Origin of the sequence: Streptomyces sp. NPDC014623, from assembly GCF_043088245.1 — a bacterium.
Lineage (GTDB): Bacteria > Actinomycetota > Actinomycetes > Streptomycetales > Streptomycetaceae > Streptomyces.
On record NZ_JBIBZU010000001.1, the window covers coordinates 1 to 54,751 of the forward strand.

The following is a 54,751-nucleotide window of genomic DNA, read 5'->3' on the forward strand; positions in this document are numbered from 1 at the left end:
CTGCATATGTTATCGCGCGTGGGCACCCCCGCGGGGCCCCGGCGACGCGCCGGGGCCCGCCGTCTGGCGTATCCCCGGGGGGGGCCCCGGCGGGGGCCCCCCCCCACCACCGGAAGGGGTGAACCGGCGTAACTTTCCCGCCCCCGTCGCGTTCTGTTGCGCCGGAAGGGCATGTGGTGACATCCGGTCAGGCCACGGCCGGCCCCGTGCGGGTCGCGCGGCGCTCCGGGCCGGTCGCGGGCTCACCGCCCGGTGCCGGCGCCCGGCGGGACACCCGTCCCGGCGTACGGACTCCGGATACCGGCGGGCGGCTCAGCTCCCCGGGTAGACCCAGGGATTGGGGCGGCACTCGACGCCGTCCAGATTCAGGGTCTTGGTCTGCTGCTGCATCACGGGCGCCAGGGAGCCCGGGGTCCGGCAGCTCGCGTGATCGTGTCCCAGCCGGTGGCCGACCTCGTGGTTGATCAGCATCTGACGGTAGGCCAGGAGCTTGTCCGCTCCGAAGGTCGAGGCGCCCTGCGCCCACCGGTAGGCGTTGATCATCACGCGGTCGGTGGCGGCCGAATCGCAGGAGACGTTGTCCTCCGTGGTGTCCAGGCCGGATTTCGCGCACCAGACGCCCGTGGTCCCCGGGCTCGCCAGGGTGATCACGAAGTCGGGTTCACCGGAGGAGATCCGCTCGAAGGTCATGGCGCCGTTGTGCGCCCAACTGCGGTCGTCGTTCAGCGTCTTCTGCACGGCCTCGGCGAACAGCCCGGAATCAAGGCCCAGCCCCTGCTCGACGTCGATCCGGTACCGGTACTTGTGCCCCTTGCCCGGCGCCTTCGCCAGCCCCGGCACCGCCTCGAACTTCCCGGACGCCTTCAGGTCCGGCGCCAGGGGAAAGGCGGTGGCCATCTTCTGCGCGTAGGACAGGGGCCCGGCCTCCTGCCGCGGCGCCCGCGGGGTCTGCCGCTCCACCGAACGGGAGGCGTCCTCGGAGCCCTGCCGGTCGACGCCCCCGGTGCGCGGACCGTCCACCGTCTTCCCGGAATCCCGCGCCACCTGCCCGGCCACCACGACCGCGAGCACCGTGGTCACCGCCGCGGCCGCGATCCCGGTGAGGGTGCGGCCCCTGCCGCCCTTCGCGCCACGCCCCTTCGCGTCGTCCGGGACACCGTCGGGTTCGCCGGGCCCCGGGGAGGCCCGGAAAGCTCCCTCGGGCGGGACCGGCGGAGCGGGACGCGAAGGCGTGGTCTCGAACGCCTCGAGGAACTCCCTGCGGGGGCCGGGTATCAGCGGGGAACCGCCGGTCCGCGGCCCGGTCGTGCGCCGCCCGGCCTCCCGCTGCGCCTCCTGCTGCCGCGCCATGGCGGCCTGCCCGGCACGGAAGAGCTCCTGGTCGCCCGGCCCCTCCGGATCCCGCCGGCTGTCGCGCCGCGGCCGCTGCGCTGCTCCCCAGCCGCCGCCGGGCTCGTGCTGTTCCGGATGCCCGCCACGCACCTGCGGGGCGTCGCGGAACGGACTGTGGCCGTCCTGGGAAGGCGGCGTGGCGGAATTCCGCCCACGCCGGCCGGTGCCGCGCTCCGCAGCGGCGCCGGCTGCGGACCCGGTTTCGTGCCGGGTGGCCTCAGGGCCCCTTCGGCTGTGTCGTCCCACGCCCCGGATCAGCTCCCGCCGCGTTCGTCGAGCAGTTCCCGGAACGCCTGGGCGACCGCTTCCGGGTACTCCATCATCGCCACGTGCCCGGCGTCGGGCAGTGTCAGCAGGCGCGAGTCGCGGAAGGCCGCGGACGCCCTGCGTGCCATCCGGTACGAGACGAGCTGGTCCCGTCCGCCGTACACCAGCAGGGTAGGTGCGAGCACCCGCTCGGCCTGGCGCCACAGCCCGTGCTGTCCTCCCAGCGTGTAGGCATCGACGATGCCTCGTGCCGAGCGTGTCATGGCGTCCCAGAAATACGGCAGTCCCAGCCGGCGCTCCATCTCGGCCACCGCGTGACGGAAGGCTTCGTCGGAGATACGTGCCGGATCGCCGTAACAGAGTGCCATGGCGCCACGGGTGCGCTGCTCCGCGGTCCAGTCCCGGGTGAGCCGGACGAACAGGGAGGCGACGCCCGGGAGTGCGAGCAGGGCGGTCGGCACTGCGGGCCGCTGGACCCGGATCTCGGGCAGGGCCGGGGAGATCAGCGTCAGGGTCCGCACCAGATCGGGCCGGGCGGCCGCGATCCGGGTGGCGACAGCGCCGCCCAAAGAGTTACCGAAAAGGTGAACGGGTCCGCGTCCGCCGGCGTCCAGCAGCCGGATGACAGCCCGGGCGTGGCCGGTGACGGAGTAGTTGCCGTCGTCCGGCGGCGGGGAGTCCCCGAAGCCGGGCAGATCGACCGCCTCGCTGTCGAGCGTGTCCGCCAGCAGCGGCATCAGGGCCGACCAGTTCTGGGAGGAGCCGCCCAGACCGTGCACGAAGAGAGCGGGAACGGGTGCCTCCGTCTCCGCCGGGCGGGAGCGGACGGCCAGGGTGAGGCCGGGCAGCGTGACGGAGCGCAGCTTCTCCCCCTCCGCGACCCGGACGGCACTGACCGTGGGTGCCACCGCGGCAGCGGCGGCGTGGATACCGGGCAGCTCGGTCGAAGACATGGGGCAATGTTACGAGACGATCACGCAATGGTTCATGTGTTCGCGGTCACAGGCCGCATAGCGCCCCCGGAGGGTTGCTCCTAGGCTGCAGGAGAAGGAAGGGAGCCATCATGACGGTCGACCCGAGCGACCCGGAGACCTTCGAGGACACGCAACCGGACGAACCGGGTCCCGAAGCGCCCGAAGCCGACACCGCAGAGCAGCAGGCCGCCGTCCGGCCGGAGCGCGACGAACCGCCCACCGGCATCGGTCACGGCATCGCGAACGAGGCGGATGCGGCGGAGCAGGCCCGAACCGTCCCGCAGGATGAGGACGATTACCGGTAGAACGCACCGCTTTGCGGCAGGGACCTGCGTATCTGTGGCTACCGCAGCCGTCCGGTCCGTGAAATTCTGCGTCCGCGCCGCGCACACCCGGGTTACTCAAAAGTACGATGGCCCCACGGCGCAGCGTTCACGGTACGGCTGTGTTCGATCACGAATTTGGGAGGCGGCGTGACAGCCATCGAGCAGACAGAGGCGGCGCGCCCGCGAGGCACCCGGCTGCCCCGCCGTGCCCGACGCAATCAGCTGCTGGGCGCCGCCCAGGAGGTCTTCGTCGCCCAGGGCTACCACGCCGCGGCGATGGACGACATCGCCGAGAGGGCCGGCGTCAGCAAGCCGGTGCTCTACCAGCACTTCCCCGGGAAGCTGGAGCTCTACCTCGCCCTGCTCGACCAGCACTGCGAGTCCCTTCTCCAGGCGGTCCGTACGGCGCTCGCCTCGACCACGGACAACAAGCTGCGCGTCGAGGCGACGATGGACGCCTACTTCGCGTACGTCGAGGACGAGGGCGGCGCCTTCCGTCTGGTCTTCGAGTCCGACCTGACCAACGAGCCGGCGGTCCGCGAGCGGGTCGACCGGGTCTCGCTGCAGTGCGCGGAGGCCATCTCGGACGTCATCGCCGGTGACACGGGCCTGTCCAAGGACGAATCGATGCTGCTCGCGGTCGGCCTCGGCGGCGTCTCCCAGGTCGTGGCGCGTTACTGGCTCTCCAGCCGCTCCGGCATTCCGCGTGACACCGCCGTGCAGCTGCTCACGTCGCTCGCCTGGCGGGGCATCGCGGGGTTCCCGCTGCACGGCACCGATCAGCACTGAGCCCTGCGGCGGGAAGCCGGTGTTCGCTGCGGGCGTTGCCGGTCGACCCGTGGTCCGTCCCTTCACCGGGCTAATGTGTGCTGCGTACGGCGCGGTTCACCGCGCAGAGACGGACCGTCGGAGGGACATAGCCGTGGAGGTCAAGATCGGGGTGCAGCACACGCCCCGCGAGATCGTTCTGGAGAGCGGGCTTTCCGCCGAAGAGGTCGAGAGCGCGGTCGGCGAGGCGCTCAACGGCAAGGCGCAGCTGCTCAGCCTCACGGACGACAAGGGCCGCAAGGTCCTGGTGCCGGCCGACCGGATCGCCTACGTGGAGATCGGCGAGCCCAGCACCCGGCGGGTGGGATTCGGCGCGCTGTAGCCCGCGCGACGCGGCAGCGGAGAGGGGGGCCCGGCGGACGATTCCGCCGGGCCCCCCTCTCCGCTGCCCCGGGTCCGCTTCCGGTCGTTGCCTCGGCGGGGTGCAAGGGAGCCGAGGAGGGTTGTGTTCCGCTGGTCACGGGTAGGACGGCCTAGGACCGACGACCTCTACGCCACAAGCGAGGTGACCCTCTGTGCTCTGGGAATCCATCAGCTCCGTCGTGCTCGGACTGGCCCTGTCCTGGGTCGCGCTCCACTACCTGCCCGGCCGGCTCCCGTCCGCCCGTGTGGTGTCCGTCACGGGCGGGCTGGGCGCCCTGTTCGGCGCGTACCTGACCCACTCGGCGCTGGACTCCGGCCATGTCCTGGCTACGCTCGCCGGCGCCGTCCTGGTCGGGACGGTGACCCTCTCCCTGCTCATCCGCACCCGCGGCAGCAGGCCGGTGCGATCGGTTACGGCCCAGTAAGGGACGGTCAGGCGGCGAGGCCGAGCGCGGCCATCCGCTTGGTGTGCGCCTCGGTGATCCGGGAGAACATCCTGCCGACCTCCGCCAGGTCGAAGCCGTCCGCCACACCGCCCACGAGCATCGTGGACAGTGCGTCGCGGTCCGCGACCACCCGCTGCGCCTGCGAGAGCGCCTCGCCCATCAGCCTGCGCGCCCACAGCGCGAGCCTGCCGCCGACCCGGGGCTCCGCCTCGATGGCGGCCCGCACCTTCTCGACCGCGAAGTTCCCGTGTCCCGTGTCGTCGAGCACGGAGAGGACGAGCGAGCGGGTGTCCGTGTCGAGGCGGGCGGCGATCTCCCGGTAGAAATCACTGGCGATGGAGTCGCCGACGTATGCCTTGACCAGGCCCTCCAGCCAGTCGGACGGGGCGGTCTGGCGGTGGAAGTCGTCCAGCGCCCTGGCGAACGGCTCCATGGCCGCGGCAGGGGTCTCCTCGATGGCCGTGAGCCGGTCCGTCAGCTGCTCGAAATGATGGAATTCGGCGGACGCCATCTTCGCCAGAGCCGCCTTGTCACCGAGTGTCGGCGCGAGTTTGGCATCCTCGGCGAGCCGCTCGAAGGCCGCGAGTTCCCCGTAGGCGAGCGCGCCGAGCAGATCCACGACCGCGGCGCGGTACTGGGGGTCGGCGGACGCGGTGACCCAGTCCTGGGCGGCGATTCCGGTCGGTGCGGGTACTTCGTCGGATGCTTCAGTGGCGTTGTCAGACGTCTCCATGGAGCGCAGAATAGCCCGCTCCGGCAGGGACGGAAGGGCCTGGCCGACGGGATACATCACACCGTTCCGATGAATTCGCCCAACACACATGCGCGAATCCGGGGTACAGTGGTATTGCGCCTACTGAGCATTTTCCTGTGCCAGGAGCGCGATCTGAATGAGGATGCCCGGTCGGTGGCCCGATCGGCTCCGACCCGACAGCCCTCCACGCGGGGCGTACACCTCGTACGACCGCAGAGGAGGGGCCCCCTCAGCGGCACGAGCGCTCGAGCGACGGCAGTGGTCCCGCGCCACCCGGCCCATCCACGGCCGGATGACCAACCCCGGCACGGTACGACCCCCAGCGTTCGCCTCGGGCCGCGTCTCACAGAAGAGGCAGCACCCTGACTACGTTCCGCGATCTCGGAATCCTGACAGAGACGGCCGAAGCCCTCGAGGCGGTCGGCATCATGTCCCCCTTCCCCATCCAGGAGATGACGCTCCCCGTGGCGCTCTCCGGCTCCGACGTCATCGGCCAGGCCAAGACCGGCACCGGCAAGACGCTCGGCTTCGGTCTTCCGCTCCTGGAGCGCGTGACCGTCCCCGCCGACGTCGAGGCCGGCCGTGCGGCTCCCGAGAAGCTGACGGACGCGCCGCAGGCCCTGATCGTCGTCCCCACCCGTGAGCTCTGCCAGCAGGTGACCAACGACCTGCTCACCGCGGGCAAGGTCCGTAACGTCCGTGTTCTCGCGATCTACGGCGGCCGGGCGTACGAGCCCCAGGTCGAGGCCCTGAAGAAGGGCGTCGACGTGGTCGTCGGCACCCCGGGCCGGCTGCTCGACCTGGCCGGCCAGCGCAAGCTCGACCTCTCGCACATCCGCGTCCTCGTCCTGGACGAGGCCGACGAGATGCTCGACCTGGGCTTCCTGCCCGACGTCGAGCGCATCATCACCATGCTGCCGCCGAAGCGCCAGACGATGCTGTTCTCGGCCACCATGCCCGGTGCCGTCATCAGCCTCGCGCGCCGCTACATGTCGCAGCCGACGCACATCAACGCCACCTCGCCCGACGACGAGGGCACGACCGTCAAGAACACGGCGCAGTTCGTCTACCGCGCCCACTCGATGGACAAGCCCGAGATGGTCTCCCGCATCCTGCAGGCCGAGGGCCGCGGACTCGCGATGATCTTCTGCCGTACGAAGCGGACGGCCGCCGACATCGCGGAGCAGCTGGAGAAGCGCGGCTTCGCGTCCGGCGCGGTCCACGGAGACCTCGGCCAGGGCGCGCGCGAGCAGGCGCTGCGCGCCTTCCGCAACGGCAAGGTGGACGTCCTCGTCTGCACCGATGTCGCCGCGCGCGGCATCGACGTCGAGGGTGTGACCCATGTCATCAACTACCAGTCGCCGGAGGACGAGAAGACCTATCTCCACCGCATCGGCCGTACCGGCCGCGCGGGCGCCAAGGGCATCGCGATCACACTGGTCGACTGGGACGACATCCCGCGCTGGCAGCTGATCAACAAGGCGCTGGACCTGAAGTTCCCGGACCCGCCCGAGACGTACTCCACCTCCCCGCACCTGTACGAGGAACTGCGCATCCCGGCCGGCACCAAGGGTGTCCTGCCGCGCGCCGAGCGGACCCGTGCAGGTCTGCGCGCGGAGGAGGTCGAGGATCTCGGCGAGACCGGCGGCCGTGGCCGCAAGTCCGTCGTCTCCGCCCCGGCTCCCCGTGAGGAGCGCCCGCCGCGCACGCCGCGTCAGCGTCGTCGCACGCGGGGTGGCAGCACTCCCGAAGAGGGCGCCGTGACCGTGCCCACGCCCGCCGCGGAGGCGGTCGCCGACGAGGCGGAGCCGCGCACCCCGCGCCGCCGTCGCCGTACCCGTGCCGCGGTCCCCGAGGCCGTGACGGAGACGGCGGTGGCCGTGGCCGAGACACCGGTCGCCGAGCCCGCACCCGTGGCCGGGACCGAGCCGGCCGCGGAGGCCAAGCCCCGCCGTCGCCGTACCCGTGCCGCGGCCACCGAGCCGGCCGCTGCGGCGGCCGTCGCGCCGGCCCCCGTCGCCGAGCCGGTCGTCGACTTCCAGACCGTGGCAGCCGCCGCACCGGCGGCGGAGCCCGTGGCCACCAGGCCGCGCCGCCGTACCCGGGTCGTGAAGCCGGCCGACGAGGTCGACTTCCAGATCGCTCCGGCCTCCGAACCCGTGACCGAGACCAGGCCGCGCCGCCGTACCCGGGCCGCCGCCAAGCCGAAGGCCGAGGTGGAGGCCGCCACCGCCGCCACCGAGGAAGCCGCGGAGACCAAGCCGCGACGTCGCCGGCCGCGCGCCACGGCCGCGGAGAAGGCGGAGACCGCCGCGGTGACCGAGGCCGCACCGGACGGCGAGGCGGCGCCCGCCAAGCCGCGCAGGCGCCGTTCCCGCGCTGCGGCGGCCTCCGAGACCGCCGAGGGCTGATCTCCGGCCGCAGACGCCCTTCGTACGGCCCCGGTCCCCGCGCTGCGGGGACCGGGGCCGTACGTCTGCCCGGGCGCGGCCGGGGCCCCGGCGATACCCTCGGCTCCATGAGCCGGCCGCCCACTTTCACCCCGCCCTCCTGTGCCCGTGCCCGCGTACTGCGCACCACGCGGGGGGACTTCGCCGTGCTGGACGCCACGCCGCCCGCCCGCGCCCACTCCACCGCGCTCCTGCTGCCCGGGTACACCGGCAGCAAGGAGGACTTCATCGCACTGCTCGAGCCCCTCGCCGCGGCCGGATTCCGCGTGCTGTCCGTCGACGGCCGAGGGCAGTACGAGACCGAGGGGACGGGCGGGCCCGGGTCCTACGCCCAGGGCGAGCTGGCCCGTGACGTGCTGGCCCAGGCCGCTGCCGTCGACGGCGCCGGGCCGGCCGGTGGCATCCATCTGCTCGGACACTCCCTGGGCGGCCAGATCGCCCGCGCGGCGGTGCTGCTGGACGCCGCGCCCTTCCGTTCCCTGACCCTGATGTCGTCCGGTCCCGCGGAGATCGACCCTGCCCAGCAGAAGAAGGCACGGCTGCTCGGTGACGCGCTGAGCCGCTGGAGCATGGCCGAGGTCTGGCAGATGATGCGGGTGATGGACCCGCCCGAGGACGCGGACACGGGCGACGGCGAGGACCTGCGCCGCCGCTGGATGCGTCACGACCCGGCGCAGCTGATCGCCACCGGTGCGCAGTTGTCGGCCGAGCCGGACCGGGTCGAGGAGCTCGCCGCGCTGTCCCTCCCCGTGCACGTGATCTCGGGCGAGCGCGACGACGTCTGGCCGGTGCCGCTGCTGGACGGCATGGCGCAGCGGCTGGGCGCCCGCCGCACTGTGATCGAGGGCGCCGAACACTCCCCCAACACGGCCCGGCCGCTGGAGACGGCCGCGGCGCTCGTGTCGTTCTGGGCCGGTCTCTGAACCGGAGGCCACCGGGGAGTCCGGTCCCGGGGCGGGTGCTCCGCCCCGGGACCGGCCTTCGGTCAGCTCACCTCGCTGAAGGACTTCCAGCCGGTGCCGATCCTGACCCCTGACCGGACACCGCCCGCGCCGTTCCCGTCGTAGCGGTACAGGTCACCGGTGGCGGTGCGGGCGACGAGGTCGTCCGTACCGTCGCCGGTGAGGTCTCCGATGCCGACGATGTCCGCCATGCCGCTCCAGCCGGTGCCGATCCTGACGCCGGACCGGACACCGCCGGTGCCGTTCCCGTCGTAGCGGTACAGGTCACCGGTGGCGGTACGGGCGAGGAGGTCGCCGGCCCCGTCCTTGTTGAGGTCACCGGCCCCCACGACCGTCAGGGACTTCCATCCCGTGCCGATCCTTCCCACCCGGGTGAGCTTCCCCGCCTCCGTTCCCGCGTACATGTACAGGTCCCCGGTCGCGACCTGGCGCGCGATCAGGTCGGGGCGCCCGTCGCCGTTGAGGTCTCCGGAGCAGGAATAGCTGTCGAAGCCGTTCCAGCCGGTGCCCAGCGGGACGGACGGCGTCGCGGGGGTGACGACGTCCCCGCAGTCAGGTGTGTGACGGTGCATCACTCCCGCGCTGTCGCGTACGAGGGTGTCGTTGCATCCGTCGGCGTCGAGGTCCCCGAACGGGGTGAGGGTGGACGTGGTGGGCCAGATACCGCCGTCGGCCTTGGCCGAGACCACGTGGGACGCGTTCCCCTTGTAGACGAGCAGTCCACCGGTGGCGGACCGCGCGTACAGGTCGGGGAAACCGTCGGCGCCGACATGGTCCCGGCGCGCGGCGGGAGGCACGGCGGGCCTCAGCCCGGTGCCCGCCGTCCACAGCTGCTCGCCCTGTGCCCAGACGGCTGTCGCGTTGCCGTCGGGGCCGACGGCGACCGCTCCTTCCGCGTAGTCGGAGGGGGCCTTGCTGAGCTTCGTGGCCGGCGTCCAGGCGCCGTCGGTGCGGGCGGCGGTGAAGAAGGACCTGCCGCTCTCCTCGTCCTGTACCCAGCCCACCTGGACGGTGCCGTCGGCGCCGATGCCCGCGTCGAACTGCTCGGGCACGTACGCGCCGGACAGCGTCCTGATCCCGGACCAGTCACCGGTCGCCGCCGAGCGGGTGGACGTACGGACGCCGTAGACGTCCTGGTAATCGACCCATACGAGGGTGACGTCACCGTCCGGCCCGACCAGGGGTTCCCTGAGCTGCGCCGAGTCCCCCACCGCGGACGTGTGGAGCGGGCCCCACCCTCCGCCGGCCGCGGGCCTGACCGCCGAGACGACGTCCGACCCCCCGTCGTCCTCCCTGTAGCGGACCCAGGCCACGGCCGTGGTGCCGTCCGGCCCCGTGGAGAGGCGGGGACCGCCCCCTTCGGCGGGTGCGGACAGTTGCGCGGGGGTGCTCCATCCGGTGGCGCCGGCGGCCTTTTCCACGACCTTGGTCGTCGTGCCTTCGGCGACGTTGTGCGCCCAGGCCACCGTGGCCGTGCCGTCCGGGGCGACCACGGCCTGCGCCGCGCCCGCATCGGAGCCGACCAGTACGGCCGGCGCCGACCACACGCCGCCGGGCCCGGAGCGCTCGGAGACCTGCAGCAGGCTGTTACGGCCTTCGCTCTTGCGCCAGACGGCCACACTCCTGCCGGAAGGGGTGCCGGCGAAGGCGACCTCGCCGATGAAGGTGTCCGTCGCGATGTCCGTCGCGGCGGGCCACGAGGCGGCACCCTTGCCGAGGGTCGCCGTGCGCAGTACGGAACTGCTCCCCTGGTTGTCGACCCACGTGACGGTGGCCGAGCCGTCCGGGGCCGTCACGAGCGTGACGCTTTCCCGCCCCGCCGGCAGGACGTCCAGCACCGTGGTGGCGCCCCACTCGGCACTCGCCGCCGGGCGGACGGCGACACTCAGTTCCAGCTGGCGGGTGACAGGGACGGTGCGGTACCAGAGGCCGACGACGCTGCCGTCCGACAGGGTCCGCACATCGATGACCTCATTGATGTCCTGTGCGCCGGTCAGCGCCGCCGGCTCGCTCCACGGGCCGGACTGTGCGGCGACCGCCGCGGGTGCGGTCGCCAGCACCGTGGCGGTCGTGGCGCCCAGGCCGACCGCTCCCAGGGCCAGCGTGGGCACCAGTGCCGCGGTGATGATTCTGTGCTTCTTCTTCAATTCGGGTCCTCCCCCTCGCACATGTGTGCGTGAGGCTAGCCGACCCGTCCTGGTACGCACTCAGCATATTCAGCGTCGGGCATGTCAGTACTGCGCCTGCAGGTGCTGCCAGAAGCCGTCGCGCAGCGCCCGGCGCAGGTGGGCGTGGCCGCGCAGCGAGTGCTGGAGGAGCCGTTCGGCCTCGACGAGCAGGTCCTGGTCGACGGAGCCCGGCAGGTAGGGGTGGCCGGGCAGCAGGTCGGCGAGAGCCTCACGGCCGCGCGAGGAGAGCCAGCCGGCGGCGATCTGTGCTCCGACGAAGCGGACGTCCTCGCGTGCGGGCGCCGGGCTGTCGTCCTCGTACATCGTGACGGAACGGCGGGTCACGTACGGACGGCAGAAGTCGAGGTCGAAGGTGCGCTGGCTGTCCACCTCCCAGAGCAGCGGCTCCGCCTGGTTACGGCCTTCGCCCGCCTCGATGCCCCAGAGATGGACGCGGGCGCCGTAGCCCTGGGCGGCTTCGACGGCCGAGACCAGGTCCTCGTCGCCGCCCACGAGTGCCGCGTCACTGATGGCGCGGTGCCGGGCGAGCGACTCCAGGTCGGTGCGGATGAGTGAGTCGACGCCCTTCTGCTGGTTGTTGCCGTTGAGGTTGCCGAGCCTGACCTTGACGTCGGGGAGTTCGGCGATGGACTGCTGCTCGGCGGTGTGGATCCGGCGCCTGGCCCCGTCGTACCAGTACACGCGCAGCAGCCTGCTGTCCGCGAAGATCGTGCGGGCCTTGTCGATGAAGGCGTCGATCAGCCCTTCCGCGTCCAGGTCGAAGGACCGGCGGTCCTCGGTGCCGGTGACGAGCAGCCCGGCGGCCGCGTAGACGTAACCCGCGTCCACGAAGATCGCGTGGGTGGAGGGGGTCTTCGACACCTCGGCGAGTACGCGCTGGAGCAGCTCGTTGGTGCGGTCCAGTTGTTCGAGGACGCCGGGCTCCTCGTCCGTCCGCGCGTCCGCGTGACTCATATGGTCCTCATCGTCTGCGCATGGCCGATTACCGGCGGGTACTTAGACATCCAAAAATTTTCCTTAGCGTAGGGAATGTTTGCGACAGGCAAGTCGTTGAACCCCTTGTGGAGCGTGAGACGCAGGCATCTCGCGCTCCCCATCCTTGCGGACGGTGAGCCCGTCCTCCCAGTAGTTCTCCAGCAGGAGGATCAGACGAAGGGAAGCCATATGCGCTTCGAGATCATGCGACTCGACGATGTCGACGGTACCGCCGTGGACAGCACCGTCGTGGACGCCGCCTCCGTCAACCGGATCGTGCAGCAGGCCGCGGCGATGGGCCAGCGCATCTACATCCGGCCGGCCGACACGTCGGCTTCGTGACACCTTGCTCTGCTTCGAGTCGCTGATGTCGAGCGGATGACGGACTGAAGACGACGCGCCCCCGCACGGACGATCCGTGCGGGGGCGCCGTGGTGTCCGGGCCGCCGGAGTCAGGAGCCCTGGATGACCTGGGTGACACCGTTGATGATCTGCTGCACGGCGATGGCCGACAGCATCATTCCGGCGAGCCGGGTCACCAGGACCACGCCGCCGTCCTTGATCACGCGGATGATCAGCAGCGAATACCGCATGGCCAGCCAGAGCACGAGATGCATCGCGACGATCGCCGCCCAGACCGAGATCTGCCCGGTGGCCCCGTCGGCGTCCTGCACCGCGAGGATCACCGAGACGATCGCGCCGGGTCCGGCGAGCAGCGGCATGCCGAGCGGCACGAGGGCCACATTGACGTCCTTGGTCTGCGTCGGCTCGTCCGTCTTTCCGGTGAGCAGGTCCAGCGCGATGAGCAGCAGGAGGAGTCCGCCCGCGATCATGAGGGCGGGGACGGAGACGTGCAGGTAGTCGAGGATCTGCTGGCCGAGCAGACCGAAGACGGCGATCACGCCGAAGGCGACCGCGACGGCCTGCAGAGCCATCCTGCGCTGCACCTTGGCGGGGCGGCCTGCGGTGAGGGCCAGGAAGATCGGGGTGATTCCGGGCGGATCCATAATCACAAAAAGGGTGAGAAAAAGGGATCCGAAGACAGCGATGTCGAACACGGTGAGCCTTGCGAGAGAAGAGCGGGCCGAACAGGAGGGTTCGTGCGTCCGCGCGTCACGAGGACGCCCGGACACACGGGGGCGGAGAAGAGGGAGGAAGGTGCCCCGGTTACGCGGGGAGCGGTCCACCGGCGCCCGGCACGGGGAAGGCCCCCGTGGCGCGCCGGGTGATCTCACCGTAGATCTCGGGGTCGGTGGTGTACTCCCCGAGCCGGACGGTCTTGCGCGAGCCGTGGTAGTCGCTGGACCCGGTGGGGAGCAGTCCGAGGTCCGCGGCGAGCCCTCGCAGCCGGTCCCTGGTGGGGGCGTCGTGGTCCATGTGGTCCACCTCGATGCCGTCGAGACCGGCGGCGGCCAGCCTCACGATCACGGCTTCGGGGACGACCTCGCCGCGCTTGACGGCGAGCGGATGGGCGAAGACGGTCACGCCGCCCGCAGCCTTGACCAGCCGGATCGCGTCGAACGGGTCGAGCTCGTGCTTGTCGGCGTACGCACGTCCGCCGTTCCCGAGCCAGGCCGAGGTGAAGGCGTCGGAGACCGAGTCGACGACACCGAGTTCCACGAGCGCGGTGGCGACGTGCGGTCGACCGACCGAGCCGTTACCGGCGATCCGCGCGACCTGCTCCCAGGTGACCGGGACGCCGAGCTCCTGGAGCCTTCGCACCATGGCCTGTGCCCGTGGTACCCGGTCGTCCCGCACGAGCTCACGCTCACGGGCCAGTTCGGGCTCGGCCGGGTCGAAGAGGTAGGCCAGCATGTGAAGGCCGATGCCGTCGACGCGGCAGGAGAGTTCGGCACCCGTGACGAGCGTGAGGCCCTCGGGGAGGGCGGCTGCCGCTTCCGCATGGCCGCCGACCGTGTCGTGGTCGGTCAGGGCGACGACGTCGAGACCCGCGGCAGCGGCGTTGGCCACCAGTTCGGCGGGGGTGTCCGTGCCGTCCGAAGCGGTGGAGTGGGTGTGCAGATCGATGCGCACGACGCGTACTCCAGGGCTGGCGGGCGGACAGGGACGGTCAAGGATAACCGCCGGGCGTCACCCGTACGGCCCCCGGCCGCAGCACCGCCACGGGATCACGGCGGTGTGAGCAGCCGGGGGCTGAGCGCTCCGCACGGCAGCAGATCCACTTCCCCGCCGGCGTCGCGCAGGTCGGTCAGTACCAGCTCGTCGTACATGAGGAGTCCGGACTGTTCGGGCCAGATGACCGCCCACAGCCACAGGCCCCGTGCCTCACCCGCGAAGACCGCCCGGTCGGCGGGGGCGTCCGGGACGTGCCAGAGCGCGGTGGGGCGTCCCGCCGCGAGCACCTTGGCGTCCGGGGCCGCGTCGAGGCGCAGGCAGGAGCCGGGGTCCAGGCCGTCGATGCCGGCGTAGCGGGCGCCGAGCCCGACGCCGAGCTCCTCGGCGACGAGCAGCATCTCACCCATCCCCCCGAGCGGCCCGGGGCCCGAGCACGCGACAGCGGTGGCCCGGCCGCCGCTGCGGTCGTCGCCCGCGTACGCCGCGCCCGTGAACAGCCAGCCCACCGGAAGCGGCCAGGGCATCCACACCGGCACCTGCGCCCGGTGCACCACCACGCCCAGCGCCTCGACGCCGGGTGGGACCACCGGCTGCATCGGGTGCACCTGCCCGTGCGCGGAGCACTGCCAGGCGTCGGAGAAAAGCCCGGGCGCCCTGACCCGGCCACCGCATTTCGGGCAACTGGGTTCGCCCCTCATAACGCCCAACGGTCCTCTCCGTCCGTCGTCACGTCAAGGACGATCACCCGTCCGCAGCGGGGCTCCCGCCGGCAAAGATAGATGTAATTTGCATTCATTAGAATGTCTAACTTATTCTGTGCATAACACAACGACCTAGTGGAGAGCGAGAGAACCATGCGGGGAGAGGATCCGTTCGACGAAGGGGCGACCAGCATCCTGCGTCAGCCGAGGGCCGTCTGGGCCACGGCCGGCGCCTCGGTCGTGGCCTTCATGGGGATCGGCCTGGTGGACCCGATCCTGCCGTCCATCGCCAAGGGACTCGAGGCCACGCCCAGCCAGGTGTCCCTGCTGTTCACCTCGTACTTCCTGATCACCGCGGTGGCGATGCTAGTGACCGGCTTCATCTCCAGCCGCATCGGGGGACGCAGGACCCTGCTGGCCGGCCTGGCGCTGGTCGTGGTCTTCGCCGCACTCTCCGGCACCTCCTCGTCCGTCGCCGGGCTGGTCGGATTCCGGGCGGGCTGGGGCCTGGGCAACGCCCTGTTCGTGTCCACCGCCCTCGCCGTGATCGTCGGCGCCGCGGCCGGCGGCAGCGCGGCGGCGATCCTGCTGTACGAGTCGGCGCTCGGCCTCGGCATGGCGTGCGGGCCGCTGGTCGGCGCCCTGCTGGGCGACGCCAGCTGGCGCTACCCCTTCTTCGGCACCGCCGCCCTCATGGCCGTCGGCTTCCTCTGCATCGCGGCCTTCCTCGAGGAGCAGCCCAGGCCGGCCCGGAAGACCTCACTGCTCGACCCCCTCAAGGCGCTCGGCCACGGCGGGCTGGCCTCGGTCGCCACGTCGGCGTTCTTCTACAACTACGCGTTCTTCACGGTCCTGGCCTTCACACCGTTCGTGCTGAACATGTCGCCCTACAGGTCGGGAGCGGTCTTCTTCGCCTGGGGCCTGCTGCTCGCCGTGTTCTCGGTGCTCGTCGCACCGCGCCTGCAGCGGCGGTTCGGTTCGCTGAAGGTGGTCGGCGGCTCCCTGGTGCTGTTCGCCGCGGACCTGGTGGTCCTCGGATACGGCAACCACACGACGGCCATCGTCTGCACCGTCGTCTCGGGCGCCTTCATCGGCATGAACAACACCGTCTACACCGAGCTGGCCCTCGGCGTCTCCGACGCGCCCCGCCCGGTGGCGAGCGCCGGTTACAACTTCGTCCGCTGGTTCGCCGCGGCAGCGGCGCCCTACCTCGCTCCGAAGATCGAGGAGTGGAGCGACGTCCACGTCCCGTTCGTGGCCGCCGCCGTCGCGGCCCTCGTCGGCGCGGTGGTCATCGGGGCCAGGCGCGCCGCGCTGACCCACGAGGCGGAAGAGCTGAAGCCGCGTCACGCCACGGAGGACGGCGCCGCCGTCCTCACCGGCTGACCCGCCGGCCTCCCGCGCCGGCCCCGCCCACGGCTCCCCCTCCCGGCCGCGCGGCGAGGCTCCCCGGGTCCGGGGTCTCAGTCAAGAGGTACGGACGCGCGCAGCGGGTCCCGCAGATCCGTCCCCTGCGAGAGCCAGCGCTCCTGGAGCTCCTGCGCGCCCCTGACCCGCTTCCAGGCCGCTTCGTTGTGCGTCATCGGCAACAGCGGCAGGAAGCGCACCGGGTCCATCGGGGCGTCCAGTTCCAGGTCCTCGACGAGGCCGCCCGGCTCGGCGACCAGGACGGAGCTGAAGGGGGCCCCGGTCCACAACGGCTGCCCGAGGTCCAGCGACGCCCCGGGGGCCACGATCAGCCCCTCGACCTGCGGGGAGGCCGCGAGTACCGCGAGGGGCCGCAGCACCTGGTCGGTGTCGGCGAGACCCACCCGTACGGACAGGACCAGTTCGGCGCGCGGGCCCTTCACGGGGTCGGCGAGCGGTGAGGTCGGATCGGCCATCGGCTGGGCGGACATGCCGAGGGTGGCGTAGCGCACCACGTCACCGTCGACGAAACGGAGCACCTCGATGCGGTCCGTGCCGAGGAACGTCACCTCGGCGCGTGCGTCCGGGTCCCCCAGCGCCGTGCGGAGCCGGGATTCGACCAGATCAAGAATTTCTCCCATGCCGCGAGCATAGAACGCGTAAGGGATGGGAAGAGAAAGGGATTGGCTCCTCACTCGGCTGATAGCCTGAGGCGTCGGTCGGGACAGCACGCGGAGCGCGCTCTCAGTCCCGGCAACACGTGATCCCCCACGGGGGACCGGCCGGAGGAGGTGGGGCTGCGGTGGATCCAAGTCGACCGTGCAGTACCGACCGCTCTTCCGCACGACGCCTTTCTTCTGTGCTCTGACGCCCTTCCGGGCCGTCATCACGGCAGTTCGCGCAGCGGAAGAGCCCCGCGTTTTTGCCTGTCTGTAGCGAACGCCGCCGTCATCGTGCCCGCGCGGTGCCGCCCGCTTTGCGGACGTGAGCGCACGTCCTCGTTCCGGGCTGTTCCACGTGCCCGCCGACGGCCCTCCGTGAAGAGGAGCCAGCCTTGTCGATGATCCGTGACCTGCGCGCCGCCGTGCGCCCGTCCCTGCGCAAGAGCAACACCCCGTACAACAGCTACGACGCCACCCGTGACCCGTCCGCCTCCAGCGCCGTCGTCGACTGCGCGGTCTACCGGGACGGGCGCCGGCTCACCGAGGCCTCCTGCCTGACCCCGCGCGAGGCGATGCTGCGCGTACGGGAGGAGGGCGGCTTCGCCTGGATCGGTCTGCACGAGCCGACCGAGGAGGAATTCTCCGGCATCGCCCGGGAGTTCGGGCTCCACCCGCTCGCCGTCGAGGACGCGGTCCACGCCCATCAGCGCCCCAAGCTCGAGCGGTACGACGACACGCTCTTCACCGTCTTCAAGACGATCCACTACGTCGAGCACGCCGAACTGACCGCGACCAGCGAGGTCGTGGAGACCGGTGAGGTGATGTGCTTCACCGGCCGGGACTTCGTGATCACGGTCCGGCACGGCGGGCAGGGCTCGCTGCGCGCCCTGCGCCACCGTCTCCAGGAGGATCCGGAACTGCTCGCCAAGGGCCCGTCCGCGGTGCTGCACTCCATCGCCGACCATGTCGTCGACGGGTACATCGCGGTCGCCGCCTCGGTGCAGGACGACATCGACGAGGTGGAGATCGATGTCTTCTCCACCCCCGCCAAGGGAAGTCCACGAGGCTCGGACGCGGGCCGGATCTACCAGCTGAAGCGTGAGGTGCTGGAGTTCAAGCGCGCCGTGTCACCGCTGCTGCGGCCCATGCAGCTGCTGAGCGAGCGCCCGATGCGGCTGATCGACCCGGACATCCAGAAGTACTTCCGGGATGTCGCCGACCACCTGTCCCGGGTGCACGAAGAGGTCATCGGCTTCGACGAGCTGCTCAATTCGATCCTCCAGGCCAATCTGGCGCAGGCCACCGTGACGCAGAACGAGGACATGCGCAAGATCACGTCCTGGGCGGCCATCATCGCCGTGCCGACGATGATCTGCGGCGTCTACGGCATGAACTTCGACCACATGCCCGAACTGGAGTGGACGTACGGCTATCCGATGGTGCTGGCGCTCATCGGTGTCGTCTGTTTCTCCATCCACCGCATGCTCAAGCGCAACGGCTGGCTCTAGGACCTCCCGTTCGGATCACGCCGGGCTCGCGGAACCCGGCACGCACATCTGCGGCGTCGCCTCGGTCCTCCGTCTTGCGTCTGCACGCACCGGACCCCGCTCCCTGATCCGGCCTGCTCCGGACGAAAGACCCAATAGAGTTCGGGCATGACTGCTGCTGACGTGTTGCTTGCCCGGGCTCTCGTCGAGGAGGCCACCAAGAAGTCCGGCCTGATCTGGGTGCGGGGGACCGGGCCGTCCCGGGCGCTGTGGCACGTGTGGCACGAGGGCGCGGCCGTGCTCGTCGGGGACGGCCCCGGGGAGCAGCCGCTGCCGGCGGGACTGGACACCGGTGCGGTCGCCGAGGTGACCGTACGCAGCAAGGACAAGGGCGGCAGGATCGTGGCCTGGACCGCCGCGGTCACGGTGCTGGAACCGCGTTCGGAGGAATGGGAGGCGGCGGTCGGGGAGCTCAAGGGCAAGCGGCTCAACGCCCCGGACGCCGAACGGATGACGGAGCGCTGGGCACGCGAATGCCGGGTCGTGCGCCTGACACCCGGCGACTCCCGCACCGACCTGCCGGACTCCTCGCAGGCCGCTCGGCCGCTGCCCACCGGGGCGACCACGCGGCGCGCGGCGCCCGCGGCGCTCCCCCGGCTGCTGTTGAAGCGCCGCGGTAAGCGCTGACCGGCTTCGCCGGCGGAGGGCCCGGACAGCCGGCCGGCCCCGTCAGCCGGAGGACCTGGGGAGCTCGCCGCCGTAGTCGACGGTCTCGTCCTCGGCCGGCGCCTCCAGCGGGAAGGCCTCGCCCCAGTCGGCGAGGGTGACGGTGCCGCCGCCGCCGCCGCGGGCCATGCGCAGGGGATACGGAGTGCCCTTGAGGGAGACGTCCAGTGCGCCCCCCTCACCCTTTCCGCCCATGATCTGCACGGTGCGTACCCCGCCGATCGTGGCCCGGTCACCCTTGTTGATCTTCCCGTGCAGTGCGAGCACCCCGTCGAGGAGCGTCTTCTTCTCCGTGAAGACGCGCATCTGCTGGTAGGTGGGGTCGTCCTCGGGGACCTTCACGTACTTGCCGCCCAGCTTGTCCGCCGCCTGGTCGCTCTCGTCGCCGCCCCTCTCGTCCTTCCAGAAGGCCGCGTCCGCTTTGAGGAAGAGCTCGTCACCGATGCGCAGCAGCGCGAAGGTGTTCTGCTTCGAGGTGACCGACCCCGTGCCGCCGTTGCCGCTGAGCTGCATGTTCAGGGTGTACGTACCGCCCTTGCCGACCAGTTTGCCCGTGAGCCGCACCGCGTCGGCGGCATCGGCGGCGGCCCGTGCCTTCCTGTCGATCTGCGCGGCCGTCAGCTTGCCGACGCCGTTGGTCCCCTTGTCCGGGTCCTCTCCGGCACAGGCCGTGAGCGCGACGGTCAGACCCGCGCAGAGCACCACGGCGGAAGCGGTCCGGCGACGGGCCCGGACGGCCGGGGCGGAAGAGGTCACAGGCGCACTGCCTCTCGTCTGTGTGTCGGGGGTTCGCAGACGGCAGCGTACCTGTGCCGCGCACCCCGTTCGACAGAGCGCCGTGCGGACGGTCCGCCCGGGCGTCGCCCACCGGCACGGGCTAGCCTGATCACGGCGAACGAGGACGCGAGGAGCAGAGGGAGGCGCACAGGATGGCGGCAGTCACTCCCAGGGTCTTCGTCTCGCACCTCTCCGGCGTACCGGTCTTCGACCCGAACGGCGATCAGGTCGGCCGGGTCCGCGATTTCGTGGCGATGCTCCGGGTCGGCGGCAAACCGCCACGACTGCTCGGCATGGTCGTCGAGGTCGTGAGCCGCAGGCGCATCTTCCTGCCGATGACCCGGGTCACGGGGGTGGAGTCGGGGCAGGTCATCACCACGGGCGTGGTCAACATGCGGCGCTTCGAGCAGCGTCCGACCGAGCGACTCGTCCTCGGTGAGTTCCTTGACCGCCGGGTGCGTCTGGTGGAGACGGACGAGGAGGTGACGGTCCTCGACGTCGCCATCCAGCAGCTCCCGGCCCGCCGCGACTGGGAGATCGACAAGTTCTTCGTGCGCAAGGGGCGCGGCGGAGCCCTGCGCCGCAAGGGCGAGACGCTGACCGTGGAGTGGTCGGCGATCAGCGGCTTCTCGCTGGAGGAGCACGGGCAGGGTGCCGAGAGTCTGGTGGCGACCTTCGAGCGGCTGCGCCCGACCGATGTGGCCAACGCGCTGCACCACCTGACGCCCAAGCGCCGGGCGGAGGTCGCCGCGGCCCTGGACGACGACCGGCTCGCGGACGTCCTGGAGGAGCTTCCCGGTGACGACCAGGTGGAGATCCTCGGCAAGCTGAAGGAGGACCGCGCCGCCGACGTCCTGGAGGCGATGGACCCGGACGACGCGGCCGACCTGCTCTCGGAGCTGCCGGAGGCGGACAAGGAACGGCTGCTGGCCCTGATGCGGCCGGACGACGCGGCCGACGTGCGCCGCCTGCTGTCGTACGAGGAGCGGACCGCCGGTGGTCTCATGACGACCGAGCCGATCATCCTGCGGCCCGACGCCACGGTCGCGGACGCGCTGGCCAGGGTCCGCCAGCAGGATCTGTCGCCCGCGCTGGCCGCTCAGGTGTACGTCTGCCGGTCACCGGACGAGACCCCCACCGGCAGATACCTGGGCACCGTGCACTTCCAGCGGCTGCTGCGGGACCCGCCGTTCACCCTGGTCAGCTCGATCGTCGACAGCGATCTCGTCCCGCTGACGCCGGACACGCCTCTGCCCGCCGTGACCAGCTATCTGGCCGCGTACAACATGGTCTCGGTGCCCGTGGTGGACGAGAGCGGGTCGCTGCTGGGCGCGGTGACCGTCGACGACGTGCTGGACCACCTCCTGCCCGAGGACTGGCGCGAGACGGACTTCCAGGGCGAGGAGGAGGTCTCCGGTGACCGCTGAGGACCGTACGAGGGCTGGGTCGGCCGGCGCCTCGGGCCTCGTGCGCCCGCCGCGGCCACGGCTCGACCAGCCCAGGGCACCGCGGCGCCGGCTGCTGCCCGAGTACGACCCCGAGGCGTTCGGCCGGTTCTCCGAGCGCATCGCCCGTTTCCTGGGCACCGGGCGGTTCATCGTCTGGATGACGCTGATCATCATCCTGTGGGTGGTGTGGAACATCTTCGCGCCGCAGAACCTGCGTTTCGACGAGTACCCGTTCATCTTCCTGACCCTGATGCTTTCGCTCCAGGCCTCCTACGCGGCCCCCCTGATCCTGCTCGCGCAGAACCGGCAGGACGACCGCGACCGGGTCACCCACGAGCAGGACCGCAAGCAGAACGAGCGCTCGATCGCGGACACCGAGTACCTCAGCCGGGAGATCGCCGCGCTCCGGATGGGTCTCGGCGAGGTCGCCACCCGGGACTGGATCCGCTCGGAGCTGGAGGCCATGGTGAAGGACATGGAGGAGCGCCGGCTCCTCCCTCACGCCGAGAGTGACGAAGGCGACCGCTGAGGCGCCACCCGCGCGTAGCCCCCGGCGCCGTACCATCGTCCTTATGGCTACGGAAGACGCGGTGCGCGAAGCACTGGCGACAGTGAACGACCCGGAGATCCACCGACCGATCACCGAGCTGGGCATGGTGAAGTCGGTCGAGATCGATCCTGACGGTGTAGTCGCTGTCACCGTCTATCTCACGGTTTCCGGCTGCCCGATGCGCGAGACCATCACCAAGAACGTGACCGACGCGGTGGCCCGTGTCGAGGGCGTGTCGAGGGTCGAGGTCACGCTCGACGTGATGAGTGACGAACAGCGCAAGGAGCTCGCCTCGTCGCTGCGCGGCGGCACGGCGGAGCGTGAGGTGCCGTTCGCCAAGCCCGGCTCGCTGACCCGCGTCTACGCGGTCGCGTCGGGCAAGGGCGGCGTCGGGAAGTCCTCGGTGACCGTGAACCTCGCGGCGGCGATGGCGGCCGACGGGCTCAAGGTCGGTGTGGTCGACGCGGACATCTACGGGCACAGCGTGCCCCGGATGCTCGGTGCGGACGGCAAGCCCACCCAGGTCGAGAACATGATCATGCCGCCGTCCTCGCACGGCGTGAAGGTGATCTCCATCGGCATGTTCACCCCGGGCAACGCCCCGGTGGTGTGGCGCGGTCCCATGCTGCACCGGGCGCTCCAGCAGTTCCTCGCCGATGTGTACTGGGGCGACCTGGACGTCCTGCTGCTCGACCTGCCGCCGGGCACCGGTGACATCGCGATCTCCGTGGCGCAGCTCGTCCCCAACGCCGAGATCCTGGTCGTCACGACACCGCAGCAGGCCGCTGCCGAGGTGGCCGAGCGGGCCGGCTCCATCGCCGTGCAGACCCATCAGAAGATCGTCGGCGTCGTCGAGAACATGTCGGGCATGCCGTGCCCGCACTGCGACGAGACGGTCGACGTGTTCGGTTCGGGCGGCGGGCAGCGGGTCGCCGACGGGCTGACGAAGACGGTCGGCGCCGAGGTGCCGGTGCTCGGGTCCATCCCGATCGACGTGCGGCTGCGTGAGGGCGGTGACGAGGGCAAGCCCGTCGTCCTGTCCGACCCGGACTCCCCCGCGGGCTCCGCGCTGCGCTCCATCGCGGAGAAGCTGAGCGGCCGTCAGCGCGGACTGTCCGGCATGTCACTGGGGCTCACCCCGCGCAACAAGTTCTGAGCGCCGTACGGGTGGGGGCGGCCTCCTGGAGGAGGCCGCCCCCACCCGTACGCGTGTCGCCCGGTCCTCGTACGACGTGACGCTCAGCTCTCGTACGAGGCGATGTCGCCGATCACCGCGAATCCCAGACCGTAGGCGCTCATCCCGCGCCCGTACGCCCCGATGTGCACTCCCTCGGGGGCCGATCCCGCGAGCACCCAGCCGAACTCGGACTCCCGGTAGTGGAAGTCCACCGGTACGCCGTCCACCGGGAGGGACAGCGTCGACCAGGGCTCCGCACCCAGATCGTGCGCCAGTTCGAAAGCGGTGTCGGTCTGCTGCTTCAGCCATTCGCCACGCAGGGTGTGGTCCATCTGTGAGGGCCAGGTGCAGTCCAGCAGGCCGGAACCCGCCAGCCAGGCCGCCGACGAGACCGTGATGGCGTCCAGCATCCCCGTACCGTCGTCGCTGTGGCGTACGGGGCTGCTGCCCACGGTCACGACCACCGCGAAACGTGCCTTCTCCGCCCCCGTCTCGGTCCGTACGACAGGTTCCTCGCCGTGCCCGGTGGAACCGTGCTGCACCGTGTCGTCCGCCGCGGCGGTGACGTGCATCAGCCAGCGCGGCCCTGTGAAGGCCTCGTCCAGCCCGTACCAGGGGAACGACGCCTTGAGATAGCCGTCGACAGTACGCCGGGTCGCCGGCACCCCCTCTGCGGTGACTGCGCTGGGCGCACCGTCCGCCCCTGCCCGACTCGTCGTCTCCATCTGCCCGGCCGCCTCCTCGATCTTCCACTGATCCGGAGCGGCCCTCCCCCCATGGGCATGGGCACACTCGCACCGGACAGATGGAGAATAGCCATACCGTCCGGACGAGCCGGGATTGACGGTCTCAGGTGGCGTCTGCGTCGAAGGGCGGGCGCTCGTCCTTGGCCGGCTGCGCGGGCTTCTTGAGGAGGTCGGGCGCGGCCGCCGTGGCGGCGCCGGCCCCTGCCGCGCCGGCGGACGTGGCGCTCTCGCGGCCGTTCACCGCGTCGGTGACCTCGGCCATCTCCTTGCGCAGGTCGAAACTCTCGCGGATCTCCTTGATCCCCAGATCGTCGTTCCCGTCCATGAGCTGTTTGCGGACGAACGTCTTGGGGTTGAGGTCCTCGAACTCGAAGTCCTTGAACTGCGGTCCGAGCTCCGAGCGGATGTCTTCCTTGGCACTGTCCGAGAACTCACGGATCTTGCGGATCGTGCGCGTGACGTCCTGGATGACCTTCGGCAGCTTCTCGGGGCCGAATACGAGCACGGCGAGAACCACGAGCGTCAGCAGCTCGAGTGCGCCTATGTCATTGAACACCTTGCTGCTCCTCGTGTTCTCTGCGTGGTCCCCGCGTGTTCTCCGCCGCCAGGTCTTCAAGGGCCCGGACCGCTCCACGGTACCCGGCGAAGCTGTCCGCGCGGTACCTGCCGGTGGCGGTCAGGTGCCGCTCGCCGAACCCAGCGTCAACGTCAGGGGCAGGTCTTTCCCGCCACGGGTCAGGACGAGCCCGAGCCGGTCGCCGGGCCGGTGGGCGCGGATCTTGACGATCAGTTCCTCACCGCTGTGCACCCGTTGGCCCTCCACCTCGGTGATGACGTCGCCGGACCGGATGCCCGCCTTGTCGGCCGGGCCGCCCTCGGTCACCGCCGCTGTGCCGTCGGCCGCCTTGCCTCCGACCTTGGCTCCGTCGCCGGTGAACTCCATGTCCAGCGTGACGCCGATCACCGGATGTGTGGCCTTCCCGGTGTTGATCAGCTCCTCGGCGACCCGCTTGCCCTGGTTGATCGGTATCGCGAAGCCGAGGCCGATGGAGCCGGACTGGCCACCGTCGAGGCCGGAACCGCTGTCGGCGGCACGGATGGCGCTGTTGATGCCGATGACCCTGGCCTCGGTGTCGACCAGCGGGCCGCCCGAGTTGCCCGGGTTGATCGGCGCGTCGGTCTGCAGGGCGTCGACGTAGCTGACGTCGGTGCCGTCCCCCTTCTCGCCGCCCGCGGTGATGGGCCGCTGCTTGGCGCTGATGATGCCGGAGGTGACCGTGTTGGACAGGTCGAAGGGTGCGCCGATGGCCACCACCGGATCGCCGACCTGCACGTTGTCGGAGTTCCCGAGCGGCAGCGGCTTGAGTCCCGAGACGCCGGTCACCTTGACGACGGCCAGGTCGTAGCCGCTGTCCTTGCCGACGATCTCGGCCGGTGCGCTCTCCCCGCTGCTGAACGTGACGGTGATGTCGCCCGTGGAACCCGCGGGGGCGACCACATGGTTGTTGGTGAGGATGTGGCCCTTGCCGTCGAGGACGAATCCGGTGCCCGTGCCCGACTCCGCGGAGCCGTCGACATGCAGGGTGACCACGCTGGGCAGCGCGCTGGAAGCGATACCGGCGATGCTGTCGGGCGCCCGGCCGCCGTCGTCACGGCCGGACTGCGGAAGCTCGACCGTGGTCAGACCGCCGTTGCGTTCGACGTAGGCACCGATTCCGCCGCCGATCCCACCGGCGACGAGGGCGAGCAGCGCGGCTCCGACGAGGACCGGCCCCCGGCGGCCCCCGCGCGGCCGGCTGTCCGGGCCGCCCTGGCCGGGGCCGGGGCGGCTGAGCGGCTGCTGGGGCGAGCCCCACGGGTCGTACCGCAGCCACTGCGAGGTCTGCTGCTCGGTCCGGGGAGTCTGCTGGGCCTGTACGGGGGGCTGGGGGGCCGCGTGCTGCTGCGGCACGGTGTGCGGCGGGGGCGGCGGGGCCCAGGCCTCGGCGTGCCCCTGGCCGCCCGGTACCGGAGCGGGAGCGGCTGTGGGGCCGGGCGCTGCCGTGCCGTGGCTGTTCGTGCCCGCGTACGGCGGTGGTACGGGGGTCCCGTGGGCCGGAGTCGGTACCGGGCGCTGCACCGGCGGCGCGGGCGCCCACGGCCCCGGACCGCCGTAGGGTGGGGTGCTGTACTCGTCGGGCGCGTGCAGCGGCTGTGCGCGGTACGCGGGTGGACCGGTGACCGGCGGCGCGGACGCTTCCGGCGCGGTGACCGGCGGCGCGGGGATGAAATCACCGTCGGGTGTCGTGGGCCTGCTCACCCCGGCCGCGGGCTCGGCGGCTTCGCCGGCGTCCGTGGGTGCCTTCGCGCCCGCGTCGGCGACGGCCGCGGATTCCTCCGGCCCGGCCGTACCGTTCCGTTCCGCCGGGGGACGGCTCCACCACTTCGTTTTCGGCTCGCTGGGCTTCCCGTCGTCCATACTCTCCCCGCAACTGGCCCTTGCACGCCCCACAGAGGCGTCCCTCCCGGAATTCAACCAGGTTTGCGAATCCGTGCGCAGGGTCCCGGTCAGCGCAGAGGGGAAAGCGGGATCGCGTGGTCGTGCAGCGGCGGGGCCGAGCCCGTCGCGGACGGTGCGGAAAGCTTCGGGTCCGTTTCCCCGCCGAGCGCGGCCGAGTACAGCGGACCCGTGCCGGTCGGGCGTATCAGCGGCGGCACGGTCACGTTCAGCACCGGGAAGGTGAACGTACCCCCGGTGATCGCCGAGGTGCTCAGCAGCGAGGGTGCGGAGGCCGGCACGGTCCGGCCGGACGTGTACGGCGCGGCGCTCGGCCGGACCGCCGGATTCTCTCCGAAGGCGAGAGGACCGCCGCCGCTGCGGCCGGCCGCGGGGGTGGCACCGCCGGTCCGGTCCTCCGCGTCGAGCGGAGACGTGCTGGTGCCCGCGCCTTCGGCGCTGAGGGGCGCCTCGGAGCCGTAGTCGAGCGGGAGGGAACCTCCCAGGGCGATGGCCGCGAGCGATACCGCGCTGGCCGCGACGAAGGCGAAGCGCCGGGCACGCCAGGACGACCGGTCGGCTTCACGGCCCACGTCGTGGATACGGAAGCCGGAACCGGGCGAGCCGCCCGGCAGCACGGCGGTCGAGCCGTGGGCCGTGGGGAGGTATCCGAAGCCGTCCAGCGGTGAGCGTCCCGGTTCGGCGGGTCCGCCGGGCTGCATCACGGGGAAGACTCCCTCCCCGAAGCGCCGGCCGCCGTTCGAGCCTGTACCCGGGCCGTCCGCGCCGTCGCCGGAACCCCCGGGAAGGCCTTGCAGGCGGGCGAGGAACCCCTCGGAAGGGGAAGGGGCGGCGGAGGTGGCGAAGGCGCTCTTCAGCCGCCGCTGGGAGTCGGCCTCGGCCTTGCACTTGGCGCAGGTCGCCAGGTGGGCCAGGACCCGCTCCCGGGCATCGTGTTTGAGCTCACCGTCGACGAGCGCGGCGAGCCGGTCCCCCAGGTGCTGCTCCGCGGGGGTCGGACCTGTGCCGTTCACGCCGTACCGCCCTCCCCCGCCAGGACCACGTCCGCGAGGGAACGCTGCTCGGCGCGGGCCTCGGGCGAACGGTGCCGGAGCGCCTTGCGCAGGTGCGAGCGGCCGCGGTGGATGCGGCTGCGCACCGTCCCCAGCTTGACGCCGAGCGTGGCGGCGATCTCCTCGTAGGACAGGCCCTCGATGTCGCAGAGCACGACCGCCGCACGGAATTCGGGCGCGAGGGTGTCCAGTGCCTGCTGTACGTCCGCGTCGAAGTGCGTGTCGTTGAAGACCTGCTGCGGGGACGGCTCACGGCTCGGCAGCCGCTCGGCCGCGTCGTCGCCGAGGGAGTCGAAACGGATCCGCTGCTTGCGGCGGACCATGTCCAGGAAGAGATTCGTGGTGATCCTGTGCAGCCAGCCCTCGAAGGTGCCGGGCGTGTAGGTCGACAGCGACCGGAAGACCCGGACGAAGACTTCCTGGGTGAGGTCCTCGGCGTCGTGCTGGTTACCCGTCAGCCGGTAGGCGAGACGGTACACACGGGCGCTGTGCGTGCTGACGATCTCTTCCCATGAGGGCGGGGTCCACGCCTGGGAATCCGCATCTGAGGCGAAGGTCGCGGTCGGTGCGGAATCGTTGGAAGAACGGTCAGCAATGTCGGTCACGGATTTCGGCCCACCCGCCGACCTGAGAAAACGCCGCAGCGCACCTCTCCGATCCACAGGTTCAGCCGCACCTCCCCTATCGGCTCTGGTGGTGTCCAGTGGAGCCCCTACCATAGCCACCTCGCCCGTTAGCTCCGGATAAGCCTTTTACCTGCTGGCGCCCCGTATCGCCGGGCGCAAGGGGAACATTCCGGACCCGGCCGCGGGGCCCGGTCCATGTGCTGCCCTCCGTCCCTTCCTAACGCCTGGTCCCATCTGCGGGTTCCCGGGTCCAGCGGATACAGTCACCGTTGCGCCAACTACGGGGACAGGAGAGGGTCATTACCGCCAACCGGCAGACGAGCTGGGCATTCGCCGACGCCTTTGTCGCCGAGGAAGAAGCTCTGCTCTGGGCCCGGGACCGGGCACAGGAGACAGGGCTCCGCCCGGTGTCGTCGGGCACCGGTGCGGCTCTGCGCCTGCTCGCTGCCACCGCGGATGCCAAAGCGGTGGCCGAGATCGGCACCGGGACCGGCGTGTCGGGCATCTATCTGCTGCAGGGCATGCGCCCGGACGGCGTCCTGACCACGGTCGACCCGGAGCCCGAGCGCCAGCAGTTCGCCCGTGAGGCCTTCCGCGCCGCGGGCTTCGCCACGAACCGGGCCCGCTTCATCCCGGGGCGCGCCCTCGACGTACTGCCGCGGCTCGCGGACGGCGGGTACGACCTCGTCTTCTGCGACGGCGACCGGCTCGAGAGCCTGGACTGCCTCGCCGAATCGTTGCGCCTGCTGCGACCGGGCGGACTGGTCTGTTTCGAAGGCGTCTTCGCGGACGGCCGCACCATCGACTCGGCCGCACAGCCTGCCGAGGTCCTGCGCCTGCGCGAACTCCTGCGGGCCGTGCGCGAGAGCCAGGAGCTCATGGCTACGCTGCTGCCGGTGGGCGACGGCCTGCTGTGCGCGGTGCGGCGCGGCTGACCGTCCGGCCCCGGGAGCGGACCCCGGCGCACCACTGCCCCGGCACGGAATCCGTGCCGGGGCAGTGGTGAAGTGTGGGCGCCTCCGCCTCAGCCGACGACCTTCTTCAGCGCGTCACCGAGTGCATCGGCCTCGTCCGGAGTCAGCTCGACGACAAGCCGACCGCCGCCTTCGAGCGGAACGCGCATGACGATGCCCCGCCCCTCCTTTGTCACCTCGAGCGGGCCGTCGCCCGTCCGCGGCTTCATGGCCGCCATGCTCGTTCCCCTTCCTGAAACCAGCTCATCGCAGCCGGCGGCCCCATGACAGGCGCTGCCTCACCGGCGTCGAACACAATGCTTCCTCCGCATTATCCCGCATCAGAGACCCCGATGACCAACATCGGCCGGCATCGCTTGCGCAACGCGCACTCTCAAAACCACCCAATACGGCGATCCGGCTGCGATACTGCGCGGCCTCCTCCCCTCAGCCGAGGTCCAATCGTTAGACGCAGGTCACATGTCCGGGCCGCCCGGAGTCCGCCATGCTTGCGTCGACAGGCTCGACGCCGGACCCGTAAGGAGACCCCGCAATGGCCGACATGGCCGACACCACGGCTGACACCGTGCTCACGGACGTGAGCGACGGGCTCGCGACGATCACGATCAATCGCCCCGACGCGATGAACGCCATGAACACCGCGGCCAAGGTCGCGCTCCGCGACGCCCTGCGGGCGGTGGCGGAGGATCCCGCCGTGCGGGCGGTTCTGCTCACCGCCACCGGGCGCGCCTTCTGCGTCGGCCAGGACCTCAAGGAGCATGTCGCCAAGCTCTCCGAGGCCCGCGGGCCGGACGGCGGCAACGCGCTCAGCACGGTGCGGGAGCACTACAACCCCATCGTCCGCGCCCTCACCGAGATGGAGAAGCCCGTGGTCGCGGGGGTCAACGGGGTCGCCGCGGGAGCGGGGCTCGGTTTCGCGCTCGCCGCCGACTACCGCGTGGCCGCGGACACCGCGGCTTTCAACACGTCCTTCGCGGGCGTCGCGCTGACCGCCGACTCGGGCGTCTCCTGGACGCTGCCCCGGTTGATCGGCGCGAGCCGCGCGGCCGACCTGCTGTTCTTCCCGCGTTCGATCTCCGCGCAGGAGGCGTACGAGCTGGGCATCGTGAACAAGGTGGTGCCCGCGGCCGACCTGGCGAAGGAGGCGCACGCGGTGGCCCGTGCCCTGGCGGACGGCCCGACGGTGGCGTACGCCGCCCTCAAGGCGTCCGTGGCGTACGGCGCCGGGCACACGCTCGCCGAGACGCTGGAGAAGGAGGACGAACTCCAGACCAGGGCGGGCGCGTCACAGGACCACACCATCGCGGTCGAGGCGTTCCTCGCCAAGGAGCCGCCGGAGTATCTCGGCAAGTAGGGCGGCCGGGCCGGCACGCAGGGCTACCGGCCGCCGCCCCGGGCCACGCAGCCGGCCAGATGGTCGTCGACCAGACCGCAGGCCTGCATCAGGGCGTACGCGGTCGTGGGGCCGACGAAGCGGATGGACCGCTTCTTCAGCTCCTTGGCCAGCGCGGTGGACTCCGGAGTGACCGCCGGGACGTCCCCGAGGGTGCGCGGGGCCGGCCGTGTCGCCGGGTCGGGTGCGTACGACCAGATGAGCGCGTCCAGTTCGCCCTCGTCCCAGCCGGCCAGGACCTTGGCGTTGGCGAGCGTGGCGTCGATCTTGGCCCGGTTGCGGATGATCCCGGCGTCGGCGAGGAGCCGCTCCTTGTCGGCGTCGGTGAACTCCGCCACCGCGGAGATCCCGAAGCCGGCGAACGCGCTGCGGAAGCCCTCGCGGCGGCGCAGGATCGTCAGCCACGAGAGCCCGGACTGGAACGCCTCCAGGCAGAGGCGCTCGAAGAGGGCGTCGTCGCCGTGGACGGGGCGGCCCCACTCGGTGTCGTGATAGGCGAGGTAGTCCTCCGTGGACAGGCCCCACGGGCAGCGCGGGCGCCCGTCGGCCGCCGGCTCGGCGCCGCTCACCGCCCGGCCTCCCCGCCCTGCGGGCCGTCCTCGGCCGCAGGCGGCTCGCCGGGCCGCTCGAACAGGTCGGGGCCGTTCACCGCGGTCGCCTGGGCCCCGGCGAGCGCCGACTCCAGCTCGGCGATGTGGGCGTCCCGCTCGGCGAGCTCGGCGCCGAGCCTGCCGAGGGCCTCGTCCACGTCCGCCATGCGGTAGCCGCGCACGGCCATGGGCAGCCGCATGGCCTCGACGTCGGCGCGGCCGACAGGGCGGTTCGCGGGCAGCGGGTCGGTGAGCCGCTCGGGCTCGACGTCCTGCAGCACCGCGCTTCCGCCTCCGCCGACCACCGCCAGGGTGACCGCGGCCACGACCACGGCCATCGTGAGCAGCAAGAACCAGAACACGCGCATCTCCCGGGGAGCGGAATACCTGTCCAGGTCAGATCGTGCCATGAGCCACCGGCAGTTAGGGTCGCAGGCGAGCTACAGGGAGGAAGCAGGAATGCGAAGCGGGGCGCTCAGGCTGGGGCGGCGGGAGTTCGGGCCGCACGAGCCGGTGATCATGGCGATCGTGAACCGGACCCCCGATTCCTTCTACGACCAGGGGGCGACCTTCCATGACGAGCCCGCCCTCTCCAGGGTCGAGCAGGCCGTCGCGGAAGGCGCCGCGATCATCGACATCGGCGGGGTGAAGGCGGGCCCCGGTGAGGAGGTGACGGCCCAGGAGGAGGCACGCCGCACGGTCGGTTTCGTGTCCGAGGTGCGCCGCCGCCACCCGGACGTCGTGATCAGTGTGGACACCTGGCGGCACGACGTGGGCGAGGCCGTCTGCGAGGCCGGGGCGGACCTCCTGAACGACGCGTGGGGCGGCGTCGACCCGAAGCTGGCGGACGTGGCCGCACGCTACGGAGCGGGGCTCGTGTGCACGCACGCGGGCGGGGCGGAGCCCCGTACGCGGCCGCACCGGGTCGCCTACGACGACGTGATGGCGGACATCCTGCGGGTGACCCTGGGTCTCGCGGAGCGGGCCGTGGAGCTGGGGGTCAGGCCCGACGGGATCATGATCGACCCTGGCCACGACTTCGGGAAGAACACCCGGCACTCGCTGGAGGCGACGCGCCGGCTGGACGAGATGACGGCCACGGGCTGGCCGGTGCTGGTCTCCCTCTCCAACAAGGACTTCGTCGGGGAGACGCTCGACAAGCCGGTCAAGGAGCGCGTGATCGGCACGCTCGCGACGACGGCCGTGTCGGCGTGGCTGGGGGCACAGGTGTACCGGGTGCACGAGGTCGCCGAGACCCGGCAGGTCCTGGACATGGTGGCGTCCCTCGCGGGCCACCGGCCGCCGGCGGTCGCGCGGCGGGGCCTGGCGTAGGCCCCCCGCCGTGCGACCGCCGGGCGCCGGGCGGTGCACGAAGGGGACGAGGTCCTAGCGTCCGACCTCCTTCGTCACCAGCCGGACCGCCTCGTCCACGTCGTCCGTGACGTGGAAGAGCATCAGGTCCCGCTCGGACGCCTTGCCCCCCGCGACCACCGTGTCCCGCAGCCAGTCCACCAGGCCACCCCAGTACGCCGTGCCGAACAGGACGATCGGGAAGCGCGTCACCTTGCCCGTCTGCACCAGGGTGAGCGCCTCGAAGAGTTCGTCCAGCGTGCCCAGGCCCCCGGGCAGGACGACGAATCCCTGCGCGTACTTCACGAACATCGTCTTGCGGACGAAGAAGTAACGGAAGTTGACGCCGATGTCGACATGTGGATTCAGCCCGGATTCGAAGGGGAGCTCGATGCCGAGTCCGACGGAGACGCCGTTCGCCTCCCTGGCGCCCTTGTTCGCCGCCTCCATCGCTCCGGGACCGCCGCCCGTGATGACGGCGAACCCCGCCTCGACCAGCGCCTTCCCGATCCGCACACCCGCCTCGTAGTCCGGTCCGCCCGCCGGAGTGCGGGCGGAGCCGAAGACGCTGATGGCGCTGGGCAGTTCCGCCAGCGCGCCGAAGCCCTCCACGAACTCCGACTGGATCCGCATGACCCGCCAGGGGTCGGTGTGGACCCACTCGGAGTCGCCCTCGGTGTCCAGCAGCCGCTGATCGGTCGTGCCCGGCTGGACCTGGTCCCTGCGGCGCAGTACCGGACCCAGTCGCTGCTCCTCGGGCTTCACCGCACCCTCGGGAATCTGCGCGCCCTCGGGGATCCGTGCGTCCTCCGGGTTGCCCATGACCTGCTCCCTCCGCCGACCTGCGATGTGCGTGTGTCACCTCAGCGTAGATCGGCGGAGGTTAAGCGCGGGGGAACACCGTGGGTCAGCTGGTGAGCCAGGAACGGAGGCGCTCCTCGCAGTGCGTGATCCTTTCGACCCGCACGTGCTCGTCCCGTTTGTGGGCGAACAGCGGGTCGCCGGGGCCGTAGTTCACCGCGGGGATGCCCAGGGAGCCGAAGCGGGACACGTCCGTCCAGCCGAACTTGGGCAGCGCGATGCCGCCGACCGCCTCCATGAAGGCCTTGGCCGCAGGGTGGGAGAGGCCGGGCATCGCGGCACCGGAGTGGTCGTCCACGACGAACTCGGCGACCCCGCAGTCGGCGAAGACCTCCCGGACGTGCGCCTCGGCCGCCTCGGCCGTGAGGTCGGGGGCGTACCGGTAGTTGACGACCAGCGTGCAGGCGTCCGGGATGATGTTGGTGGCGACGCCGCCCTCGATGCCCACGGCGTTGAGCCCTTCCCGGTACTCCAGCCCGTCGATGACCGGCCGGCGCGGCTCGTACGCGGCCAGCCGGGCCAGCGCCGGAGCGGCGGCGTGGATCGCGTTGGAACCCATCCAGCCACGCGCGGAGTGGGACCTTTCGCCCTGGAAGCGCAGGTGGACCCGGAGCGTGCCCTGACAGCCGCCCTCGACCTCGCCGTTGGACCCCTCCAGGAGGACGGCGAAGTCCGCGTCGAGCCATTCGGGGTGCGCCTCGGCCACCTGCCCGAGGCCGTTGAGGTGGGCGGCGACCTCTTCGTTGTCGTAGAAGATGAAGGTGAGGTCGCGGTTGGGCTCCGGCACGGTCGCCGCGATCCGCAGCTGGACGGCGACACCCGACTTCATGTCGGAGGTCCCGCAGCCCCACAGCACACCGTCGTCGTCGAGCCTGGAGGGCACGTTGTCCGCGATCGGGACGGTGTCGATGTGCCCCGCCAGGACGACACGCTCGGCGCGGCCCAGCCGCGTCCTGGCCACGATGTTGTTTCCGTGACGGTCCACGGTCAGGTGCGGAAGCGGGCGCAGGGCCGCCTCGACGGCGTCGGCGAGGTCCTTCTCCTGTCCGCTGACCGACGGGAAGTCGACCAGCCGGGCGGTGAGCTCCGGGCCGTCCAGGGTGAGATCGAGCGTGTGTCCATCCATGGCCACGAGCCTAAGCGACTTGGGTCCCCGCCCCGGTCGTACCCTCCAGTACGGTGGGCCCCGTGCCTCGGACCAGCCCCTCCCCCCGTCGCAGCCGCCTCTTCCGTGTCGCGGCCGCCTTCGCCGTGCTCGTGGCCCTGGCCGGCTATCTGGCCGTGCAGTACCTCTCCGGTAACCGCGGCGCGCCCCGCTGCACGGTGGGCACCGCCGACGGGGGCGAGGGGCGTACGTACGAGATGAGCCCCGCCCAGGCCGCCAACGCCGCCACGATCTCCGCCGTGGGCACCACGCGGGGGCTGCCGGAGCGGGCGGTGACCATCGCCCTGGCGACCGCGCTGCAGGAGTCCGCGCTGCGCAACATCGACCACGGCGACCGGGACTCGCTCGGGCTCTTCCAGCAGCGCCCCTCGCAGGGGTGGGGGACGCCCGCGCAGATCATGGACCCGGTCTATTCGTCCGGGGAGTTCTACGAGCACCTCGCCGAGGTCCCCGGGTACTCACGGCTGCCGCTGACGGTCGCGGCCCAGCGGGTGCAGAAGAGCGGATTCCCGCAGGCGTACGCCAAGCACGAGCCCGATGCCGCACTGCTGGCCGCCGCGCTGACCGGACGCGCCCCGGCGTCGTTGACCTGCTCGCTGCCGCCGGCGGCCGACGGCCCCGGGGACGCGACCGAGGTGCGGTCCGGCCTCGTGCGCGCCTTCGGGAAGGACGTGCTGCCTTCCACCTCGTCCGCGGGCGCATCCGCGGCGGGCACGGTCTCGGTGCCTGTGCCGGCGGAGAACGACGCCGAGGACCGGCGCGGCTGGGAACTCGCCCACTGGGCTGTCGCGCAGGCCGGCACCCTTCGGATCGAAGAGGTCTCGTACGCGGGCCGGGTGTGGACCACGGACACGGGCTGGCGGACGGAACGTAAGGAATCGGGCGCCACGACGGTCCGGATGCGGCTCGCTCAGTAGTACGGCCCGTCATCCGTACGGGCCGTGCGGTGCCCGCCGGACCCCCGCCCCGGCCGCCCGCTCCGCACCCCTGCCGTCCGCCCGTTCCCTCTTGCCCGCACAGGGAAGTGACGGTTCACCATTCGTTCGCCGGATGCCCTGTTCGCCCGGATTCCTCCGTTGCGGATTATCCGACGCATTACCCATTCTTTACCTTGGTGTCCCGCAACTTTCCCTGCCCCCGGACCTGTTGTTCAGTGCGTCCGATCACCGGACAGGTGGATTCCACATCCGCCGCGAACCGTCGACGTCCCGCTGAAGGAGCATCATGTCCCTCCCCCTGACCCGCAGGATCGCCCGCGCCGCGCTGCTGATCGCCGCAGGTACGGCCCCCGTGGTCGGCGCGGCCGGTGCCGCGGGTGCCGCGGGGCTCCCGCAGACCCCGGCACTCGGTGGCCTCACCTCGCTCGACGGCGCCGGACTCGGCAGCACGCTGGACTCGGCCGCGAAGCAGGGCTCCGGAGTGGCGAACGAGACCGGCGGCAAGTTCGCCGGCACGACCCTTCCCGCCGCGGGCAAGACCCTCAAGACGGCCGGCACCGTGACGGACGGCAAGGTGCTGGACGGCACCCTCCCCGCCAAGGGCCTGCCGACCGGGAATCTGCCCGCCAAGGGCCTGCCGCTCGGCTGATCCGCCGGAACACGCGCCGTGGCGTACGCGCGAAAGGGCCTCGGGAGTGCGCACTCCCGAGGCCCTCGGTGCGTCCCGGGGCGGCCCGCCGGCTCAGGAGAGCCGCTGGACCGCCGCGTCCACGCGCTCGTCCGAGGCGGTCAGCGCCACCCGCACGAAGCGGTCCCCGGCCGGCCCGTAGAAGTCGCCCGGCGCCACGAGGATGCCGAGGTCCGCCAGGTGCGCCACGGTCTCCCAGCACGGCTCGTCACGCGTGGCCCAGAGGTACAGGCTCGCCTCGCTGTGCTCGATCCGGAAGCCGTGGGCCTCCAGCGCCGCTCGCAGCGCCGTGCGCCGCCTCGCGTAACGCGCCCGCTGGTCCGTCACGTGTGTGTCGTCGCCCAGCGCCGCGACGGTGGCCGCCTGGACCGGGGCCGGCGTCATCATCCCGCCGTGCTTGCGGATCTGGAGCAGCTCGCCGAGGACGGCCGCGTCGCCCGCGACGAAGGCCGCACGGTAACCGGCGAGGTTGGAGCGCTTGGAGAGCGAGTGGACGGCGACGATGCCCTCGTACGCACCGCCGCAGACGTCCGCGTGGAGCACGGAGACGGGCTCGGCCTCCCAGCCGAGCTCCAGGTAGCACTCGTCGCTGAAGACCAGCACACCGTGCTCGCGCGCCCAGGCCACGATCCGGGTCAGCTCGTCCTTCGGCAGGACACGGCCCGTCGGGTTGGACGGGGAGTTGAGCCAGAGCAGCTTCAGGCCCTCGGGGTCCAGCTCCGTCGGGTCGTCGTAGACGACGGGCTCGGCGCCGCAGAGCCGCGCGCCGACCTCGTACGTCGGGTACGCGAGCCGCGGGTAGGCGACCCTGTCACCCGCGCCGAGGCCGAGCTGGGTCGGCAGCCAGGCGACCAGTTCCTTGGAACCGACGACCGGCAGCACGTTCCGGTGCGTGACCCCGACCGCGCCGAGCCTGCGCTCCGCCCAGCCGGTGAGGGCGTCACGCAGCGCCTCGGTCCCCCACACCGTCGGATAGCCGGGGCTGTCCGCGGCGGCGATCAGCGCCTGCCGGATCAGCTCGGGCACCGGGTCGACGGGCGTGCCGACCGACAGGTCCACGAGGCCCTCCGGGTGGGTCACCGCCGTCGCCTTGTAGGGCGCGAGCTTGTCCCAGGGGAAGGCAGGGAGGCGGGAGGAGACGGGAAGTGCTGCGGACACGGGGATCTGCTTTCTCGTACGGGGACGTCGCGGCCGGGAAACACCTCGGTCCCGCACGGAGACGAGCCGTACGGGACCGGGCAGCGTTCGTGCGGCCGTTTACTGGTTCTGCGGCGGCAACGCGGCGATGAACGCGTGGTCGCGCTCGATGAGACCCAGCTTGGAGGCGCCGCCCGGTGAGCCGAGGTCGTCGAAGAACTCGACGTTCGCCTTGTAGTAGTCCTTCCACTCCTCCGGGGTGTCGTCCTCGTAGAAGATGGCCTCGACCGGGCAGACCGGCTCACAGGCTCCGCAGTCGACGCACTCGTCCGGATGGATGTACAAGGATCGGGAGCCCTCGTAGATGCAGTCGACGGGGCACTCTTCGATGCAGGCCTTGTCCTTCACGTCGACACAAGGCTGCGCGATGACGTAGGTCACGCTGTCGTTCCTCCTCGGTAGGGCGTTGGCTCTCGCGCGGGAGCGCGGCGTCGTCGATGCCCGCCCCTAGTATCTCCGTTCCGGGGCACGATCCGAACAGGAGGGGCAGACAGAGCTGTGGAATTCACTATCGGCGGACGGCTCGAGGTTCGCATGACACCCACTGACGTGGGCAAACGGGTCTCCGTGCGATGCGTCGTCGATACCCCGGGCGAGGGCACGAAGTTCACCGACACGGTCGGGGTTCTCACATCGTGGGACGCCGGAGTGCTGTCCGTCACAACGAAGAGCGGCGAGCGTGTCCGCATCGCGGAATCGGCCCTGGTGGCGGGCAAGGTGGTGCCTCCGGCCCCCGCGCGCCGCCGCGGTCCCGCCGCCTCCTTCGCGGAACTCGCCCGCACCACCGCGCGCGCCTGGCAGCCCGTGGAGAGCGAACTCCTGGGTGAGTGGCGGCTGCGCGCGGCCGGCGGGTTCACCCGCCGCGCCAACTCCGTGCTGCCGCTCGGCGATCCCGGCCTCCCGCTCACCGAGGCCCTCAGGCGTGTCGAGGGCTGGTACGGCGAGCGGGGCCTGCCCGCCTGCGTCCAGGCCGCCACGGGCGCCGAGGGCACGCAGGAACGGCTCTGCGCGGACCTGGAGGAGCACGGGTGGCGGCGCGAGGTGACGGCCGAGGTGCGGATCGCGGCGCTGGCACCGGTCGGCGACCTGGTCACGGACGTCTCCGCCGTACGGACGTCCCGGGAGCCGGACGCCGCGTGGCTCTCCCGGTACCAGCGCGCCCGGACCCCGGGGCCCCATGTGCTGGAGGTGCTGGGCAGCGGCCCCTCGGTGTGGTTCGCCTCCGTGCCGGGCGACGGTCCGGCGGATGCGCCCGCAGCGATCGGACGCTGCGTGGTGGACGGCCGCTGGGCGGGGTTCATGGCCGTCGAGGTGGGCCCGGAACACCGGCGCCGCGGTCTCGCCACGGCCGTCATGACGGCGCTGGCCCGTACGGCTCTGGCCGAAGGCGCCTCGGCCGCGTGGCTCCAGGTGGAGACGGACAATGAAGGTGCCCGTGCGCTGTACGACGGCATGGGCTTCGCCACCCACCACCGCTACCACCACTTCCGGCCCGCGTAGCGAAGACAGCAACAGGGACACGTGTCACACATGAACGCTGAGGATCCCGGCACGGCCGGACGGCGGCAGCGGTTCGCCGAGGAGGCGCGAGCCGAACGGCCCGACCTCGCACTGCTGTGCCTGCTGCTGGGTGCGGAGGCCTCCCCGCCCTCGCCCGGGGACGCCGATCCGTACGGCGTGGACGCGGCGCAGATCGAGCTGGACCGGCTGGCCGGCCTCCTCCCCTACGGAGCCCGGGGCGCCCGCGGGTGGGCGTCCGCGCTGGCCGGACTGCTCGGTGAGCGCTGCGGTTTCGCGGGATCGTCCCAGGACTTCCAGCGGCTGGAGTCATCGGTGCTCCAGCAGGTGCTGCGGCGCCGCAGAGGACTGCCCATCCTGCTGTCCGTGGTCTGGACGGAGGTCGCGCGGAGGGCCGGGGCCCCTGTGTACGGGCTGGCTCTTCCGGGCCACTACGTGGTCGGTTTCGGTGATCCGGCCGAGCGGGTGCTGGCCGATCCGTTCACCGGCGGCGTCCCGCTGAGCGGCGAGGACGCGGAGCTGATGGTGACGGGGGCGACCGGACGGCCGCTGGAGTCGTCGATGCCGGTGCCCGCGAGGCCACTGGAGACGGTGCTGCGCATCCTGAACAACATCCGGGCGTGGGCCGCGGCGCGTCCCGAGCGCACGGACGTGGCGCTGTGGGCGCTCGAACTCTCCCTCCTGCTGCCCTCGCACCCGGCCAGGCTCCGCTACGAGCGGGCCCAGCTCCTCGTGCAGCGCGGGGAGTTCCTGCGCGGGGCCGCGGAGATGGACGAGTACGCGGAGATCGTCGACGGCATCGAGCCGACGGCGGCCGAGGCCATCCGTCACCGCGCCCAAGCCGCCAGGGCGCTGCTGAACTGACGCAGACGTGAGGGGCGCCCGGATACGGACATGAATCCGCCTCCGCCGGCCCCGGCCCTCTCCGTGCCGTCCTCGCACGGGCCCGTACGACCGCCGCCCCCGCCCGGGAACCCGGGCGGGGGCGGCGGTCGTACGGGGGCGGTCAGCCCTCGCCGTTCAGGTCGATCGCGACGGTGCGCTCGGCGGGGGTCCTGCCGAGCAGGGCACCCTGCATGGCCTGGGCCACGTCGGTCGAGCTGACCTGGTGCTTCTTTCCGTCGGCCTTGGTGATCATGACGCCGTCGAAGACACCGTCGAGCAGGGTGTCGATCGCCTCCCTGTCGTAGACAGGTACCAGCTTGCCGTCGACCGGCTTCATGGAGAGGATCTGCGGCAGGGACCTCGCGGGGCCGAAGTCGATCTCCTTGGGACCGGCCTTGACCGTGATCAGCCCGGACATCGCCGGCTCGGCGAACTCCTTCATCGCCCGGTCGAGTTCGGCCTTGGTGATGGTGGGTTCGGTGGCGGTCACGGGCAGTTCCACGACAGCCGCCTCACCGGTCTGGACCTGCGTGCGGTAGGCGTCGCGTACGGAGATCAGCGACCGGTTGACGTCCAGCGACTTCCCTGCCTTGCCCGGGACGGCCACGGCCTTGTTCGGCTCGAACTTGATCGTGCCGTCGTTGGCGGAACCGGAGACGCCCGCCAGGTCGGTCAGCGCGACCCCGAGCTTCTCCTCGTCGACCGGGATCACCGGGTCGGCGGGGCGCGCACCGCCGAACAGGGAGCCGATCACCGAGACCGGGTTGTAGTCGCTGCCCGCGGCGCCACGGACGGTCTCCTGGCTGTCCAGGGTGAGACCGGCCTTCTCCGGGTCGAGCTTCTCCTGCTTGCCGTCGACGGACAGCTGGAGAGGGGCCTGGGCCCGCTTGCCGAGGGCGGCCTCCAGCTTGGTGACCGCCTCCTCCTTCGTGCCGCCGCCGATGTCGACACCGAGCACGGTGGTGCCCTTGGGGACCTCGGAGTGGTTCATCAGGAGACCGGCGCCGTAGGCCACACCGAACAGCACGAAGACGGCCACACCCAGGAGGACCACCTTGGAGCGGCCCTTCCTGGCGGGTGGCGCGGCCTTCGGGGCGGGCCCGGACGCCGGGACCGCCGCATCCGCCGGTCCGCCTCCCGAGGGGCCCTCGGGAGGCCGGGTCCCGCCGGGTCCGCCCGGGAACACCGAACGGGGCTCCGAGGGGATGACGGGGATACCGCTGGTGAGCGTGTCGCCGGAGACGTTGCCGCCGGGGCCGGGCCCCGGGACGGGCGCGGGGGCCTGCGGCGTCAGGATCGCGGTGTCGTCCGACATCCGCGGAGGTACGCCGCCGGGGCCGGCCGGGCCGGGCCGGCGGTCGAGGTCCGGCGTCAGGGGGGAACTCCCGGTGGCCGGTCCGGTGGTGGGCCCGGAAGGACCCGGGCCACCGGGGGGCCGCACGCCGGGGTCCGGTGCGGGGCGCGGGCCGGAGTCGAGGTCGTCCAGGGCGCTGCGGCCCGGGCGGGGTGCGTCTCCCCGGTCGCCGGGCTGCTGCGGACCGTCCGAGAAGTACGGTGCGTCCGGGCGGGGCGGGGTGGGGCCGGAACCACGGGCGTCCCCGGAAGGCCCGCCGAAGGACGCGCCTGCCGGGCCTGGACCAGGGCCCTGACCCTGAACGGGGCCAGGGCCCTGACCGGGAGCTCCCGAAGCCGAAGCACCGGGGACGGGGGCCGGGGCCTTGCGCGGGGCGAACCAGTCGCTGCCGCTCTTCTCCCTGGCCGGCTTCTCCGCGGGGGCTCCGGCGGCGGGGCCGTCGTCACGCGCGTCCGGACCGGCGCCGGGCGCCCCGCCGGACGACGGCGCGGGGGCGCCGGGCCTCGGGGTGCTGCCGGTGCGCTCGGTGTCCGGACGGCCGCCGGACGGGTCCGTGTCACTCATCGGCGTACGCATGACGACAGGCGGAATCGGCCGCGAGCCCGGGATGTTGATCCGGATGCGCGTCGTCAGCGTCGTCTCTGTTCTGGGCTCCTCGGGCCGAGGCGGGTCCGCAGGTCCCGAAGTCCCCTCCGGCCCGTCCTGAGACACGTGCGGCGACGGATACTGGCGTGATCCGTACGGCGGCGTACCCGACGGGTACGCGGCTCCTCCGCGCCCCTGGGGCCCGGAGGACGAACTGTCAGTTTCACGACTCAAAGCAGGTTCTCCCGATTGGCTCCGCCGCCCGTACTTCCCCCATGCCGCAGGCCAGGGGACGGCTCGGCGCGCGCACCACCATACTGGCCGCCACCGCAGGACTCGCCGCGCCGGGGGGAACAAGGATGCACCCGCCCCCCGCGCGGAGGAGCAATCCGGGAGCGGAGATACCACATCACGGGCCGGTTCGTCCGGCGTCGTCGGCCGGATACGGCAGTCGCGCCATCGTGGCACACATCACAGCCACGGCCATCCCTCCGAGCATGAAGAGCGCCAGGCCGATCTCCTCACCGAACACGTAGTCGCCCTCCGGCCGTCCGCCGAGGAGGGCGATGACGGCGAGGAACCAGCCCACCGCCGGTGCCAGCGCGCCGAGCTGGGTCCCGGTCAGGACCCGGCCTCCGTAGAACACCCCCGCCGACGCGGCGAGCGCGAGCAGCAGCCCGCCCGGGAACAGTGCCGCCTGGAGGAGGGTGCCCGCGAGCCCGACGGCCGCGCCCAGCGCCGCGAGGCCCGCGTACAGGGGGATCCGCGCGGGGTTGAGGGGTGCGGCCAGGCCGGTGGGGACGGGGTCCCTCGGCGGGGCGTTGGTGCGCGGTGACTGCGACGAGGCGCGCGGCCTCTGCCTGCTGCTCATGTCCGTGCCCCCGCTGCCGTGGCCGCGTCCGGCACGCCGGCGAAGAGGTCGTGCTCCCGGAGACCGTCGCCCCCGCCCGGGACGCCGCGCACCAACTCGTAGTACTCGGTGGTGAAGACGGGCTGTCCCAGGTCGTTCGAAAGAGCGAAGAACGATCCGTCCACGGCGATCTGGGTGGCGTGCGCGCGCATCGCGGCGGTCTTCGCCGCGGCGTAGGCCGTACCGTCGATCTCCGCCGTGATCCTCGCGTCGTCCACCACACCGGGCACGTCGTCGATCGCCGCGATGCCCGGAAAGGCGTCGGGGGCGGTGTCCCGCAGTCGCGCGAAGGCCTCCTCCGCCACGGAGCGGGGCACCCGGTTCCAGTAGACCTTGGTGATGGTGTGCGGGGCTCCGGCACCGGCGTCGTACGCGGGATCAGCCGCCAGGTCCGCCGCGCGCATCGCGACGCGGTGCGCCTGGATGTGGTCGGGGTGGCCGTAACCGCCGTCGGGGTCGTACGTGATCAGGACCTGGGGGCGCAGCGAGCGGATCACTCCGACGAGATGGCCGGCCGCTTCGTCGAGGCCGGCGGCCCAGAAGGCGCCGGGCCGGTGATTGTGCTCGGTGCCCATCATCCCGGAGTCGCGGAACCGGCCGGGGCCGCCCAGGAACCGGTGGTCGGTGACCCCGAGTTCCCGCATCGCGGCGGCGAGTTCACCGATGCGGTGCTCTCCCAGGCCGCCGTCCCGGTCCGCGGCGAGATGTGCGAGGTCCGGCGGGATGACCTCGCCCTCCTCGCCGAGGGTGCACGTCACCAGGGCCACGTGGGCGCCCTCCGCCGCGTACCTGGCCATGGTGGCGCCGTTGTTGATCGACTCGTCGTCGGGGTGCGCGTGCACCAGGAGCAGACGGCGGGCGGGAACGTCCTTCATGGGACCACCCTACGAGCAGGCGGCCCCACGGACCGAACGCCCCACGGTGCCCGGGGCTCACGACGGCTTCCCGGTCAGAACTTGATTCCCCCGATCATGCCTGCCACGTTCGACGTCACCTCCGAGATCGTCGGTGCGATCGACGAGCTCGCGAGGTAGAACCCGAGCAACATGCAGACCACCGCGTGTCCGCCCTTCAGTCCGGATTTCCGGATCAGCAGGAAGACGACGATCGCCAGCAGCACCACCGCCGAAATCGAGAGTGCCACGGCGGTTCACCTCCATCAGTACGGTCGGGACAGGCAGCACACATGGAGCCAGCAGGTTCATACCCACCGAGCGCTACGGATCATAACTATCCGTTCCGACGCATTGATCGGGGCACAGCAGCACGAGGGGCGCACGGACCGGCCTCAGCGGGCTAGGTTCGGGGCCATGACCTCGCAGAAGCTGTCTTTTCCCCGCCAGCACGCCCGGACCCAGCGGTTCACTCTCGGCGCACCCCGGGCCTTCACCGTCTCACCGGATGGGACGCGGGTGCTCTTCCTCCGCTCCGCCTCGGGCACCGACCGGGCGAACCGGCTCCTGGTGCTGGACACCGCGACGGGCGAGGAGCGGATCGCCGCCGACCCCGGCACCCTGCTGGGCGGTTCGGTGGAGAGGCTGTCGCCCCAGGAGAGGGCGCGACGCGAGCGGATCAGGGAGGGCTCGGCGGGCATCGTGGGCTACGCGGTGGACGACGCCGTCGAGTTGGCGGCCTTCGCGCTCTCCGGCAAGGCGTACGTAGCCGAGTTGAGGGCGGGCACGGCGCGCGCCCTGCCGGTACCCGGCCCGGTGATCGACCCGCGCCCCTCCCCCGACGGCCGGCACGTCGCCTACGTCGCCCGGGGTGCGCTGCGCGTCGTGGGGGCCGAGGGTGACGGCGACCGTCCGGTCGCCGAGCCGGAGGGCGAACACGTCTCGTACGGCCTCGCGGAGTTCGTCGCGGCCGAGGAGATGAGCCGCTACCGCGGTTTCTGGTGGTCGCCGGACTCCGACCGCCTGCTGGTCGCGCGGGTCGACGACAGCGCCGTACAGCGGTGGTGGATCGCCGATCCGGCGCACCCCGGGAGCAAGCCCGCCGAGGTGGGCTATCCGGCGGCGGGGACATCCAACGCCGAGGTGGGGCTCTTCGTGATGGGGCTGGACGGGACGCGCACGGAGATCGTCTGGGACCGGTCCCGCTTCCCCTACCTCGCGCGGGTCCACTGGTCCTCGCACGGCGCGCCACTGCTTCTGGTGCAGGCTCGTGACCAGCGCAGCCAGCTGTATCTGGCCGTCGACCCGGCGACCGGCGCGACCCGCACGGTGCATGTCGACGAGGACGCCGTCTGGCTCGATCTCTTCGCCGGGGTGCCCGCCTGGGCGCCGGACGGACGGCTCGTCCGGCTCGCCGACGAAGGGGGCGCGCGGGTGCTCTCGGTCGGCGACCGGCCGCTGACCGGTGATCATCTGCATCTCCAGGCAGTGCTGGACATCGGGGAGTCGGACATCCTGGTGCAGGCGGCCGCGGGCGAGGGAGCGGCGGACCCGGAGACCGGTCAGAGCCATGTGTACCGGGTCAACGAACTGGGTGTGGAGCGCGTCAGCGAGGGCGCCGGGGTCCACTCCGCGGTGCGCGCGGGCGATGTGACGGTGCTGGTGTCGGCGTCCCTGGAGCACCCCGGGACGGCCGTGCGGGTGCTGCGGGACGGCAAGCGGATCGCCACCGTGGCGAACCTCGCCCAGGAACCCGTCCTGGCCGCGAAGGTCCGTCTGACCGAGGGGGGCGCACGGCGGATTCCGTGCGCCGTGTTGCTCCCCACGGGTTACAAGGAGTCGGACGGCCCGCTCCCGGTCCTGATGGACCCCTACGGCGGCCCGCACGGCCGTCGGGTGGTCGCCGCCCACAATCCGCACCTCACGTCCCAGTGGTTCGCGGACCACGGTTTCGCCGTGATCGTCGCGGACGGCCGGGGCGCGCCGGGCCGTTCACCCGGCTGGGAGAAGGCGGTGCGGGACGATCTCACCCTCACCCTCGACGACCAGGTCGAAGCGCTGCACGCCCTGGCCGGGCGCTTCCCGCTGGACCTGTCGAAGGTGGCCGTGCGCGGCTGGTCGTACGGCGGCTATCTCTCGGCACTCGCGGTGCTGCGCCGCCCCGACGTCTTCCACGCGGCGGTCGTCGGCGCACCGGTGGCGGACTGGCGGCTGTACGACACGCATTACACCGAGCGCTATCTCGGTGACCCCGCGGAGCAGCCCGAGGTGTACGCCCGCAACTCCCTGGTGACCGACGAGGGGCTCTCCGAGCCGGCCGACGAGGTGCGGCCGATGATGATCGTCCACGGTCTGGCCGACGACAACGTGGTGGTCGCCCATGCTCTGCGGCTCTCCTCCGCTCTGCTGTCCGCCGGACGCCCGCACGAGGTGCTGCCGCTGAGCGGGGTGACGCACATGACGCCGCAGGAGCAGGTCGCCGAGAATCTGCTGCTGCTCCAGGTGGACTTCCTCAGGCGGTCCCTGGGGCTGCCCTCGGAGTAGGAGCTGCCACCGGGCGGGCGGCGGGCCGCCTCCCCGCCGCCCTGCGGATAGCCCTGGCCCGGTGCCCCGGGCTGCGGGTGGACAGCCGTGTCCGCCGTAGCCCTCGCGTTGTCCGCCGGTGTCCCCGGACCCCTGGGCGCCAGGGCGAGCGGCGCCGTCGCTCCGGCGAGGGCGAGGGCGAGGGCGAGGGCGAAGAGGAACGAGGTGAGCGTGATGAGCTGTTGCCCGGCCGGCGCGTCGCCGAAGTGTTCCCGCCACGCGCTGCCGGGGTCCCGGGCGGTCTGGCAGCCGCCGGAGATCCCGCACGATCCAGCCCGCGACAGGGGCCGGGAGCACGGCCCCCAGCCCCGCTGCGGTGATTCCGGCCCCCCGTGCGGGCCGTCACCCCGGCGGCACTCCACGCGGTCCGCAGGCAGCCAAGGGAGCCCTGGCAAGGAGAGGAACGGGCAACCGGCCGGGGCGACGTGATGAACGCCCCGGCCGGTTCACGGCACCCGCACGGCCGTATGCTCCCCATGATGGAAGGTCCGTATATCGGGGCGACAACGGTCGAGTTGCCTCCGTGTTAACGAAGCACGAGGCCTGATTGTCACCCTTTGTCCCCCTCGGGCGTCTCCCGCGGGTCTTCCGGCGGCACCACCTGCTTCTCCTCGGCGAAGTGGCACGCCGAGTCGTGCCGGGCCGGTGAGTCCGAGTCCCGGAGGACCGCCGGCACCGCCAGCAGCGGCACCTCCCGCTCGCACCGCTCCTGCGCCTTCCAGCAGCGGGTGCGGAAGCGGCAGCCGGACGGGATGTTCGCCGGGGAGGGCACGTCGCCGTGCAGGATGATCCGCTCACGGTGCTCGCGGGCCGTCGGGTCGGGCACCGGGACGGCCGACAGCAGCGCCTGGGTGTACGGGTGCGTCGGGTGGTCGTAGATCTCCTCGTCCGTACCGATCTCGACGATCCGCCCCAGGTACATGACGCCGACCCGGTCGGAGATGTGCCGGACGATCGACAGGTCGTGCGCGATGAACAGGAAGCTCAGGTCGAACTCGGTCTGCAGCCGGTCCAGCAGGTTGATGACCTGCGCCTGCACCGACACGTCGAGCGCGGAGACCGGTTCGTCGGCGACGATGATCTCGGGGTTGAGCGCGAGGCCGCGGGCGATCCCGATGCGCTGGCGCTGGCCGCCGGAGAACTGGTGCGGATAGCGGTTGACGTACTCCGGGTTCAGACCGACGACGTCGAGCAGGTCCTGCACCTTCTGCCGGCGGCTGCCCTTGGGCGCCACCTCGGGATGGATCTCGTACGGCTCCCCGATGATGTCGCCGACCGTCATGCGCGGGTTCAGCGAGGTGTAGGGGTCCTGGAACACCATCTGGATGTTGCGGCGCACGGCCTTCAGCGCGCGGCCGGACAGCTTGGTGACGTCCTCACCCCTGTAGCGGATCACGCCTCCGGTCGGCGGCTCCAGGTGCACCAGCATCTTCGCGACGGTCGACTTGCCGCAGCCGGACTCCCCCACGATGCCGAGCGTCTCGCCCGCGGCCAGCTCGAAGTCCACGCCGTCCACGGCCTTGATCGCGCCGACCTGCTTCTTGAAGAGGATGCCCCGGGTCAGCGGGTAGTGCTTGACCAGGCCGCGCACCTCCAGGACGGGATCGCCCTCAGCGTGCATCGAGCGTCTCCTTCCAGAAGTGGCAGGCGCTCCGGCGCTCCTCGTCCACGGTGTGGAGCGGCGGTACGTCCGTCCGGCACACGGCCTGGGCCATGGGGCAGCGCGGGTGGAAGGCGCAGCCGGGCGGGATGCGCAGCAGGTTGGGCGGCAGGCCCTTGACCGCGTAGAGCTCCTGGCCCTTCTGGTCCAGGCGCGGGATCGATTTCAGCAGGCCCTTGGTGTACGGGTGGGCGGGTGCCCGGTAGATCTCGTGGACGGGTGACGTCTCGACGATCCGGCCCGCGTACATCACGGCGATCCTGTCGGCGACGTCGGCGACCACGCCGAGGTCGTGGGTGATGAGGATGAGCCCCATGTTGAGCTCGCGCTGCAGTTCCGCGAGCAGGTCCATCACCTGGGCCTGGACGGTCACGTCCAGGGCGGTGGTGGGTTCGTCGGCGATGATCAGGTCGGGCTCCAGGGCCAGCGCCATCGCGATCATGATGCGCTGACGCATGCCGCCGGAGAACTGGTGCGGGAAGTTGCCGGCCCGCTCACGCGCGGCCGGAATGCGTACCCGGTCCATCAGTTCGACCGCCTTGGCCCTGGCGTCGCCGCGGGACATGCCGCGGTGGACGACGAACATCTCGCCGAGCTGCTCCCCCACGCTGAGGACCGGGTTCAGCGAGGACAACGCGTCCTGGAAGATCATGGCCATCTCCTGGCCGCGGATCCTGCGCCGCTCCTCGGGCCTGAGCTTCAGCAGGTCGTGGCCCTGGAAGAGGACCTCTCCCCCGCTGATCCTCCCGGGCGGCATGTCGAGGATGCCCATGATCGCCTGGGCGGTGACGGACTTGCCCGAGCCGGACTCACCGAGGACGGCGAGCGTCTCCCCCTCCGCCACCGAGCAGTCGACTCCGTTGACGGCCTTGGCCACGCCGTCCCGGGTGTGGAACTCCACGTGCAGATCGCGCACTTCGAGCAACATGACAACGGACTCCTCAGCGCAGCTTGGGGTCGAGGGCGTCGCGCACCGCGTCGCCGAGCATGATGAAGGCGAGCACGGTGACGGCCAGCGCCCCGGCGGGCCAGAGCAGCATGTGCGGCGCGTTGCGGATGTACTGGGAGGCGGCGGAGATGTCGATGCCCCAGGAGACGGCGGGCGGCTTCAGGCCGACCCCGAGGAACGACAGGGTCGCCTCCAGCGAGATGTACGTCCCCAGGGCGATGGTCGCGACGACGATGACGGGGGCGATGGCGTTGGGCGTGATGTGGCGGAGCATCATCCGGGAGTTGGAGGCGCCCAGCGCCCGGGCGGCCTGGACGTAGTCGTTCTGCTTGGCGGTGATGACCGAGCCGCGTGCGATCCGGGCGATCTGGGGCCAGCCCAGCAGCACGATGAAGCCGATCACGGGCCAGACGGTGGAGCTGGTGACGACGGACAGGAAGACCAGTCCGCCGAGGACCACCGGGATGCCGAAGAAGACGTCCGTGATGCGGGAGAGCACGGCGTCCCACACGCCGCCGAAGAAGCCGGCGAGACCGCCCAGTACACCGCCGAGCAGCGAGACCCCGAGGGTCGAGAGCACGCCGACGGTCACCGAGGTCCGAGCACCGTGGACGGTGCGGGTGTAGACGTCGCAGCCCTGGCCGTCGAAGCCGAAGGGGTGTCCGGGCCGGGAGCCCTCCTGGGCCCTGGCCAGATCGCAGTCGAGGGGATCCTGGTCCGTGATCAGGGACGGCCAGATCGAGATGATCACCAGGAACAGGATGATCAGCCCGGAGACGACGAAGACCGGATTGCGGCGCAGATCGCGCCAGGCGTCGGACCACAGGCTGCGCGGCTTGCCCGCGGGCCCGGTGCCCTCCGGGCCGCCGGGCGTCTTCTCCAGCGTGGCGCCCTCGTCCATCGCGAGGTCCGTCGCGCCGCCCGCGCCGGCCCCCGAGATCGCTCCGCCGCCCGTCACGTCGTCCCACGGCTTCTGCTCAGGCATAGCGGATCCTCGGGTCGAGTACGGCGTACAGGAGGTCGACGATCAGGTTCGCCGCCAGGAAGACGAGGACCAGGACGGTGACGAACCCGACGACGGTCTGCGAGTTCTGGCGCAGGATGCCCTGGTAGAGCTGGTAGCCGACTCCGTGGATGTTGAAGATGCGTTCGGTGACGATCGCCCCTCCCATCAGGGCGCCCACATCCGTGCCGATGAAGGTGACGACGGGGATGAGGGAGTTGCGCAGCAGGTGCCGCACGACCACCCGGCGCCTGGGGAGGCCCTTGGCGACGGCGGTGCGGACGTAGTCGGCGCGGGAGTTCTCGGCGATCGAGGTCCGGGTGAGCCGGGTGACGTAGGCCAGGGAGACCGAGGCCAGGACGAGCCCGGGGACGATGAGCTCGTCGACCGGTGCCTCCGAGGAGACGGACGGCTTGATGACGCCCCACTCCACGCCCAGCAGGAGCTGGAGCAGCAGACCGGTGACGAACGTCGGTACGGCGATGACGACCAGGGTCAGGATCAGCACCACGGTGTCGACGGGCCTCCCGCGGCGCAGTCCGGTGACGACGCCGAGGCTGATGCCGATGACGATCTCGAACACGATCGCGACGATGGTGAGCCGGATCGTGATGGGGAAGGCGGTGGCCATCAGCTCCGTGACCTTCTGCCCGTTGAAGGCGGTGCCGAAGTCACCGGTGAAGATGTTGCCCATGTAGGTCAGGTACTGCTGCCAGACCGGTTCGTCGAGGCCGAACTCGGTGCGCAGCCGGGCAGCGGTCGCGGGATCGCACCGGCGGTCGCCGCAGAGGCCCGCGACGGGGTCGCCCATCACGTTCACCATGAGGAAGATCAACAGCGTGGTGCCGAAGAACACGGGGATCATCTGCAGCAGCCGCCGGATCACATAACGTCCCATGAGGGGCTCCGGGGGTCGGGGCGAGCGGGCGGACCGGAAAGCCGGGTGGCCGGTGCGGCGCCCGCACCGGCCACCCGGCTTCAGCGGGTCACTTGACCTTGATCTGGTCGTACACCGGGACGCTGAAGGGGTTCAGTGAGACGTTCTCCACCCTGTCCGAGTAGCCCGCGCTGCCGTTCTGGTACCAGAGCGGGATGACGGGCATCTGCTCGGCGAGGACCTTCTCCGCGTCCTGGAAGATGGTGACGGCCTCGGCCTTGTCGCTCTTCGCGTTGGCCTCGTCGACCAGGTCGTCGAATTTCTGGTTGCTCCACTTGCCGTCGTTGGACGGGGCGTTGGTGTAGTAGAGCGGCTGGAGGAAGTTCTGGATCAGCGGGTAGTCCATCTGCCAGCCCGCACGCCAGGCACCGGTCAGCTTCTGGGTGGAGACCTGACTGCGGAAGTCGGCGAAGGTGCCGACGGGCCCGCCGACACACGCCTCGTTGTCACCCATGACGTTGTTGATGCTGTTGCAGACCGCGTCGACCCACTCCTTGTGGGAGCCGGTGTCGGCGTTGTACGAGATCTTGAGCCGGCCGCCGGGGATGCCGCCGCCCTCCTCGATCAGCTTCTTGGCCTCCGTCTTGTCGTACGCGCAGGCCGGGCCGCACAGGCCCTTCTTGAAACCGCCCTCCTCACCGAGGACCGGTGAGGTCCAGTCGGAGGCCGGGGTGCGGGTCTTCCGGAAGATCTGGTCGGTGATCTGCTCGCGGTTGACGGCCATGGACAGGCCCCGGCGGACCTTGACCGCGTCCGGGGTGTTCCAGGCCTTCTCGTAGAAGGGGAAGGCGAGTGTCTGGATGATGCCGGCGGGTGTGTTGATGTACCGGTCGCCCAGGTCCGCCTCGACGTTCTTGAGCTGCGAGGCGGGTACGTCGTCGACCAGGTCGAGGTTCCCCGCCGTCAGGTCGGTGTATGCGGTGTTGTTGTCGGTGTAGACCTTGAGGTCGATGCCGCCGTTCTGCGCCTTGTCCGCACCGGGGTAGCCGTCCCACCGGCGCAGGTTCATCGACGAGCCCTTGGCGTACTGGTCGATGGTGTACGGACCGTTGCCGATCGGCTTGGAGAGCCAGGCCTCGTGGTCGGTGTAGAAGGCCTTGGGCAGCGGCACGAAGGCCGCGTAGCCGAGGGTGTCGGGCCAGAGCGAGAACTTCTGCGACAGCTTGACCGTGAAGGTCGTGCCGTTGACCACCTTGAGCCCGGAGAGCGTGTCCGCCGTCGCCTTGCCGGACTCGGGGTGCACCTTGTCGTAACCGTCGATGTACTGGAAGAAGTAGGCGTTCTTCTGGTTGTTCTCCAGGGCGGCGCCGTAGTTCCAGGCGTCCACGAACGACTTCGCGGTGATCTTCTCGCCGTTGCTGAAGGTCCAGTTGTCCTTGATCGTGACGGTGAAGTTCTGCGAGTCCTTCGACTCGATCTTCTCGGCGATCTCGTTCTTGGCCTCGCCGGTCTTCGGGTCGTACCGCACGAGTCCGCGGAAGACCATGTCGAGGACCTTGCCTCCCTGCACCTCGTTGGTGTTCGCAGGTTCCAACGGGTTCTGCGGGTCGCCCCAGGACGAGCTCACGATCCCGTCGGCCCCGCTGCCGCCATCGTCGCCCCCGCCACCGCAGGCCGTGGCCGCCAGCGCGGCGGCGACGGCGCATGCGGCCCACCTGGCCTGTGTGGCTCCGCGCATGGAGTGCCTCCTGGGGTTGAGTGACTCAATGCCTCATATCACCCCATATGACACTTCGTCGCATGTCCTGGTCCCCCGTCCGGGGCTGCGGGAACGCGAGGACGCCCGGCCCCTGGGGGCCGGGCGTCCTCGTCGGTCCGACAGGACTACACCGCGTGGACGACGTCCTTCTCCTCTGCGAAGTGGCACGCCGACTCGTGCGCCGCCGGCGTGTCCGAGGCCTTGAAGCGCTCGGGGATGGCCAGCAGCGGCACCTCGGTGGCGCACTTGTCCTGGGCCTTCCAGCAGCGCGTACGGAAGCGGCAGCCGGAGGGCGGGTTCGCCGGCGACGGGACGTCGCCGGAGAGGATGATCCGCTCGCGGCCGTCACGGGCCTCGGGGTCCGGGACGGGGACCGCCGACAGCAGCGCCTGGGTGTACGGGTGCGTCGGGTGGTCGTAGATCTGCGTGTCCGTACCGATCTCGGCCATCTTGCCGAGGTACATGACGCCGACCCGGTCCGAGATGTGCCGGACGATCGACAGGTCGTGCGCGATGAAGAGGTAGGAGAGGTCGAACTCGTCCTGGAGCTTCTCCATCAGGTTGATGACCTGCGCCTGCACCGACACGTCGAGCGCGGAGACCGGTTCGTCGCAGATGATGATCTCGGGGTTGAGCGCGAGGCCGCGGGCGATCCCGATGCGCTGGCGCTGACCACCGGAGAACTGGTGCGGATAGCGGTTGATGTACTCCGGGTTCAGACCGACGACGTCGAGCAGGTCCTGCACCTTGCGGCGCCGCTCGCCCTTGGGGGCGGCCTCGGGGTGGATCTCGAAGGTCTCCCCGATGATGTCGCCGACCGTCATGCGCGGGTTCAGCGAGGTGTAGGGGTCCTGGAACACCATCTGGATGTTGCGGCGCACGGCCTTCAGCGCGCGGCCGGACAGCTTGGTGATGTCCTGGCCCTTGTAGAAGACCTCACCGGCGGTGGCCCGCTCCAGCGTCATCAGGAGCTTGGCGACCGTGGACTTGCCGCAGCCGGACTCGCCCACGATGCCGAGTGTCTCGCCCTGGTAGAGGTCGAAGGAGATCCCGTCCACGGCCTTGACCGCGCCGACCTGCTTCTTGAACAGGATGCCCTGGGTCAGCGGGAAGTGCTTGACCAGGTTGCGCACCTGGAGGATCGGCTCACCCTGCGGGACCGGTGCGTCCAGGGCGGTCACGGCCTCCGTCCCGGTGGCCGCGTTGACCGTCGCCACTTCGGTGACGTTCGGGGTGGCGTCCACGGACTTCTTGTCGAGCTCAGCCATGGATCGTCTCCTTCCAGAAGTGGCAGGCGCTGCCGCGGCCGACCAGCTCGGTACCGTCCTGCTCGGTCACCGGGAACAGGGGCGGGATGTCCGTACGGCAGATGTCCTGGGCCCTCGTGCAGCGCGGGTTGAAGGCACAGCCGGACGGCACGTGCAGGAGGTTGGGCGGCAGGCCCTTGATCGCGTAGAGCTCCTGGCCCTTCTGGTCCAGGCGCGGGATCGACTCCAGCAGGCCCTTGGTGTACGGGTGCGCGGGGCGCTTGTAGATCTCGTGGACCGGGGCGGTCTCGACGATCCGGCCCGCGTACATCACGGCGATCTTGTCGGCGACGTCGGCGACGACACCGAGGTCGTGCGTGATCAGGATCAGGCCCATGTTGAAGTCGCGCTGGAGCTCCGCGAGCAGGTCCATGACCTGGGCCTGGACCGTCACGTCGAGCGCCGTGGTGGGCTCGTCCGCGATGATCAGGTCGGGCTCCAGGGCCAGCGCCATCGCGATCATGATGCGCTGGCGCATACCGCCGGAGAACATGTGCGGGTAGTCGTCGACCCGCTCCTTGGCCGCCGGGATGCGCACGCGGTCCATCAGCGCGATGGCCTTGGCCTTGGCCTCCTTCTTGGAGAGGCCCTGGTGCACGCGGAACATCTCACCGAGCTGGTAACCCACCGAGAGGACCGGGTTCAGCGAGGAGAGCGCGTCCTGGAAGATCATGGCGATCTTCCGGCCGCGGATCTGCCGGCGCTCCTCGCCCGACATCTTGAGCATGTCCTGGCCGCGGAAGAGGATCTCGCCCTTGGGGATGCGGCCCGGGGGCATGTCCAGGATGCCCATGATCGCCTGAGCGGTCACGGACTTGCCGGAGCCGGACTCGCCGAGCACGGCGAGGGTCTCGCCGGCGCTGACGCTGTAGTTGACTCCGTTGACGGCCTTGGCGACACCGTCGCGGGTGTGGAACTCCACGTGCAGGTCGCGGACTTCGAGCAGCGGGCCGCCCGAGTCGTTCGAACCGCGCGGAGCGGGGACATCCGCCGTTTTGTCGATGATGGTCATGTACGCCTCCCTCAGCGCAGCTTGGGGTCGAGGGCGTTGCGTACCGCATCGCCGAGCATGATGAACGCCAGGACGGTGATCGACACCATGACCGACGGGATGATCAGCACGAACGCGGCGTTGCGCAGCTGCTCCTGGCCCGAGGAGATGTCGACGCCCCACGACACGGTCGGTTCGGCGAGGCCGATGCCCAGGAAGGACAGGGTGGCCTCGGCCGAGATGTAGCCGCCGAGCGCGATGGTCGCGACGACGATCACCGGGGCGATCGCGTTGGGCAGGATGTGCCGGAGCAGGATGCGGGTGGTCGAGGCGCCGAGCGCCTTGGCCGCCATCACGTAGTCGGCCTGCTTGATCGTCAGGACGGAACCGCGCGCGACACGGGCTATCTGGGTCCAGCCGAGGAAGGCCAGAGCCATGATGACGACCCAGATCTTGCGCTCCT

Annotated in this window: 55 protein-coding genes (1 of these 55 cut by a window edge); 21 read left to right on the forward strand and 34 right to left on the reverse strand. The window is 71.2% G+C overall.

Going from position 1 to position 54,751, the window contains the following annotated elements:
• Nucleotides 1-312 precede the first annotated feature (312 nt).
• On the reverse strand, nucleotides 313-1,638 hold the full coding sequence (locus ACF1FZ_RS00005) for a DUF3152 domain-containing protein (protein WP_391771085.1): 1,326 nt from the start codon (nucleotides 1,636-1,638) through the stop codon (nucleotides 313-315).
• Nucleotides 1,639-1,646: 8 nt separating this feature from the next.
• Nucleotides 1,647-2,612, reverse strand: coding sequence for an alpha/beta fold hydrolase (locus ACF1FZ_RS00010; RefSeq protein WP_391771086.1), 966 nt, complete (start codon nucleotides 2,610-2,612; stop codon nucleotides 1,647-1,649).
• Between the two features lie 110 nt (nucleotides 2,613-2,722).
• Between ACF1FZ_RS00010 and ACF1FZ_RS00015 the strand changes: the two genes are divergently transcribed.
• From ACF1FZ_RS00015 to ACF1FZ_RS00030, 4 genes are all read left to right on the forward strand, one after another.
• On the forward strand, nucleotides 2,723-2,938 hold the full coding sequence (locus ACF1FZ_RS00015; RefSeq protein ID WP_391771087.1) for a hypothetical protein: 216 nt from the start codon (nucleotides 2,723-2,725) through the stop codon (nucleotides 2,936-2,938).
• A gap of 168 nt (nucleotides 2,939-3,106) precedes the next feature.
• Nucleotides 3,107-3,748 (forward strand): TetR/AcrR family transcriptional regulator, encoded by a 642-nt coding sequence (locus ACF1FZ_RS00020; protein WP_325751335.1) that lies wholly within the window; start codon nucleotides 3,107-3,109, stop codon nucleotides 3,746-3,748.
• Nucleotides 3,749-3,881: 133 nt separating this feature from the next.
• The gene (locus ACF1FZ_RS00025; RefSeq protein WP_167526138.1) at nucleotides 3,882-4,109 is read left to right on the forward strand and encodes a DUF3107 domain-containing protein; all 228 of its coding nucleotides are present in this window, start codon (nucleotides 3,882-3,884) and stop codon (nucleotides 4,107-4,109) included.
• Between the two features lie 193 nt (nucleotides 4,110-4,302).
• Nucleotides 4,303-4,575 (forward strand): hypothetical protein, encoded by a 273-nt coding sequence (locus ACF1FZ_RS00030; protein ID WP_391771088.1) that lies wholly within the window; start codon nucleotides 4,303-4,305, stop codon nucleotides 4,573-4,575.
• 7 nt (nucleotides 4,576-4,582) lie between these two features.
• Here the strand turns inward: ACF1FZ_RS00030 and ACF1FZ_RS00035 are convergent, their stop codons facing one another.
• Nucleotides 4,583-5,329 carry a ferritin-like fold-containing protein gene (locus tag ACF1FZ_RS00035; RefSeq protein WP_391771089.1) on the reverse strand — a complete coding sequence of 249 codons (747 nt, stop codon included), beginning with the start codon at nucleotides 5,327-5,329 and terminating at the stop codon, nucleotides 4,583-4,585.
• A 449-nt stretch (nucleotides 5,330-5,778) separates the two neighbouring features.
• On the opposite strand from ACF1FZ_RS00035, the gene ACF1FZ_RS00040 reads away from it, so the two are divergent.
• Both ACF1FZ_RS00040 and ACF1FZ_RS00045 read left to right on the forward strand, forming a co-directional pair.
• On the forward strand, nucleotides 5,779-7,761 hold the full coding sequence (locus tag ACF1FZ_RS00040) for a DEAD/DEAH box helicase (RefSeq protein WP_391771090.1): 1,983 nt from the start codon (nucleotides 5,779-5,781) through the stop codon (nucleotides 7,759-7,761).
• 107 nt (nucleotides 7,762-7,868) lie between these two features.
• The gene (locus ACF1FZ_RS00045) at nucleotides 7,869-8,723 is read left to right on the forward strand and encodes an alpha/beta fold hydrolase (RefSeq protein ID WP_391771091.1); all 855 of its coding nucleotides are present in this window, start codon (nucleotides 7,869-7,871) and stop codon (nucleotides 8,721-8,723) included.
• A gap of 62 nt (nucleotides 8,724-8,785) precedes the next feature.
• Here ACF1FZ_RS00045 and ACF1FZ_RS00050 read toward each other — a convergent pair whose 3' ends face one another.
• Together ACF1FZ_RS00050 and ACF1FZ_RS00055 are read right to left on the reverse strand one after the other, a co-directional pair.
• On the reverse strand, nucleotides 8,786-10,909 hold the full coding sequence (locus ACF1FZ_RS00050) for an FG-GAP-like repeat-containing protein (protein WP_391771092.1): 2,124 nt from the start codon (nucleotides 10,907-10,909) through the stop codon (nucleotides 8,786-8,788).
• Between the two features lie 84 nt (nucleotides 10,910-10,993).
• Complete coding sequence (locus ACF1FZ_RS00055; RefSeq protein ID WP_391771093.1) at nucleotides 10,994-11,905, reverse strand: NYN domain-containing protein; 912 nt, start codon at nucleotides 11,903-11,905, stop codon at nucleotides 10,994-10,996.
• 210 nt (nucleotides 11,906-12,115) lie between these two features.
• On the opposite strand from ACF1FZ_RS00055, the gene ACF1FZ_RS00060 reads away from it, so the two are divergent.
• Nucleotides 12,116-12,268 carry a hypothetical protein gene (locus ACF1FZ_RS00060; protein WP_014154223.1) on the forward strand — a complete coding sequence of 51 codons (153 nt, stop codon included), beginning with the start codon at nucleotides 12,116-12,118 and terminating at the stop codon, nucleotides 12,266-12,268.
• A gap of 110 nt (nucleotides 12,269-12,378) precedes the next feature.
• Here ACF1FZ_RS00060 and ACF1FZ_RS00065 read toward each other — a convergent pair whose 3' ends face one another.
• The 3 genes from ACF1FZ_RS00065 to ACF1FZ_RS00075 all read right to left on the reverse strand — a co-directional run bounded on the left by ACF1FZ_RS00065 (nucleotide 12,379) and on the right by ACF1FZ_RS00075 (nucleotide 14,700).
• On the reverse strand, nucleotides 12,379-12,984 hold the full coding sequence (locus ACF1FZ_RS00065) for a MarC family protein (RefSeq protein WP_391771094.1): 606 nt from the start codon (nucleotides 12,982-12,984) through the stop codon (nucleotides 12,379-12,381).
• 109 nt (nucleotides 12,985-13,093) lie between these two features.
• Nucleotides 13,094-13,960, reverse strand: coding sequence for a PHP domain-containing protein (locus tag ACF1FZ_RS00070; RefSeq protein ID WP_391771095.1), 867 nt, complete (start codon nucleotides 13,958-13,960; stop codon nucleotides 13,094-13,096).
• 95 nt (nucleotides 13,961-14,055) lie between these two features.
• Entirely contained in the window at nucleotides 14,056-14,700 is a 645-nt protein-coding gene (locus tag ACF1FZ_RS00075; protein ID WP_391771096.1) for a DUF6758 family protein, read from the reverse strand.
• A 156-nt stretch (nucleotides 14,701-14,856) separates the two neighbouring features.
• Between ACF1FZ_RS00075 and ACF1FZ_RS00080 the strand changes: the two genes are divergently transcribed.
• Nucleotides 14,857-16,089 carry an MFS transporter gene (locus tag ACF1FZ_RS00080; RefSeq protein WP_391771097.1) on the forward strand — a complete coding sequence of 411 codons (1,233 nt, stop codon included), beginning with the start codon at nucleotides 14,857-14,859 and terminating at the stop codon, nucleotides 16,087-16,089.
• 77 nt (nucleotides 16,090-16,166) lie between these two features.
• Here the strand turns inward: ACF1FZ_RS00080 and ACF1FZ_RS00085 are convergent, their stop codons facing one another.
• The gene (locus ACF1FZ_RS00085) at nucleotides 16,167-16,751 is read right to left on the reverse strand and encodes a suppressor of fused domain protein (RefSeq protein WP_391771098.1); all 585 of its coding nucleotides are present in this window, start codon (nucleotides 16,749-16,751) and stop codon (nucleotides 16,167-16,169) included.
• 413 nt (nucleotides 16,752-17,164) lie between these two features.
• Between ACF1FZ_RS00085 and ACF1FZ_RS00090 the strand changes: the two genes are divergently transcribed.
• Nucleotides 17,165-18,280: a magnesium and cobalt transport protein CorA gene (locus tag ACF1FZ_RS00090; RefSeq protein WP_391771099.1), complete on the forward strand. Its 1,116-nt coding sequence runs from the start codon at nucleotides 17,165-17,167 to the stop codon at nucleotides 18,278-18,280.
• A 147-nt stretch (nucleotides 18,281-18,427) separates the two neighbouring features.
• Nucleotides 18,428-18,946 (forward strand): hypothetical protein, encoded by a 519-nt coding sequence (locus tag ACF1FZ_RS00095; RefSeq protein WP_391771100.1) that lies wholly within the window; start codon nucleotides 18,428-18,430, stop codon nucleotides 18,944-18,946.
• 42 nt (nucleotides 18,947-18,988) lie between these two features.
• Here the strand turns inward: ACF1FZ_RS00095 and ACF1FZ_RS00100 are convergent, their stop codons facing one another.
• Complete coding sequence (locus ACF1FZ_RS00100) at nucleotides 18,989-19,741, reverse strand: hypothetical protein (protein WP_391771101.1); 753 nt, start codon at nucleotides 19,739-19,741, stop codon at nucleotides 18,989-18,991.
• 173 nt (nucleotides 19,742-19,914) lie between these two features.
• Between ACF1FZ_RS00100 and ACF1FZ_RS00105 the strand changes: the two genes are divergently transcribed.
• From ACF1FZ_RS00105 to ACF1FZ_RS00115, 3 genes are read left to right on the forward strand one after another with little or no spacing between them, the layout of a single operon-like run.
• Nucleotides 19,915-21,189: a magnesium transporter MgtE N-terminal domain-containing protein gene (locus ACF1FZ_RS00105; RefSeq protein ID WP_391771102.1), complete on the forward strand. Its 1,275-nt coding sequence runs from the start codon at nucleotides 19,915-19,917 to the stop codon at nucleotides 21,187-21,189.
• The gene (locus tag ACF1FZ_RS00110; protein ID WP_391771103.1) at nucleotides 21,179-21,739 is read left to right on the forward strand and encodes a DUF1003 domain-containing protein; all 561 of its coding nucleotides are present in this window, start codon (nucleotides 21,179-21,181) and stop codon (nucleotides 21,737-21,739) included. The genes ACF1FZ_RS00105 and ACF1FZ_RS00110 overlap by 11 nt, the downstream gene beginning before the upstream one ends.
• A gap of 43 nt (nucleotides 21,740-21,782) precedes the next feature.
• On the forward strand, nucleotides 21,783-22,916 hold the full coding sequence (locus ACF1FZ_RS00115; RefSeq protein WP_391771104.1) for an Mrp/NBP35 family ATP-binding protein: 1,134 nt from the start codon (nucleotides 21,783-21,785) through the stop codon (nucleotides 22,914-22,916).
• A gap of 83 nt (nucleotides 22,917-22,999) precedes the next feature.
• On the opposite strand, the gene ACF1FZ_RS00120 is transcribed toward ACF1FZ_RS00115, so the two are convergent.
• From ACF1FZ_RS00120 to sigE, 5 genes are all read right to left on the reverse strand, one after another.
• Nucleotides 23,000-23,662, reverse strand: coding sequence for a hypothetical protein (locus ACF1FZ_RS00120; RefSeq protein ID WP_391771105.1), 663 nt, complete (start codon nucleotides 23,660-23,662; stop codon nucleotides 23,000-23,002).
• 124 nt (nucleotides 23,663-23,786) lie between these two features.
• The gene (locus ACF1FZ_RS00125) at nucleotides 23,787-24,239 is read right to left on the reverse strand and encodes a sec-independent translocase (RefSeq protein WP_391771106.1); all 453 of its coding nucleotides are present in this window, start codon (nucleotides 24,237-24,239) and stop codon (nucleotides 23,787-23,789) included.
• A 120-nt stretch (nucleotides 24,240-24,359) separates the two neighbouring features.
• Entirely contained in the window at nucleotides 24,360-26,141 is a 1,782-nt protein-coding gene (locus tag ACF1FZ_RS00130; RefSeq protein ID WP_391771107.1) for a trypsin-like peptidase domain-containing protein, read from the reverse strand.
• Nucleotides 26,142-26,230: 89 nt separating this feature from the next.
• Complete coding sequence (locus tag ACF1FZ_RS00135; RefSeq protein ID WP_391771108.1) at nucleotides 26,231-27,193, reverse strand: anti-sigma factor family protein; 963 nt, start codon at nucleotides 27,191-27,193, stop codon at nucleotides 26,231-26,233.
• Entirely contained in the window at nucleotides 27,190-27,951 is a 762-nt protein-coding gene (gene sigE, locus ACF1FZ_RS00140; RefSeq protein ID WP_391771109.1) for an RNA polymerase sigma factor SigE, read from the reverse strand. Before sigE ends, ACF1FZ_RS00135 begins: the two co-directional genes overlap by 4 nt.
• Nucleotides 27,952-28,127: 176 nt before the next feature.
• Here sigE and ACF1FZ_RS00145 point away from each other — a divergent pair, with 176 nt between their 5' ends.
• Nucleotides 28,128-28,793, forward strand: a complete 666-nt coding sequence (locus tag ACF1FZ_RS00145) for an O-methyltransferase (protein ID WP_078850520.1) — start codon at nucleotides 28,128-28,130, stop codon at nucleotides 28,791-28,793.
• Between the two features lie 89 nt (nucleotides 28,794-28,882).
• Here ACF1FZ_RS00145 and ACF1FZ_RS00150 read toward each other — a convergent pair whose 3' ends face one another.
• Nucleotides 28,883-29,050 carry a DUF3117 domain-containing protein gene (locus ACF1FZ_RS00150; RefSeq protein WP_003966491.1) on the reverse strand — a complete coding sequence of 56 codons (168 nt, stop codon included), beginning with the start codon at nucleotides 29,048-29,050 and terminating at the stop codon, nucleotides 28,883-28,885.
• A 323-nt stretch (nucleotides 29,051-29,373) separates the two neighbouring features.
• Between ACF1FZ_RS00150 and ACF1FZ_RS00155 the strand changes: the two genes are divergently transcribed.
• Nucleotides 29,374-30,186 carry an enoyl-CoA hydratase/isomerase family protein gene (locus tag ACF1FZ_RS00155; RefSeq protein WP_391771778.1) on the forward strand — a complete coding sequence of 271 codons (813 nt, stop codon included), beginning with the start codon at nucleotides 29,374-29,376 and terminating at the stop codon, nucleotides 30,184-30,186.
• A 23-nt stretch (nucleotides 30,187-30,209) separates the two neighbouring features.
• Here ACF1FZ_RS00155 and ACF1FZ_RS00160 read toward each other — a convergent pair whose 3' ends face one another.
• Together ACF1FZ_RS00160 and ACF1FZ_RS00165 are read right to left on the reverse strand one after the other, a co-directional pair.
• Nucleotides 30,210-30,794 carry a DNA-3-methyladenine glycosylase I gene (locus tag ACF1FZ_RS00160; protein WP_391771110.1) on the reverse strand — a complete coding sequence of 195 codons (585 nt, stop codon included), beginning with the start codon at nucleotides 30,792-30,794 and terminating at the stop codon, nucleotides 30,210-30,212.
• Entirely contained in the window at nucleotides 30,791-31,183 is a 393-nt protein-coding gene (locus ACF1FZ_RS00165) for a DivIVA domain-containing protein (protein ID WP_391771779.1), read from the reverse strand. Before ACF1FZ_RS00165 ends, ACF1FZ_RS00160 begins: the two co-directional genes overlap by 4 nt.
• A 91-nt stretch (nucleotides 31,184-31,274) precedes the next feature.
• Here ACF1FZ_RS00165 and folP point away from each other — a divergent pair, with 91 nt between their 5' ends.
• Entirely contained in the window at nucleotides 31,275-32,147 is an 873-nt protein-coding gene (gene folP, locus ACF1FZ_RS00170) for a dihydropteroate synthase (protein WP_391771111.1), read from the forward strand.
• Between the two features lie 54 nt (nucleotides 32,148-32,201).
• Here folP and ACF1FZ_RS00175 read toward each other — a convergent pair whose 3' ends face one another.
• Together ACF1FZ_RS00175 and dapE are read right to left on the reverse strand one after the other, a co-directional pair.
• Nucleotides 32,202-32,987, reverse strand: coding sequence for a TIGR00730 family Rossman fold protein (locus ACF1FZ_RS00175; protein ID WP_391771112.1), 786 nt, complete (start codon nucleotides 32,985-32,987; stop codon nucleotides 32,202-32,204).
• Nucleotides 32,988-33,072: 85 nt separating this feature from the next.
• Complete coding sequence (dapE, locus tag ACF1FZ_RS00180) at nucleotides 33,073-34,152, reverse strand: succinyl-diaminopimelate desuccinylase (RefSeq protein WP_391771113.1); 1,080 nt, start codon at nucleotides 34,150-34,152, stop codon at nucleotides 33,073-33,075.
• A gap of 62 nt (nucleotides 34,153-34,214) precedes the next feature.
• On the opposite strand from dapE, the gene ACF1FZ_RS00185 reads away from it, so the two are divergent.
• Both ACF1FZ_RS00185 and ACF1FZ_RS00190 read left to right on the forward strand, forming a co-directional pair.
• Nucleotides 34,215-35,108 (forward strand): hypothetical protein, encoded by an 894-nt coding sequence (locus ACF1FZ_RS00185; protein WP_391771114.1) that lies wholly within the window; start codon nucleotides 34,215-34,217, stop codon nucleotides 35,106-35,108.
• A 307-nt stretch (nucleotides 35,109-35,415) separates the two neighbouring features.
• On the forward strand, nucleotides 35,416-35,778 hold the full coding sequence (locus ACF1FZ_RS00190) for an ATP-binding protein (protein WP_391771115.1): 363 nt from the start codon (nucleotides 35,416-35,418) through the stop codon (nucleotides 35,776-35,778).
• Nucleotides 35,779-35,871: 93 nt separating this feature from the next.
• On the opposite strand, the gene dapC is transcribed toward ACF1FZ_RS00190, so the two are convergent.
• Both dapC and fdxA read right to left on the reverse strand, forming a co-directional pair.
• Nucleotides 35,872-36,975, reverse strand: coding sequence for a succinyldiaminopimelate transaminase (gene dapC, locus ACF1FZ_RS00195; RefSeq protein WP_391771116.1), 1,104 nt, complete (start codon nucleotides 36,973-36,975; stop codon nucleotides 35,872-35,874).
• Between the two features lie 99 nt (nucleotides 36,976-37,074).
• A complete protein-coding gene (gene fdxA, locus ACF1FZ_RS00200) occupies nucleotides 37,075-37,395 on the reverse strand; it encodes a ferredoxin (protein ID WP_014154250.1) in 321 nt (106 codons plus the stop codon).
• Between the two features lie 117 nt (nucleotides 37,396-37,512).
• Between fdxA and ACF1FZ_RS00205 the strand changes: the two genes are divergently transcribed.
• Together ACF1FZ_RS00205 and ACF1FZ_RS00210 are read left to right on the forward strand one after the other, a co-directional pair.
• Nucleotides 37,513-38,514 carry a GNAT family N-acetyltransferase gene (locus ACF1FZ_RS00205; RefSeq protein WP_391771117.1) on the forward strand — a complete coding sequence of 334 codons (1,002 nt, stop codon included), beginning with the start codon at nucleotides 37,513-37,515 and terminating at the stop codon, nucleotides 38,512-38,514.
• A 30-nt stretch (nucleotides 38,515-38,544) separates the two neighbouring features.
• Nucleotides 38,545-39,396, forward strand: a complete 852-nt coding sequence (locus ACF1FZ_RS00210; protein WP_391771118.1) for a transglutaminase-like domain-containing protein — start codon at nucleotides 38,545-38,547, stop codon at nucleotides 39,394-39,396.
• Nucleotides 39,397-39,538: 142 nt separating this feature from the next.
• Here the strand turns inward: ACF1FZ_RS00210 and ACF1FZ_RS00215 are convergent, their stop codons facing one another.
• From ACF1FZ_RS00215 to ACF1FZ_RS00230, 4 genes are all read right to left on the reverse strand, one after another.
• On the reverse strand, nucleotides 39,539-41,335 hold the full coding sequence (locus ACF1FZ_RS00215) for a hypothetical protein (protein WP_391771119.1): 1,797 nt from the start codon (nucleotides 41,333-41,335) through the stop codon (nucleotides 39,539-39,541).
• 430 nt (nucleotides 41,336-41,765) lie between these two features.
• Complete coding sequence (locus tag ACF1FZ_RS00220; RefSeq protein WP_391771120.1) at nucleotides 41,766-42,227, reverse strand: DUF6113 family protein; 462 nt, start codon at nucleotides 42,225-42,227, stop codon at nucleotides 41,766-41,768.
• On the reverse strand, nucleotides 42,224-43,141 hold the full coding sequence (mshB, locus tag ACF1FZ_RS00225; RefSeq protein WP_391771121.1) for an N-acetyl-1-D-myo-inositol-2-amino-2-deoxy-alpha-D-glucopyranoside deacetylase: 918 nt from the start codon (nucleotides 43,139-43,141) through the stop codon (nucleotides 42,224-42,226). The genes ACF1FZ_RS00220 and mshB overlap by 4 nt, the downstream gene beginning before the upstream one ends.
• A 74-nt stretch (nucleotides 43,142-43,215) precedes the next feature.
• Nucleotides 43,216-43,410, reverse strand: a complete 195-nt coding sequence (locus ACF1FZ_RS00230) for a hypothetical protein (RefSeq protein WP_014154257.1) — start codon at nucleotides 43,408-43,410, stop codon at nucleotides 43,216-43,218.
• 166 nt (nucleotides 43,411-43,576) lie between these two features.
• On the opposite strand from ACF1FZ_RS00230, the gene ACF1FZ_RS00235 reads away from it, so the two are divergent.
• The gene (locus tag ACF1FZ_RS00235) at nucleotides 43,577-45,703 is read left to right on the forward strand and encodes an alpha/beta fold hydrolase (protein WP_391771122.1); all 2,127 of its coding nucleotides are present in this window, start codon (nucleotides 43,577-43,579) and stop codon (nucleotides 45,701-45,703) included.
• Nucleotides 45,704-46,292: 589 nt separating this feature from the next.
• Here ACF1FZ_RS00235 and ACF1FZ_RS00240 read toward each other — a convergent pair.
• From ACF1FZ_RS00240 to ACF1FZ_RS00275, 8 genes are all read right to left on the reverse strand, one after another.
• On the reverse strand, nucleotides 46,293-47,363 hold the full coding sequence (locus tag ACF1FZ_RS00240) for an ABC transporter ATP-binding protein (protein WP_391771123.1): 1,071 nt from the start codon (nucleotides 47,361-47,363) through the stop codon (nucleotides 46,293-46,295).
• A complete protein-coding gene (locus tag ACF1FZ_RS00245; RefSeq protein WP_391771124.1) occupies nucleotides 47,353-48,330 on the reverse strand; it encodes an ABC transporter ATP-binding protein in 978 nt (325 codons plus the stop codon). The genes ACF1FZ_RS00240 and ACF1FZ_RS00245 overlap by 11 nt, the downstream gene beginning before the upstream one ends.
• A 13-nt stretch (nucleotides 48,331-48,343) precedes the next feature.
• Nucleotides 48,344-49,336 carry an ABC transporter permease gene (locus ACF1FZ_RS00250; protein WP_391771125.1) on the reverse strand — a complete coding sequence of 331 codons (993 nt, stop codon included), beginning with the start codon at nucleotides 49,334-49,336 and terminating at the stop codon, nucleotides 48,344-48,346.
• A complete protein-coding gene (locus tag ACF1FZ_RS00255) occupies nucleotides 49,329-50,252 on the reverse strand; it encodes an ABC transporter permease (RefSeq protein ID WP_391771126.1) in 924 nt (307 codons plus the stop codon). Before ACF1FZ_RS00255 ends, ACF1FZ_RS00250 begins: the two co-directional genes overlap by 8 nt.
• Before the next feature lie 88 nt (nucleotides 50,253-50,340).
• Nucleotides 50,341-51,969: an ABC transporter substrate-binding protein gene (locus tag ACF1FZ_RS00260; protein WP_391771127.1), complete on the reverse strand. Its 1,629-nt coding sequence runs from the start codon at nucleotides 51,967-51,969 to the stop codon at nucleotides 50,341-50,343.
• Nucleotides 51,970-52,115: 146 nt separating this feature from the next.
• Nucleotides 52,116-53,258, reverse strand: a complete 1,143-nt coding sequence (locus tag ACF1FZ_RS00265) for an ABC transporter ATP-binding protein (RefSeq protein ID WP_391771128.1) — start codon at nucleotides 53,256-53,258, stop codon at nucleotides 52,116-52,118.
• A complete protein-coding gene (locus tag ACF1FZ_RS00270; protein WP_391771129.1) occupies nucleotides 53,251-54,309 on the reverse strand; it encodes an ABC transporter ATP-binding protein in 1,059 nt (352 codons plus the stop codon). Before ACF1FZ_RS00270 ends, ACF1FZ_RS00265 begins: the two co-directional genes overlap by 8 nt.
• An 11-nt stretch (nucleotides 54,310-54,320) precedes the next feature.
• Nucleotides 54,321-54,751, reverse strand: the final stretch of a protein-coding gene (locus ACF1FZ_RS00275) for an ABC transporter permease (protein ID WP_391771130.1). The gene runs 517 nt beyond the window's last position; 431 of the gene's 948 nt are visible here — the last part of the coding sequence; its start codon lies beyond the right edge, outside the window; the stop codon is at nucleotides 54,321-54,323.

Bases quoted from the DNA above. Each gene is read 5' to 3' on its own strand.
- ACF1FZ_RS00010 (WP_391771086.1), bottom strand. From the start codon at position 2,612: ATGTCTTCGACCGAGCTGCCCGGTATCCACGCCGCCGCTGCCGCGGTG.
- ACF1FZ_RS00095 (WP_391771100.1), top strand. From the start codon at position 18,428: ATGACTGCTGCTGACGTGTTGCTTGCCCGGGCTCTCGTCGAGGAGGCC.
- ACF1FZ_RS00175 (WP_391771112.1), bottom strand. From the start codon at position 32,987: ATGGGCAACCCGGAGGACGCACGGATCCCCGAGGGCGCGCAGATTCCC.
- ACF1FZ_RS00235 (WP_391771122.1), top strand. From the start codon at position 43,577: ATGACCTCGCAGAAGCTGTCTTTTCCCCGCCAGCACGCCCGGACCCAG.
- ACF1FZ_RS00085 (WP_391771098.1), bottom strand. From the start codon at position 16,751: ATGGGAGAAATTCTTGATCTGGTCGAATCCCGGCTCCGCACGGCGCTG.
- ACF1FZ_RS00245 (WP_391771124.1), bottom strand. From the start codon at position 48,330: ATGTTGCTCGAAGTGCGCGATCTGCACGTGGAGTTCCACACCCGGGAC.
- ACF1FZ_RS00240 (WP_391771123.1), bottom strand. From the start codon at position 47,363: ATGCACGCTGAGGGCGATCCCGTCCTGGAGGTGCGCGGCCTGGTCAAG.
- ACF1FZ_RS00270 (WP_391771129.1), bottom strand. From the start codon at position 54,309: ATGACCATCATCGACAAAACGGCGGATGTCCCCGCTCCGCGCGGTTCG.
- ACF1FZ_RS00045 (WP_391771091.1), top strand. From the start codon at position 7,869: ATGAGCCGGCCGCCCACTTTCACCCCGCCCTCCTGTGCCCGTGCCCGC.
- ACF1FZ_RS00060 (WP_014154223.1), top strand. From the start codon at position 12,116: ATGCGCTTCGAGATCATGCGACTCGACGATGTCGACGGTACCGCCGTG.
- ACF1FZ_RS00080 (WP_391771097.1), top strand. From the start codon at position 14,857: ATGCGGGGAGAGGATCCGTTCGACGAAGGGGCGACCAGCATCCTGCGT.
- ACF1FZ_RS00260 (WP_391771127.1), bottom strand. From the start codon at position 51,969: ATGCGCGGAGCCACACAGGCCAGGTGGGCCGCATGCGCCGTCGCCGCC.
- ACF1FZ_RS00120 (WP_391771105.1), bottom strand. From the start codon at position 23,662: ATGGAGACGACGAGTCGGGCAGGGGCGGACGGTGCGCCCAGCGCAGTC.
- ACF1FZ_RS00250 (WP_391771125.1), bottom strand. From the start codon at position 49,336: ATGCCTGAGCAGAAGCCGTGGGACGACGTGACGGGCGGCGGAGCGATC.
- ACF1FZ_RS00265 (WP_391771128.1), bottom strand. From the start codon at position 53,258: ATGGCTGAGCTCGACAAGAAGTCCGTGGACGCCACCCCGAACGTCACC.
- dapE (WP_391771113.1), bottom strand. From the start codon at position 34,152: ATGGATGGACACACGCTCGATCTCACCCTGGACGGCCCGGAGCTCACC.
- ACF1FZ_RS00035 (WP_391771089.1), bottom strand. From the start codon at position 5,329: ATGGAGACGTCTGACAACGCCACTGAAGCATCCGACGAAGTACCCGCA.
- ACF1FZ_RS00040 (WP_391771090.1), top strand. From the start codon at position 5,779: ATGTCCCCCTTCCCCATCCAGGAGATGACGCTCCCCGTGGCGCTCTCC.
- ACF1FZ_RS00115 (WP_391771104.1), top strand. From the start codon at position 21,783: ATGGCTACGGAAGACGCGGTGCGCGAAGCACTGGCGACAGTGAACGAC.
- ACF1FZ_RS00075 (WP_391771096.1), bottom strand. From the start codon at position 14,700: ATGAGGGGCGAACCCAGTTGCCCGAAATGCGGTGGCCGGGTCAGGGCG.
- ACF1FZ_RS00190 (WP_391771115.1), top strand. From the start codon at position 35,416: ATGTCCCTCCCCCTGACCCGCAGGATCGCCCGCGCCGCGCTGCTGATC.
- ACF1FZ_RS00210 (WP_391771118.1), top strand. From the start codon at position 38,545: ATGAACGCTGAGGATCCCGGCACGGCCGGACGGCGGCAGCGGTTCGCC.
- ACF1FZ_RS00105 (WP_391771102.1), top strand. From the start codon at position 19,915: ATGGCGGCAGTCACTCCCAGGGTCTTCGTCTCGCACCTCTCCGGCGTA.
- ACF1FZ_RS00255 (WP_391771126.1), bottom strand. From the start codon at position 50,252: ATGGGACGTTATGTGATCCGGCGGCTGCTGCAGATGATCCCCGTGTTC.
- ACF1FZ_RS00220 (WP_391771120.1), bottom strand. From the start codon at position 42,227: ATGAGCAGCAGGCAGAGGCCGCGCGCCTCGTCGCAGTCACCGCGCACC.
- folP (WP_391771111.1), top strand. From the start codon at position 31,275: ATGCGAAGCGGGGCGCTCAGGCTGGGGCGGCGGGAGTTCGGGCCGCAC.
- sigE (WP_391771109.1), bottom strand. From the start codon at position 27,951: ATGGTAGGGGCTCCACTGGACACCACCAGAGCCGATAGGGGAGGTGCG.
- ACF1FZ_RS00055 (WP_391771093.1), bottom strand. From the start codon at position 11,905: ATGAGTCACGCGGACGCGCGGACGGACGAGGAGCCCGGCGTCCTCGAA.
- ACF1FZ_RS00155 (WP_391771778.1), top strand. From the start codon at position 29,374: ATGGCCGACACCACGGCTGACACCGTGCTCACGGACGTGAGCGACGGG.
- ACF1FZ_RS00165 (WP_391771779.1), bottom strand. From the start codon at position 31,183: ATGCGCGTGTTCTGGTTCTTGCTGCTCACGATGGCCGTGGTCGTGGCC.
- ACF1FZ_RS00150 (WP_003966491.1), bottom strand. From the start codon at position 29,050: ATGGCGGCCATGAAGCCGCGGACGGGCGACGGCCCGCTCGAGGTGACA.
- ACF1FZ_RS00215 (WP_391771119.1), bottom strand. From the start codon at position 41,335: ATGAGTGACACGGACCCGTCCGGCGGCCGTCCGGACACCGAGCGCACC.
- ACF1FZ_RS00015 (WP_391771087.1), top strand. From the start codon at position 2,723: ATGACGGTCGACCCGAGCGACCCGGAGACCTTCGAGGACACGCAACCG.
- ACF1FZ_RS00130 (WP_391771107.1), bottom strand. From the start codon at position 26,141: ATGGACGACGGGAAGCCCAGCGAGCCGAAAACGAAGTGGTGGAGCCGT.
- mshB (WP_391771121.1), bottom strand. From the start codon at position 43,141: ATGAAGGACGTTCCCGCCCGCCGTCTGCTCCTGGTGCACGCGCACCCC.